We start from the raw sequence: 57,671 nt of genomic DNA, 5'->3' as shown, positions 1-57,671 counted from the left end.
CTTCTCCCTGCTCCACCAGTCCTTGTACCAGGCTTCGATCTCAGCACCGCCGCCGCTCTGCCATTTGGCCTCCGCATCCTTCAGCGCCTGCTCAACCGTGTATTTGCTTCCGCCGATAATTGACTGCGTGAACAGATCGCCTATGGCCGTCTGAAGGTTGGTCATCTGCACCTGCATATCCTTCGGAAGCTGCGGCATATGCTCGGAATGCGTAATGCCCTCTCCGACAACAAGATCCGTCATATAGACATCGCGGGCTTCCTTGAACAGACGCAGCCCCTCCTTCTGAACCGGTATCGATTCATTAAAGAATGTTTCCGTATAGCCGCATTTGCCTTCCTCCAGCCTGCTGTACAGCATCGCATAATCGCCCGCCCAGCTTACTTCGTTCTTGTATTTGTCCTGATCTGTAATTTCCGGGCATCCGTTCGCGCCTGTTGTATAGTGCTCGCCTTCCATGCCATGCTTGAATATGCGGCCGGTCTCGATGCGTGTCAGGAAATCAATATGCTTCATAACCGCTTCCGGGTTCTTGGCCCTGGCATTCACGACAGCCGTCATCTGGACAGGATTGTTCCACACTACCGTATGATGGCCAACCGGAGTAGCGGGCAGTTCAATGACCTTGAGCTTCGCGCCGGGAACATTGTGCAGCAGTGTATCGAGCTCCTTCGTCGCAAAGCCGGTGTAGTCCCCCGTCATCCATCCGATCATGCCGATTTTCCCATTGAGAAAATCCTGTTTAGATTTTGCGCCGTCCTTGTCAGTCAGGAAGTCCTTGTCAACCACACCCGCCTCATAAAGCTGGCGCTTGAACTCTGCGGCTGCTTTCATTTGAGCCAGGCCAAGCTCGATTTCACCGTTCTCATTCACGTTGATCCAGTTGGCGTTAAACATATACCGGATAATGCTCGCCGTATCGCCAAACTGCAGGCCGCCGATCCCGTAGGTATCCTTGACACCGTTGCCGTCCGGATCATTCTCGGTAAACGCTTTGGCTACGGCAATCATCTCTTCCGTTGTCTTCGGCGCCTCCAGATTCAGCTTCTCAAGCCAATCCTCCCGGATGAAGAAGCTGACCAGCGGATATACCTCATTGATCCGCCCCACCTCGTAAAGCTTGCCATCCGTCTTCGTACCGGCCTGCTTCAACTGCGGGAACTTCTCCAACAACGCTTTGTATTCCACACTGTGATTTGCAATCAGATCATCCAGCGGCAGGAGCTGCTTCTGGTCAAAGAATGTATTGCGCAGACCGGTGCCAAATTCAAAGATCAGGTCAGGTGCACTTCCGGAAGCGAAGAGCACGTTCAGCTTCTGCTGCGATTCCCAGCGGGGGACTGCTGTGAATTTTACATTCGCAGGCCCATTTTCATTGATCCACTTCGTCCACATATTATCCTCAATCGTCCCCATCCCGTTAGGAACGCTACCCCGGTCATAGATTGTCGAGGATATATTAACCCGCTTCTCACCGTTGTCCGCAGCAGTCTGCGGCGTGCCTTCCGCACTTTGCCTACTGCCTTCGCCGCTGTTGTTAGAGCACCCCGCCAGCAGCCCGGCTGCCATTGCCGCAATCAGCGGCAGCTTCATCCATTTTCCCATGCGCATGAAACAACCCTCTCTCTTATTATGTCGTTATGGAAGCGGGCCCGTCTGTTAACCTTTAATCGAGCCCAGCATGACGCCTTTAACAAAATACTTCTGCAAGAATGGATAGACCGCGAGAATTGGAAGCACCATGACGATGACAGCAGCGGACCGAATGCCTTCCGGAGTAAGGTTGGCGATCAGATCAGGGTCTGAGAAATCCTGTACCATCGAGTTCGACATGATCATGTTCTGGACCAGAACCGTCATATTGTATTTGCTCGTCTCGTTGATATAGATCAGAACGTTCATGAAGGAGTTCCAGAAGCCTACACCGTAGAAGAGCGCGATGGTTGCAAGCAGCGGCTTAGACAGCGGGAGCACAATGCGGAACAGCAGGCGCCATTCCCCGCAGCCGTCAATTCTGGCCGCCTCGTCTATTTCAGATGGAATATTGGCAAAATAGGATCGCATGATCAACATGTTGTAAGCACTTACAAGGCTGGGCAACCACAGCGCATAGTAGCTGTTCACAAGACCTAGGCTCTGAATAATGAGATAGGTCGGGATAAGCCCGCCGCTGAAGATCATCGTGAAGACGATCGCCATCGTGAAGAAGCGCCTCGCGTAAAACTGTTTCCTTGACAAGGGATAAGCCGCCATAATGGTGAAGGCCATGCTGAGCAGCGTGCCGATGACTGTGATCTGGACACTGTTCCAGAAGGCATTCAATATAGGCGTTCCGGTAATCAGGTTCTCGTAAGAGAAGAGCGTAAAATCCACCGGCCACAGGCCCACCTGGCCCGCCATTACCGCCTTGGCATCGCTTAGAGACAATGCGACAATATTCAGGAGCGGCAGAATACAGCTCAGCGCAACCAGTATAAGCAGGATATAGTTGACGACATAGAAGATTTTCTCGCCTCTTGTAGCTCTCAAGCTCCGCCCCTCCTTACCATAATCCCTCATTGAATCTGCGCGCGATATAGTTGGCCGTTACGATCAGGATCAGCGCCACCAGTGATTCAAACAGCCCCATCGCCGTCGTCAGGCTGAACTGTGCGCCCTGCAGGCCGGTCCGGTAAATAAACGTGCTGATGACATCGGCAATCTCGTTGACATTGGAATTTTGCAGCATGTAGACCTGGTCGAAACCTACCTCCATCACCCGGCCCATCGACAGAATCAGGAGCAGAATAATGGTAGAGCGAATGCCCGGTAGCGTTATGTGCCAGATCTTACGGAACTTGCCCGCTCCATCCATTCCAGCTGCCTCATACAAGCTTGGATCAATCGTAGTAAGCGCTGCCAAAAAGATGATCGCGTTAAAGCCCATGTCCTTCCAAATCCCGGAGCCTATGAAGATGGCCACCCACGATTCCTTGTTATACATAAAGGCGTAGGGTTCACCGAAGAAGCTCTCCACCCATCGGTTGACGACGCCGTTCTCCAGAGAAAACACGGTCAGCACCATCATGGAGATGATGACCCAGGAGAAGAAATGCGGCATGTACACAATGGTCTGCACGGTCCGCTTGAACATCATGTTCTTGACCTCATTGAGCATGATGGCGAGTATGATTGGAACCGGGAAGCCGAACACAATGCTCAGCACACTGAGAAAGAACGTGTTACGGATAATCTCCAGTGTGCGCGTATCCTGGAACAACATCTCGAAATACTTGAAGCCGACCCACGGACTATTCAGAACACCGTCGAAGAAATTGTAATCCTTGAAGGCAATGACCAGGCCGCCGATCGGCGCATAACGGAAAATCAGGAAGAACAGGGCCACCGGCACGAACATGATGAGCAGCGGGATATTGGATTTGAATCGCCGCCATCTCTGCATCTTGAGCCGCTGCTTTGCTTCGGCCCCATGTTCCGGTACCGCCTGCGGGGCAGCCGCCTCGGCAACATTCATAGTAGGGCTCCTTTCTGCATAAGCTTGTTAACGCTCTAGTTGTATTGTAATAATGTAAGCGCCCTCAAACCTTCAATATTTACAACAGTTCTTTTGAAATTCTACACAGTGTACGCAGTATTCCGGGAACCTCTGCCATCCCACAGCCTGCAACTGCAGCCCAAACAGGGCTGTGCCCTTCATCGTCATGAACGGTGGGCCAGCCTTGTTTAATCACGACCCTGCTCCTTCCGGTATTCCGACGGTGACCTGCCCGTCAACTGCTTGAATACGGCTGTAAAGTAGCTCGCATTGTCAAAGCCGGTACGGCCTGCGATTTCCGTCATTCTCAGTCTGCTGCCAGCGAGGAGCGCTTTGGCCTTCTCCACTCTGTATGTGTTGACATAGTTGGTAAACCCCGTCCCTGTCTCCTTCTTGAACAAATTGCTGAGATAGTTTGGCGTCACATGGACATAAGCGGCAGCCGACTGGAGTGAGCAGCTCTCGTGGTAATGGGTCTCAATATACCGGATGGCCCGCTGCACAACATTGTCCTGCTTCTCCTGCATCCAGCCGGTGAACAGGGCTATAAAATCCCGTCCTTTGGCGAGAGCCCAAGATTCCAGCTCTTCCGCCGTGTCCATCAGCAGAATCGCACCCGGTTTCAGATCCTCGTATGAGCATGCCCGCAAATGCTTAAAATCCTGTGTCAGGATGTCGAAGAAAACGGCTGTCAGGGTATAAATTTGGGCCTTGCAGTCCGCAAGCGGCAGCGAAGACGCCTGCCTGATATGCGAAGTGATCCGTTTCTCCGCTTCCTGCAGGCTTCCGGTTACCAGCATGCTGAGCAGCTCCTCCCGGAGCTCATAGGAACTATCTGTTTTCACATGAACCGTTGCCTTGTCCGCCGGGCTGCCGGATCTCATCTGCTCATACTTCTGACCAGCCTCCTCAGCAGTCCGCAGCAACCCTCCAGGCAGCCAGCTCGTCCTAAGTCCGATCAGCTCCTGCACGGCTGCGGCCAGATGCCGGCGGTAGTCGGCCGCATCATCGCCCGGTTCGAGCATGAACGCGTATTCGTCCTTCCTCATCGGCAGCGTAAACCCTGCGACCCGGTGAAGCTGAAGCAGCTCTTCTGCCATATTGGAGACCGCATAGTGCAGCAGCCCTTCATCCCGGGAGCTGTATGATTTGCCCTCGGGGCAGAAGCTTTCCACCCGAAGCAGCCACAGCTCCCTGTCCTTCCCAATTCCTTCAAATGCCTCCGTACCGGCCGGGCTGCAAGGCAGTCCGAGAAGAATGCCCTGCAGGAATGAAGCCTGCTTCTCCCGCTCCTGCGCTCTTTGCTCCGCCTTCCTTAGGCGCATTTGCTCATAAGCCTTACGCAGCACTCTGCAGGTTTCATCCAAGGCCAGGGGCTTCAGCAGAAACTCAGCCGCTCCGTAACGCAGCGCCTGGCGCGCATATTCAAAATCCCGGTAGCCCGTCAATATGATAACCGACACGTCCGGATACTGCTCGGCCAGGCGGCCGCAAAGCGCCAGACCGTCCATAACCGGCATGTTAATGTCGGTTATGACAAGATCGGGCGGCATTCCTTCGATAACAGCAAGTGCTTCCTCACCGTCAGAAGCTTCTCCGACGACCTCCCAGCCCAGCTGGTGGTTGCCAATCAGCTTGATCAGTCCCTCCCGAAACCAGGCTTCGTCATCCACCACCAGTAATCGGCCGATCATGTTGGCATCATCCTCCCGATGTATGATAAGGCAAACGCAGCAGCACAGTGGTTCCATGGCCAGGTGGCGATCGGAGCTCCATTCCATACGGATCGCCATGAATCAGGGCGATGCGCCTCCTGACGCTGCTGATCCCGATCCGCTCCCTTCCTCCATTCTGTATGCCGGTGTGGATATGCAGTCGTCTTAATGTCTCCTCATCCATACCGCAGCCGTTATCCGATATTTCCAGCATCAGATAATCCGGATCTTCGTCCACAGCCGGCTTTCTCCACCCGCGTATGGTCAGATTCCGGTCTGTCTTCTTGTTGATGAATGCATGCACGAAGGCATTTTCCGCGATCGGCTGAAGCAGCAGCCGGATCACACGGCTATCGAGCAGATCATCCGGAATATCGATCGTAGTGAACAGCGCTCCCTCATATCTCGCCTTCTGAATGTTAAAATAATGCTCCATCTGCCGGACTTCATCGCCAAGTGTCGTCAGTTTACCTGCTGGCTCCAGCGTATACTGCAGCATTTCGGACAGCGAATTTACCAGCCGGGCAGACGCCTCATCGCCAAGCACGTAAAATTTCCAGAAGAACATACCCAGCGTGTTATACAGGAAATGCGGGTTCAGCTGGGCCTGAATCGCCTTCAGCTCCGCTTCCTTCTCACTCAGCTCCCGCTGATACACCTCACGGATCAGCGTCTCAATCCGCCCAGCCATCTGGTTGAAGCTCTCGCCTATGAAACCAAGCTCATCGCGTGTTTTGATATCCACGCGGGTATGAAATGCCCCGTCCCTGACCCGCTTCATGCCAAACACCAGGCTGTTGAGTGGACGGAGCAGCCGCTTGCCAATAAGGGTAATAATAATCCAGGAGAAGAAAATACTGGCCAGCGCCGAGATAACAGCTACCTGCAAAATCACCCAGCTCCGGCTCTGAATCTGCTTCAGCGACACCTTGCTGACCAGCGTGAAATTTACTTTGTCCGACTGCTGCTGCGTGTACAGATAACTGACCCCGTTCTCACTCCGGATTTCACCGCGCTCCCCCGTCAGTTCCTGCAGCTCAGTGCCGCCATCTTTCTCCCGGTTTAACGTGTACAGCAGCCGGCCTTCCGAGTCGTATAAGTAAGCATTAATATCCTCATGCACCCGCAGATCCTTCAGGTAGGATTCGAACAGCGAGGAATTGAAGAGAATCACCATCATGCCATAGGTATCCAGCTCAATGGAGCGCATCAGCCTTCCTGCCAATATGCCGTTGACCCCGCCTTCATCCTGATCGTTCAGCTCCTGGAGCGGCATCCAGACATACTCCCCGCTTGTTCCCTCCAGTCTAGACACCGCCTTCTTCAAGAAATCCGGATCCAGCTGATAAAACAAGCTCGTCATGGTACCGAGATTGATGACATTGCCCTTGAGATCATAGATCCGTATGCCCATAATTTCCGGCGCGTCAAGCCGTACCTGATGCAGCTCCTCATTTAACGCCTTCTCAATGACCATCCGTTCATAGGAGGTCGCATTCGGCTGCTGGCCGCTGATTGCCAGCTTAACCGAAGGGTTCAGTGTAATATAGTCGGTAATCCGGTACATATCTCTTACACGCGCATCCAGTCTGGCTAGCACCTGCTCTGTTGTCAGCTGATACTGGCGGCTGACCTCCTTGTTAAAGAAAGAGAGATGAACCTGGTACGTCACAAAGCCGGCCGTGCTGAAGATAATCAAGTTGGCAGCCGACAACATCAGAACCAGCTTCGTACTGAAGCTGAATCTCTTGCGGTCAAAGGTCTTTTGCGAAGGTGGCATGGAGCAGCAGCCCTTTCCAATAGGTGTTGGTTTCTTATTTTCTCATACCATCCCATATATGAAAACGCTTTAACCGTTCAAAAATCCAGCTGTTTTGGTTAAAAATCCGGTGTACTGCCTCAGGCTGCGAGACCCAAAAAAGACAGGAGTCAAAGGCCGCTGACGGCATCTGACTCCTGTCCTGCGTTATACAAGCTGTTATGCTTGGGCGCCTCTGTCATCCTTCCAGATGACATTCTCGCCGTAGCTCTTGCCCCAGTTGTACATCATGTTCAGCACGGGCATCAGGCTCTCCCCGTGGCTGGTAAGCGAATATTCCACTCTCGGCGGCACCTCTGCGTATACCTTCCGCTCGATCAGCAGATCCTCCTCGAGCTCCCGCAGCTGGTTCGTGAGCATCTTTTGCGTGATATTGGGGATCAGCTTCTTCAGTTCACTGAAGCGCTTGGTTCCTTCCAGTCCAAGATGCCAAAGAATGATCAGCTTCCACTTGCCCCCGATGACAGCAAGCGTCAGCTCCTTCTCACAGTTGATTGCCTTCAGATCAATGCGGTCCTTGATTTCCACTACCATAACGTCCGGCACCTCCCCTACATACAAGGATACAACGAATGTCCCTCGGCTACAAGGAAAGGCCCCTGCCTGCCAGCAAGGGCCTTTCCTTATTTATGTCAGAAGCTGGAACCGTCTTTACTCCAGATTGGCGTGATTGCCGTACATCTGCTCGGAGCTCCATCCGCGCTTGTTCATCATCCGCAGAATGAGGCTGTCGTAGAAAATCAGAAGAGTCTGTTCGAACAAGGATGCCATCGGCTGAACTGTTCCTCCCGAGCGTTCTGACTGTTCCTTCGAATTTCCAGGCAGCTTCACGGTCAGATCAGCGAGCTGACCGATGGTCGATGCAGGATGAATCGTAACAGCCGCCACTTTCGCTCCTGCACCCGATGCTTTGCGGGCCATCGCGGCCAGACTTAGGGTTTCGCCTGATCCAGACCCGATAATCAGCAGATCCCCTTTCCCAATGCCTGGCGTTACCGTCTCACCTACCACATAGGCGGCAATATCCATATGCATGAGGCGCATGGCGAATGCCCTGCCCATGAGTCCTGACCTGCCGGCCCCTGCAAGAAATACCTTGCCCGCGCCCAGAATGGCCTCTGACAGTCCCTCGGCTTCTTCCATGCTGAGCTGCTCGGCTGAATGCATCAGCTCCCGCAGAATCTCAGCTGCATAATCAACATGAGCACCCATGACCGAAACCCGATTAACCCTGCGCGACTAGGCGCTTCATCTCGGCTGCCGCCGCCTTCTTGTCCTGCTCGCCTGTTATGCCGCCGCCCACAATCACGAGGTCCGGCTGAGCCTGGATGACCTCAGGCAGGGTGCTCAGCTTGATTCCGCCCGCGATCGCTGTCTTGGCCTGCTTGACCACCTTCTTAATTGTCATTAGCTCCTCGAAGGAGTTCTTACCTTCGGCCTGATGATCATAGCCTGAGTGGACACAGATGTAGTCCACACCGAGAGCATCAATCTCTCTGGCGCGTTCCTCCATGTTTCGTACATTGATCATATCCACCATAATCTTCTTGTTCTGCTTCCGCGCTTCTTCCACCGCTCCGCGGATCGTTGAGTCGTCCGAAACGCCGAGCACGGTTATAATATCTGCACCCGCTTCCGAGGCCTTCATGACCTCGTAACCGCCGGCATCCATAATTTTCAAATCAGCCAATACGCGCAGTGTGGGAAAAGCTTCCTTAATCGCTTTAACGGCATGGAGGCCCTCGTTAATGACGACCGGTGTGCCAATTTCTACGATATCAATAAAGTCAGCCACCTCAGCCAGGACTTCCTTGGCTCCCTCAATATCCACCAGATCAAGTGCAAGCTGCAGTTCCATGTGTATCCGCTCCTTTAGCCTCTTTCGAATTGTAAGTACCAGGCTATTGTAGAGCCAATCCGTTATTACGGGAAGTAGGCACTTTCAAGTGGGGTAGTTACGCAGAGGATACTATTGGCCGCTGAAGGCAACCCGCTTCGAACAGGAAAAAGACCTCCCCTGGCAAAGAGGAGGTCCATCCGCGGTTAAAGTTATCCGGCCGGACGCTTATCCGCCTCCTGCATAGCCAGCCGGACCCGTTCGGATAATGCATCCGTGCCATGAATCCGGGCCCAGATGCTGTTAACATAAGCCGGCTGCCCCTGCCTTCCGAACAAGCTGACCATCACAATAACAGCGAAGCTGAGCGGTATAATAAAGATGGACGGGAACGCCAGACTTCCAAGCACCGCCCCGAAGCTGCCCGCCGGGAACACGCCCGTCTCCTTGAGAATATTCAGTCCGATGAACAAAATGCTGCCTCCGCCGCCAACCAGCATACCGGCGATCGCACCGTTGCGGGTCGTCTTTTTCCACCAGATTGAGCATAGCAGCATCGGCACGAAGGCACCTCCCGAGATGGCGAACGCCCAGGTGACCATCATCGCAATAAGCGACGGATACGCTTTATCAAGCCCGATCGCCGGGATGCCGATCCCGACGAACAGCGAGAACAATCCCATCACGACAACCGCAATCTTGCCAACCAGAACCTTCTTCCACTCCGGTGCATTCGGATTCACGTAATTCTCGTAGATGTCATGCCCCCAAGATGCCGCTGAAGCGATGAGCAGACCGCCTACTGTTGAGAACATCGCTGCAAAGGCACCCGCAGCTACATAGCCGAGACCAAACTCACCGAACAGCAGCTTGCCGAGGACCGGCATAATCTGATCGGACTTTAGCAGCAGACCATCTACTGTCAAGCCTGTTATGGATGGATCAGATCCGGCCAGCTCGCTGACATACTTGCGCCCCCCCATGCCCGCAACCGAGCTCATAATATAGAAGAAGCCGATGAAGCCCAGCACCCACAGCGTTGTCAGCCTTGCCGATTTGCCTGAAGGGTTCGTATAATACCGGTTCATAATATGCGGCAAGCCCATGGTTCCCAGCACCAGAGCAAGGACCATTGAGAATTGGTTCAGCCAGTCATACCGGTGCCCGGGCTCCTGGAAGATCATCGTCCGCTCAGGATGCAGCTTATTCGTCTGAGGAAGAACCACATTAACTGTAGCCCCGGGATCTCCCTTCTGCACAGCGGCCTCTACGACAGCGAACGCTTCGGGACTCATCACCTCCCGGGCCTGATCATACGGTCTGCTTCCTTCTTCCCCTTCCATCAGCTTCGCTACCGTCATCGTGGACGGATTTACCAGCGGCACCCGCTCGGAAGCATAAGAGCCGACCCCGTTAATTAGGATTAGGGCGAAGACAATGAACATGGCGGTAAACAATACCCAGAACTGAATCATCTGGTTCAGGGTCGTTCCCTTCATCCCTCCTACCGCTACGTAAAACATCATAATGATTACGACTGCCACTACGCCGGTCTGGTAAGGACTCATGCCCAGGAAACCAACACCTACGAGTACATTCCATGTGTTACCGGCTCCGACCATCTGCGGCGCGAGGTAGAAAATACAAATCAACTGCACCATGACTACTCCAATGATGCGTGCCACATGGCTTCTGCCAAAGCGTGCGAACAGAAAATCAGGGATCGTATATTCGCCAAACTTGCGCAGCGGGCTCGCGAGAAACAGCACGACCGGTACAAAGGCGGCGCCAAAACCGATCGCATACCACATGCCGTCAACACCCGAGGCATACACCGCCGCAGCCACGCCCAGGAAGGAAGCCGCTGAGAAGTAGTCGCCGCAGATGGCGGTCGAATTCGTCAGCATGCCAACCTTCCGTCCCGCGAGATAGAAGTTGGCGGTACTCGAATTAAATTTCCGTGTCACAAGCGAAATGACAATCGTGATAATGATCAGTGTCAGCACCATCATGATGGCGTACGTATTCAGCATGGTATGGTACACCCCCTACTTGAGTTTTTCGTCAAGCTGATTCGCTCTTCTTACAAACAGATAGGCGAGAACCCAGTAGAACAGGTGAAACAGTAAGACTGTTGTCCAGAAATTAAGGGACAGGCCGGCCAGAAACGGTCTGCCGTACCACCATTCAGCCGTACCGCTGAGGAAAGGAATCATCAGGGTCACCACGAAGAATACCGTCCCGAACGAAAAGCTCAGCTTTCTCTGCTGCTTGTAGGACTGGTCTACCTGGCGCATTTCTTCTTCCGTTACGAATACAGAGGTTTCGTTAAGCGACATATCCTTACGTGCCATTGTCGGAACTCCTCCTTTATAACGCTGTGAAATTACGACCAGCAAACAATTCCGCCATTCACCTCCCTTTACTCATGTAAGCGCTTATAATTGTGTCAACATTGTGAATATATCACGGATTCCCAGTATCCGCCACCCTTTATGAAAAGTCTTCTAATCGGGAGCCCAAACGCAGAAGAGGCATACGGAACTGTAGTTCCGTATGCCTCTATGTCTCCAGATAACCCGATCTGCATATTACCTCAGCTTTATTTCCTGCTGGGCGGTTATCCCTTTTTCCGCAGCATCATCGAATATCTTTGAAACCGCCCCGATGCTGACAGGCTTGCTAATATACTCATCCATGCCGAGCTCAAGATATTTTTCCCGGTCACCCTTCATTGCATGGGCGGTTATGGCAATAATGAACGGTTTATACTCCCACTTCGTCTCCATTCGGATTCTCCGGGCTGCCTCCAACCCGTCTAACACTGGCATCTGGATATCCATGAAGATCATATCATAGGGGTGCTGCTCGTACGCCTCAACAGCCTCCAGTCCATTAGAGACGATATCAACCTGGTAGCCCAGCCGTTCAATGATCTTCTTCAAAACGATCTGGTTCACGTTATTGTCTTCTGCAATCAGTATACGGAGTGATCCGGACACCGCCCGTTCTTCCTTTGAGGGGTGAGCTTCTTCCTCTACCGACTGGAATGTATCTGAAGTGCTGAACGGCAAGGTAAACGTAAATACAGCTCCTGTTACATCTTTCGCTGACTCATACCAGATTTCTCCGCCCATAAGCTGGACCAGCCGCTTGCATATAGCCAGTCCGAGTCCCGTGCCTTCCACACTCCGTGACATAAACGGGTTGACTTGAGAGAACGGTTCGAAGAGCCGGTTTACCTTGTCCTCCGGTATCCCAATTCCTGTATCTTTAATAGAAAAGGAAAGGATAATCTCTCCATCTTCCTCAGACAGGCACTCAATAGACACGGATATCGTCCCGCGGGGCGTAAACTTGACTGCATTGCTGAGCAAATTAATCAGAACTTGTCTGATCTTCATCATATCGCCAGCAACGACCGCAGGGACTTTGGGGTCAACGGATGTTTGAATCTCCAGGCTCTTATCCAGCGCTCTCGGAATAAATACCTGCAGGGTATCCGACAATGTTTCCCTGATATTAAACGGGCTGATGACAAGCTCCTCCTTGCCCGACTCAATCTTGGAGAAGTCAAGGATATCATTAATAATGCTCAGCAGCGTCTCGCCGCTCCGCTTGATGAGCTGAACATATTCCTGCTGCTCTGTATTCAGGCCCGAATCGAGAAGCAGATCGGTAATTCCGATTACGCCGTTCATCGGGGTCCGGATTTCATGGCTCATCATAGCAAGGAAATCACTCTTGGCACGGTTCGTTTTCTCGGCGGCTTCCTTCTCTATAATCAGCTTCTTCTGTTCGGTCATATCCTTGGCGATGAGATAGAAGCCCACATTCTCATTGTGGATAATGATCGGAGCCAGCGTAGACAGTACCTCAACCTCATGGCCAGCTTTATTTCGGATAAAGCTGATTTCCTTTTCAACAACGGAGTAATTCAGCGGATTGGATAATATGCCGTTCATGTTTTTAATTCCAATCAGCCTGGAAATTTTGCCGCCTATCAGCTCTTTGATCTCATAACCGGTTACCTGTTCGGCCATTTGGTTGCCGTTAATGATACGGCCATCCAGGCCAAACGAAATAATTGCATCGTGATTATACTTCTTCAGCGATGTATAGCGTTCTATACTTTCCTGCAAGCCCCGTTCCGCGGCCTTGCTCTTCGTCACATCCACAGCCTGTAAAATGAAGTAAAGCGGTTTCTTAGGCTGCTCTGCCTGAACAAGCGAGACATGGAGCGACGCGTAGATTTCTTCGCCCTTCTTGTTCCGGTGCCTCTTCTCTATTTCAAACGCATGACTTTGGCCATCCAGCAGCTGCTGCAAATAGTTATCCTCACGCTCTCCATCGGGATTGATGAAGTCCTTAGGAGCAACCGCGTACAGCTCACCTTGCGTAAGTCCGAATATGCGGTAAACAGCCGGATTAACGCTGATCCATTCGTAGTCCAGAGAGATGATGGCTATACCGATTGGAGCATTGTTAAATACATGTTCAAACAGTGGTTGTTGTCCAAACAATTCATCGCTCCCGATTTTCAACTTGAGCACTCCCAACATAGATGTAATTAGGTTGAATACAACCAGCAGTTTTCTTTACCCAAACTCCCCACAATTTAAACACATTTTCGACATAACATAAAGGTATCCTGCCGAAATATGCTCGGAGGATACCTTAATTTGCTTCTATGACAACTCCAGCTCACGGAAGGATACGCCTTCCGGCAGCACGGCATCGATATGCGCTCTAACCGCAGGTCTTGTATGCAGCTCATCACTGAGTACCGCGAATATTCCCTTGTCATTGCGGGATCGGATCAGTCTGCCCATCCCCTGCCGCAGCCGAAGCAGCATATAAGGCAGGTCCACCTCTTCGAACGGGGCAGACGATTCCTTCCGCTTAACCATAAAGACGGGGTCCTGCGGCGGATATGGCAGGGACCATACGATCACATTGGACAGCGACGGTCCCGGCACATCCAGCCCTTCCCATAGACTGACCGCACACAGCACCGTCTGCTCCTCCTGCTGGAAACGCGAGATCAGGTGACTGATTTCCGCATCGCCTTCAAACAAAAAATCCAGTCCGCTGTAGTCAGGATGCACAGCAGATGCGGCCTTGAACCTGTTCAGCTCCTCGCGGCCGCTGAACAAGACAAGTGCCCTTCCTTCCGTCCGGTGTATCAGCCGGGCTGCTGCCTTCAGCTTCTCGTCGAAGGAGCCCGCTTCCCTCCACACAGGAGCCAGCGCTTCCATATGCTCTACATAATCGTAAGGCGAAGGGACCGAGAAGGAGAGGTAATCCTCCACACCGAGGCTGTCTGCAATGAACGAGAAGGAGCCGCCAACCGACAGGGTAGCCGATGAGAAGACGATCGGCATACGGGAAGCAAACACCCTCTCCCGCAGCATCTCCTTAACCGTCCGCGGCATAATGGACAGCGTCAGTCCGCTGCCCGTGCCGCTGGTCCAGCAAATGAGCGTATCCGGATCATTAAACAGCGCCAGAGCCTTCTGCATCATCTCAATATGCTCTTCAACGATCCGCAGCTGGTATTCATTCAGCGTATGCAGCTCGCCTTCGAACACCAATTCTTCCTCTATAGCGTCCAGCAGTGTTCTGAACTGCCTAACTTCCCGTAACAGCCGCGGGTTCAGATCAAGCTGGTTACGGTCTGATCCGGCAATCGGTCGGCTTTGGGCCGCGAGCACTTCAAAGAGCAGGGAGCTTTGGTCAATAACCTCATCGATAAGTACAGCGAGCGTCTCTCGGACCTCTCCCTCCAACAGGCGTGTGATCATGACTTCGAACACATCATGCTTCAGCTTGTAGCCCAGCGCCTTCATGGCCGCCGTTTCCACCAGATGCCCTTCGTCGAACACAACCGAGCTGTGCTCAGGAAGCAGAGCGAGCTGTCCCTCACGTTTGCGGCTCTCATAGGTCCAGACATGCTCCATGTAGTAATCATGCGAGCAGACGATGATTTCAGCCGCTTTGCGGAAATAATCACGGGACAGCGTTTGGCCGCAGCGATGCCTCTTATCACACACAAAACAGTCCTGAAATACATCCCAGCTTATCCTTCTCCACTGCTCATCGTTTAAATCCGGGTACTGCTTGCGGTCTCCATAGGCATGGAAGGACTGCATGGGCGCCGGCTTGCGTACAAATTCCGGAAGCTCTTCATAAATCTCCCGGAAACGGATTCCATCGTCCTCCAGAGCACCCGTGCCTGCGTCATCCAGCTTGCGCAAACAGAGGTATTGGTCCGGGGATTTGCCCAGCCGGACATCAATGTCCAAATCCAGATGCTTCTTCAGCTTGGCGATATCGCCTTCCGGCTTCACCAGCTGTTCGATCAGCGATTCATCCGCGCAGGCAATGACAGCCGGCTTCCCCGTATGCCTCGCATAGAGGAGAGCGTAAAGCAGGTAGACCAAGGTCTTGCCTGTGCCTACCCCCGCCTCCGCAAATATCGTCTTCTTGTCCATATAGGCGCGTTCCAGCTGATACGCCATATAAATCTGCTCGTCGCGGACCTCGAAGCCCGCTTCAGGCAGCACATCGTAAAACACATCCCCAATCCATTCGCCTGCCTGCTGAATGAACGGTCTCTTAGGTTCATAGTCAAACGGATATCTCGCCACTTCTCTTATGCCTCCACATTTACAAGTACAAGCTGCGGGTCGAACGTCCATTATTACACGGGATTACCGGAAAGTCGAGCGAGACGTGAATGATGCAGCTGTTCACCCCTCTGCCGCTTCCGGTGGTATCTACAACAATATGTACAACCTAACAAGTTCCCTCTGCGCCCATCCAATTCCTTCTAATTGTATATCCTCCCCGCCTCCACCAGACGTCTTATCCCTTCTCTCAGCCGGGTCTCGTTAAGATACGAATAACTTAAGCGAATATGCGTGGACGTTCTATTCTCGGAATCAAAGTAGCTGCCCGGGACAAAGGACACAGAGCGTTCAAGGGCAGAGGCAAGCAGCCGGTTAACATCTTGTTCTGCAGGAAGCTGAACCCAAAGGTTCAGGCCGCCCCCGGGACTGACCCACTTCCAGTCCGTACGGGACAATTCCTCCTCCATCACTTCCTTGCGAATCTGCAGCGCAATCCTAAGCTTGTCAAAGTGCTGCTGCAGCCGGTCTGACTCAAAATAATGCAGGAAGATCTTCTGATTCAGCAAGGGTGAACCGTTATCCGCCAGTGACTTGGCCGTCACCAGTACGTTCATCAGAACTGGCGGGCAGATAACCGCAGCGATCCGAAGACCGGGAGAGACGTATTTGCTGAAGCTTCTAATATATACAACAGATTCTGCTGTATCGAACGTATAGACAGGGGGGACGGGCTTATTCTCAAAATAGATATCAGGGTAGGTATCGTCCTCAATAATCAGACAGCGGTACTGCTCGGCCAGCTCGACCAGTCTCTTGCGCTGATCCGCGGGCACCACGGCGCCCGTAGGGTTGTGGAAGGTTGGATTCATATAGAACAGCCTTGGCCTGCAGGCTTTCATAGTCAGTTCAAGCGCATCCATATCATAGCCGGATTCAGTAATATCAGTGGTTACAATATGAGCCCCCTGTGCCCTGAATGTATCGATGGCCGCGCTGTAGCTGGGACGCTCGAGCATAACAACGTCTCTTGGCTTAAGGAAGGACAGCGCGATCAGATGAATGGCCTGCTGTGCGCCTGTCGTGATCAGTAGCTGCTCCGGAGATACGTAAGTCCTGCAGGTCCGCGTAAAATAACGGGCGAGCGAATCCCGTAATTCACTATCTCCTTCAACCGGCGCATAGGTGGACAGTACCTTCGGATACAGGTCAAACACCTTTTTGACATAGTCAGAGAAGTATTGGTTCGGCAGCAGGCTGGGGTCAATCAAGGCCTGGGTCAAATGATAATCAACGGCTGCCGATTGAAGGGCGGACAGAAGGTTCTGCTTCGGATAAGCATTTACAAGCGGCTCATCACTATATTCTTCCTGTGCGATGCCAGCCTGAACATAATAGCCTGCTTTGTCTTTGACATAGACCTTGTTCTGCTGCTTCAGCTGCTGGAAGGCCTTAAACACCGTCAGCCGGTGAACCTGCAGCTCCAGCGCCAGCTGCCGGATTGACGGCAGCTTCTCATGCGCTTTCCATTCCCGCCGTTCAATACGCTGTACAAGCAGATCGTAGACCTGTTCAAACAGATAGGACTGGCCCTTCTTTCTTGATAAATAACTCACCGCTTGCGCCTCCTCTCCCGACAAGTTTATCACATGAATGCTTCATCTGTTCTATTCTTTGCCATCTGTTCTGCCGTATTCCGGTTATGATGACTTCCATGGAGGGGATATCGATGATTGTAGTAAATTATGCAGTAATGTGCCTCATATTTGGCACAACCTTTCTGGTGATCAAGATCGGGGTCGATGCCGGAGTGGCGCCTTTCTTTGCAGGGGGACTTCGCTTCTTCACAGCAGGGGTTATTCTGTTCCTGGTAATGCGGATCAAGGAGAGAATCCCCCTTAAGCTGCTGATAAGCCGTGATCTGCTGCTGATGGGCATCGGACTGACATTCGGTACCTTTGGTGCACTCTATTGGGCGGAGCAGCATGTCTCCTCCGGGATGGCTTCGGTTCTGTCTGCGAACGGCACCCTGATGATTATGCTGATGCAGACCTTTATCCTAGGGCAAAAGCTGAAGCCGGCCGCTATGGCCGGCTGTATGGTAGGAATCCTGGGGGTATTGCTGCTCATTCTGCCCAGCCTTTCGGTATCCAATAGCAGCCTGTGGCTGCTTGGCTGTCTGACAATTATTGCAGGAGAAGTTTTCTATGCCGGGGGTACACTGTATGCACAGACGGCAAGAGAGCGGACGAAGACATCCCCCCTCGCCGCCAATGCCGTCCAGATGATGCATGGCGGACTCCTGCTTCTCGTGCTATCCCTATGTACCGAGGAGGTTCGGTGGACGGCCGTCGTTCAACCTGCATTCCTCGGATCAATCAGCTACCTGATCGTTGTCGGCTCTATTGTAGGACACAGCCTGTACATGTATTTGGTCAGCAAGACCAACCCGGTATTTCCATCTACCTGGCTGTATGTCTCGCCTCTTATTGCCTTAACAGCAGGTGCTGCTCTCTATCAGGAGAAGCTGACCTGGCTATCGATCATCGGGGCACTTACCATCATTGCGGGGACCGTCCTGGTTAATATAGGGGCACTGCGCACCATAATGATGAGAAGATGGGGTTAATTACTCTTGCTGCGTGCCAGGTGCGGCAGTGGTCTCACTATTGCGGCTGCGCCTCTTAGCACATGGTATTCGGTTACTTTATCACGGTTGTAAGTCCTGCCAGTTAACCGCTCCCTTATCGTTAAATAAGGGATGGTCCTCGCACCGGGTAATCCGGTTATTGGAATCCACAAATACAACCCGAGGCACAAGCCGCTTGACTTCCTCTTCCTCAAACATCCCCATGCTCAGAATAATAACCAGGTCTCCAGGCTGAAACAGATGGGCAGGCGGTCCGTTTAGACAAATCTTGCCGGTACCTTCCCCTCCCGGTATGGCATAGGTTTTCCATCGCGCTGCATTACGCAGGCTGGTGACCTGCACCATCTCATAAGGGTGGATATTGGCTTCCTTCATTAACGCTGAATCAATCGTTATGCTGCCCACATAGTCGAGGCTCGCTTCCGTCACCGTCGCTCTATGAATCTTTCCCTTGCACATCAGTCTTTGCAAAATGAATTAATCCCTCTCTTTCCAGCAAGGTCACCTACATTAAACTATTCACAGCATACGAGGCTGCCTGGGCAGGAGATGAATTTTACACACCCCTGCCTTATATCCACACTGTCTATTGGGATGAACATAAGCTGTTAAAGGTTATATCCGACTTGACAGGAGGACCTCAGGTAATGAATTACGGCTTTCTATGCCGCGCTTGCGGACTACGACTTTCTTTCCAGCCAGGAACAAGCAGATGCCGCTGCGGCGGGACCCTGCTGGTCGAATATGACTTGGAACGAGCTCGCCGAACCCTTACCAAGGAAAGCCTCAAGCATAGAGTTACATCCATGTGGAGGTACCGGGAGCTTCTGCCCGTACAGAGTAAGGACAGCATTATCTCACTTGGAGAAGGCTGGTCGCCACTAATCCGGCTGCATTATGCCGAGCGTCTGCTGCCCTTGGGAAAGCTGTGGGTGAAGAGGGAGGAGCAGAATCCGACAGGCAGCTTCAAGGCACGCGGCTTCTCGGCTGCGCTCTCCATTGCCCGTGAGTACGGCATTAATAAGGTAGCAGTCAACTCAAACGGCAATGCGGCATCAGCTTTAGCAGCATATGCAGCATATGCTGGGATGGAGGCCTACGTGTTTGTCCCCCGGGACTGCCCCGGTATCATTGTTGAAGAATGTGTACAATATGGCGCCCATACGTGTTTGGTCGATGGATTCATTCATGACGCCGGGAAGATCATCATAGACGGGCAGCAGGAACAAGGCTGGTATAACGTGGGGACACTGAAGGAGCCTGGCAGAGCGGAGGGCAAGAAAACGATGGGCCTTGAGCTGTCCGAACAGCTGGGCTGGAGACTGCCGGACGTCATCATCTATCCTACAGGCGGCGGCTCAGGTGTAATTGGCATGTGGAATGCTTTTCAGCAGCTCAAGCAATTAGGCTTTATTCAAGGTGATCTGCCGAGAATGGTAAGCGTACAGGAAGCCGGATGCCAGCCGCTTGTTGATTCCATGGCGAGCGGCAGCGGATTCAAGCCACAGAGCGGGCATGTCGATTCCAGTCCCACAGGCATGCGAGTACCACATCCCCCTGATGGTCACTTAATTCTGTCTATTCTTCGTGAGTCGGGCGGGATTGCAATAGCTGTCTCTAGAGAGGAAATTCTGCAGGCCGGGGCTGCCTATGGCAGGCAGGGGATATCCGCTTCCCCCGAAGGAGCGGCAGCGCTGGCCGGTCTGACCCGGCTTATTGACCAAGGCTGGATTCGTCCGAATGATGAGGTTGTCCTGTTTAATACGTCACATGCCATGAAATACATGCCGTGGAAGCTTGCAGCGAGCCTGCCTGTCGTCAAGACTTATCAGGACTGGCTGCGAGCAGTTAAGTAAAGGTTTAGCAGACATTCGGTGCCGGGCTTACCCATAACAAAAAGGATTGGACAGCTTGTCCAATCCTTCTTGCACTTCAGTTATGCTATTAAGCTTTGTTCGAGGAACCAAACTCACGCATTTTGCCGGCAACCGTTTGCTTGATTGCATCGCGGCCTGGTGCCAGGAATTTACGCGGATCGTAAACTTCGAGATCCTTAGTCAGGATTTCACGAGCAACCTTGGTGAATGCGATTTGGTTCTCGGTATTGACGTTGATCTTAGCCGTACCGAGCGAAATCGCTCTCTTGATATGATCAGTAGGAATGCCTGTGCCGCCATGAAGAACGAGCGGCAGCTTTATCATTTGGCAGATCTCTTCCATCTCTTTGAAGCCCAGGTTCGGTTCGCCCTTGTAAGGACCATGAACGGAACCAAGAGCAGGAGCGAGGCAATCAATACCTGTACGCTCTACGAGCTCTTTGCACTCCTTAGGATCTGCGTAGATAACACCGTCAGCGATTACATCATCCTCTTGTCCGCCAACTACTCCAAGCTCGGCTTCAACGGATACACCGCGCTCGTGCGCGTATGCAACAACTTCGCTGGTCGTTTTCACGTTTTGTTCGAACGGATCATGCGAAGCGTCAATCATAACGGAAGTGAAGCCGGCATCAATCGCTGCCTTACACTTCTCTACGCTGGAGCCATGGTCCAGGTGAATCGCCACAGGAACTGTAATCTTCATTTCCTCGATCAGCGATTTAACAATTGAAGTTACAACTGTGAAGCCTCCCATATAACGAGCCGCACCTTCGGAAACACCCAGAATAACTGGTGATTTTTCCTCTTCAGCCGCAGCCAGGATCGCTTGTGTCCACTCCAGGTTGTTGATGTTGTATTGACCAACAGCGTAACCTTCTTGTAGAGCTTTGTTCAGCATGTCTTTCATGGAAACTAATGCCATTGTAAATCCTCCCTCAAAGTAATTACCTATCCAAGTGTATTATACACATTTACTATGAGTCCAGTAAAATCAACTTTATTTGAACAAAAAAAATCAAGAGCATAAAGTATGGACGTTCTATTACTTTCTTCATTATGTACATAATACGGTTGATTTCATTATTCAATCTGGCCTGCCGACATATAGCACCGGCATAGGAATAAGCCGCAGCATAAACTATGCCGCGGCTTATTCCGCATTAATTGTACGGATGCTGCGCTAATTACAGAACAATCGGCAGGAAACCATCCTTGATATACTGCGCAAAAGGAATATGCCCGCCTGACTTATCGCTCCCGACCAGGGACATTCCTGCTTCCCCAAGATCACCGGCGGTATCGAAGAACGCTGAGCATGCTTGACAGCCGCCACGGATAATACCCGACTTCATAACCTGCTTATATAATCCATTAAATGAATGCTCCGCCTTGGCTAATTCACCCGGCCATTGTGTCCCCGCTCCGTCAAAAAGAATCTCCACCTCGAATCCCTCTTCGTGCAGCTCCTGCCCGTATAACAATCCATGAACCGCCTTGCCTATATCCTGTTGATCTGCTTGAATTATAATCACAAATTTATTAGTCGTTGTCATCCCCATAACCTCCATTATATATTCTGATCTCCGCTAAGAACCCAGTTGATTGGCGTCTCATTCTCAATAGTTAAAAATTCATCCATCTCAAACCTGACCATCCGCTCCGCACCCGGCGGCAGAGAAGCCTGATCCTCATTCCAGATAATGTAGGACCGTCCGGTCAGCTGCAGCGAATGTCCTGCTTTAAAGTCAATAAATAGCAGCCCGGTATTGGGATTGAGATGGATATTCCCAAGCGTATTAAACATGGAATTTCCGAAGTAATCCGGAAACATAAGGGTGCCTCTGTCCGTAATCTGCACAAATCCCGCTGGCCCGCCCCGGTGCGAGGCGTCCATGCTCCCCTCTTGGCCACTGCTGCCAATGAAGAAGGTATCCGCCCGGCGTATCCATTCCTGCTGCTGTGGACTTAACTTTGAGCTGCGGTACGCCTGCTTCTCCAGCCGATGATACGACCCGGACGTCTGCAGCAGCCTCTTCTGTATATACTTGGGGCAGTTTCCGTACACCTGCTCTGTCTGTACTGAAAGCCCCCTCCCAGAATGGATGGCTCCTCTCCCGTTGATTCTCAGTCTGATTCTTCGGTTGAAGTCAATGAAGAGCAGGCCGACCGCTGGGTTCGACTGCAGGTTTTTGCCGACAGGATCACTCTCGGGACAGCTTGAAGCGATCAACAACTCCGATTCAGCCATCACCTTGATAAATCCTGGCTCACCGGTCAGATAGGAACACCATACCTTGCCGTCTTCTCCGGCAGTTGAAACGATGACGATGGTTTGACTCTGGAGGAATGCCGACGCCCCTTTTGAAATCACCTGCTTTATGCTTGCGCGGTTCCTCTCCGCCAGCAATTCTTCCCCTGCCAGTCTTTGTACAGCTAATTCACCAGCATGATACACACTGCTCAACGTTTTCACCTCCTTTTATTAACCATCATTAAATTCATATGGGTATTATATAATTATTGATTTAACCTGTATACACTAATTTTGGGTATTAAACGAAATCTTCATAATAAAAGCCCTAGCTGTTTGCTAGGACTCTTCGGAACCGCTATTTTTGCGCCGTTCATGGTAAGCCGCTACCTTCATACGGTTACCGCAAGTTTTTTGGCTGCACCACCGGCGGGTACTGTTCTTGCTGTTATCATAAAAGTACAGGACGCAATCCGGATTTTCGCATTTCTTGACAAGCCCGGGATCGTAATGCGTGAACAGATCAACGGCAGCCTCCGCTACGGGAATGAGCAGATCAACCGGCTGCCGGATAGCAGTCTCACGCGCGGCCGTGAACGTACGGCCGTCCCTGAGCAGCCTGGTTGTGATGACCTGCTCTTTTAGAATGCTGTTTACAGATTCGATGTCCTCTTTGACGATGTCCTCATTCTTCATCCCTTTTTGGACCATCGTGAGCATGCTGCTTCTTAGTGCCACAGCGCCCGCTACAAGCGATTCGCATTTCTCTTGTCCCCACTTTTGACCTGCGGCTTCAATCTGCTCTGGAGTAAAAAAATTCACAAGGACCAGCCATTCCAGAACGTCATTATAAGAACCCAGCAAATCCAGCGGCTTGCCATCAGCTGCAATTTTCGTATTAATGAAATCAAGGGCTGGATGATTCCCTATAAAATAAAAGGAAGGGGGTATCTTTTTGGGCATATCAAGGACTCCTCGGAACTATTATCGCTCTATTATAGCCTTTCTTTCAGGAATAGCCCAGCCGAAAGCCCCAGATCTCCGTCCTTCATCCCTTCACCGCACCCGCTGTCATCCCGTCAATAAAATACCTCTGGAACATTACGAACAAAATAAAGATCGGGATAATCGAGAAAAAGGAGCCGACGATTAGCAGGTCATAGTTGTTGCCGTATGGCGTTAGCAGCGTTTTCAACCCGATTGGCAGTGTAAATTTGCTTGAGTTGCTCAGCACCATGAACGGCCACAGCAGGTTATTCCAGCTGCCCATTGCATTCAAAATACCCATTGCCGCGAAGGCTGGCTTCATGACCGGCAGAATTAAGCGCAGGAATATTCCGTATTCACTGGCGCCATCGACCCGGCCCGCTGCAATCATCTCCCTTGGAACACCAAGCAGATACTGCCGGAAGAAGAAGATCGTCGAGGCACTCGCAATGCCTGGCAGAATAATCGACGAATAGGTATTCATCAGTCCCAGGTTAAAAATCAGACGGTACAGCGGCAGCAGCAAGATTTCAAACGGTACCATCATAATCATCAGGACGCAGATAAACAAAGGCGTTTTGCCTTTAAAATCATAGGCCGTAAAGCCGTAAGCGACAGCTGCGCTGGTAATCAAGGTCAAGGCGACCTGCAGAATAGTGAGCAGCATGGAATTAGTAAACCAAGTAAAATAGTCATGCTGGCCGGAGAATAAGAAGACGTAGTTATCCAAGCTCATGATGGAGAAATCCAGCTGCAGATTAAGGCCATAACGGATGAGCTCCTTGCCCGGCTTGAACGACGCAATCGCAATGGCGTAGAAAGGCAGTAGTACAAGCAGGCTTAACAAGCTGAAAAAGACGAAGAGAAGAATTTTACTTAGACGCTCCCTGCTTTCCATCTTATGACTCCTTCCTGAAAAGGCCTGATAATGCCAGCTGCGTCAGGTTGATGATCATGGTGACGAGGAGCAGCACAAGCCCGACTGTCGCCGCAAACCCAAGATTGTTTTTCTCGATCCCCTGTCGGTACAGATAACCAATAATGGTCAGACCGATATTTTGCGGCGAATTGTTGCCATTCCACAGCATGAGGCTCTCGACGAACATGGCCATGCCGGCGTAGATGCTGATTGTGAGAACGTATATGGTTGTTGGCTTGAGCAAGGGAATGGTGATGTGCCTGAATTTCTGGAACGTCGACGCGCCGTCAATCGAGGCAGCCTCGTAGTAATCCTCCGGTATGTTCTTCAGCCCCGCGAGAAAATACAGGATGTTCACGCCCATCCAGCGCCAGACGGCCAGAGACAGCAGCGCAATAAAGCCGGTCACATGCCCTTTGAGAAACTTGACCGGCTCTACGCCGAACAGGGCTAAGAAGCTGTTGATCAGCGAGCCCTCCATCTCCCCGAACATGAGCCGGAAGATCGTGCCTGCCACAACTACAGAGGTAAGCGCCGGGAAGAAGAAGACCGACTTGAACAGCTCGCGCCCCCACATGAATTTGGCATTAATCAGCACCGCGAATAGCATCGGTAACGGAATGAGGATGACCAAGGTCAATACCGTATAGATCACACTGTTCATGACTGCCTTCAGAAACATCGAGTCATCAATCAGCTTGGCATAATTGTCAAATCCGACCCACTGCGCGGACTGTCCAAGCATCACCTTCTGGAAGCTCATCTCCACGGAGCTTGCGAGCGGGTACAGCCAGAATACGAGGAAGACCAGCACAAACGGCAGAACAAAGACATACGGGGCAGCCTTTTGCGAATAGAGAAAGCGTTTGACCACAGCACAGCCCTCCTTGGATTGGAAGTAAAAGCTACCTTGAACCTTCAAGGTAGCTAAATGAATCCGGACTGCTGCCGGATTACTTCAATTGCTGCTCAATCTGGCTCTGTGCTGCGTTAAGCGCTTCCGTAACATCCCGGTCATTCTCAAAAATTTCATTCAGCGTCGTCGTATACAGCTCATTGTTGATCGTTGGCGAAGCAGGTGTTGATTTGATCAGCGAGATGCCGTCCTTAATCTCATTCAGCACCTCAAAGGGGTTGTTCTGAAAATACTGGACGAACTTGTTATCCTTGTTATGCGTAATGTCTTCCTGTGTCCACAGCTCCGTATTAACGGGGTCAAAGCCAAGGGTATTCCAGATGTTGATGTTGGCATCAAGCGTCAGCTTCGCGTATGCCAGGAAGTCCTTGGCCAGCTGAGCTTCCTTGGTCTGCTTAGTGACGACTGTCCCGGTTCCTCCGCCTCCGTAGGATGGCGGCATCCCCTGCTCGATAACCGGGATCGGCGCAATCGCGATTTTACCCTGCAAATCCGGCATATAGTTCACGTAGCGCGACATGAACCAGAACGGCATCATGGCGCTGGCATAGTTCCCTGTGTTGAACTCGCCATAAGCCTCCTCTGTATCAGGCTGGCCGCCGGCTATCGTGGCAAGGACATTATTCTTCTGCAGATCCTTCAGAATGTCTAGCCCCTTGATCATTTCCGGAGAATTGACGACCGGCTTGCCCTCAGCATCCGTAAAATCGCTTCCCTGCTGCGCCAGCATCATCGACAGCTGCCACCCGGCACTTGTATCCGCTGTACCCATATACTTGCCCGTCTTCTCATAAACCGCCATGCCCGCCTTCTTGTAGTCCTCCCAGGTAACAATGGATTTGTAGTCTACACCTGCCTCTTCCAGAATCTCCGTGTTATAAAAGGCAACCGCCGCTCCGACATGCGTAGGAAGACCGTAGATTGTCCCATCCTTCGTGTAGAGATCCAGTCTCGACTGGACGATGGACTCCTTATAAGGCTCCACGACATCGTTAAGCGGCTCCAGCTGCGGCGTGCCGTTCAAGAAGTCGGGGAATTTCCCCACCTCAATATCCGAAATGTCAGGCGCCCCTTGACCGGTCTGAAGAGCGATGGACAGCTTGTTGTGCATGTCGTCATATGGCATAACCGTTACTTCCAGCTTGATCTGACGATCAGGATGATCCTCGTTCCAGTTCTTAAGCATCGACTGAAAATGCTGGCCATGCAGCTCAACGAATGTCCAGTATTTTAGTTTCACCGCCTCTTCGCCTGCCCCGTCATCCAGCACGGATACTTCACCCGTTGACGAGGTACCGCTGCTGCAGCCGAACAGTACGGCCGCCATGCTCACCATCAGCAAACCCATTAACCACTTCTTCATCCATTGACCTCCTCTGCTTTTTGAACCCGCTGTTGTCTGAATAATCATGTTATGGTCTATGTATATGCAGAGGTAAGCGTTACCATCAACGATTTTATTAATAACCAAATCATTACATTTTCATCACTTTGTTTACGATGGGGCGCATACACGGCAAAAAGGCGCCAGCTCAAAATAAAGCCGGTGCCTTTAGAATTTGCATGATACAGACTATTCCGCTTGAAAATAAATCAGCTCATACGTCGCCGTGATTCCCTCTGGGGTTCCGTAACGCTCTTCGTACCTGCGGAACATATCCAGAAACAGTCTTCTGGAGCCTAGACCAGGCCGCTCCGCAGCCTCCGATACGCTGGCCCCAACCCCCTTCACCGCATGGAGAAAGCCGGGAACGGAAGCGTAAAGCTTTGCCTGTTCGGATCGTTCGAAGCGTACATGGGAGAAGCCCGCGTTTAGGAGATCAGCCTGCCATTCTTCCGGTTCCCGGAACGATAATCCATGCCGTTCTGGCTTCAGGCCGAGCGCTGCGTAGGCACGGGCAAAAGCTTCGTGAAGCTCCCGGAAGGTGCCCGGCCCGAAGGTCGCGAATGCAAGCATCCCTCCCGGCCGCAGCAGCCGGTGCAGATGGCCGATCGTCTCGGCCGGACGCTCCAGCCATTGGAAGCAGGCGCTGGAGACGATCAAATCATATTCGGCTTTCCTGACCGGCTCTGCGGCCCACTCTTCGGCGTCGGCCAGCACGAAGCAGATGTCCGCGGGCGTACCCGCTGTCCGCCGCCCGGCTGCCTCCAGCATGGAAGGGGCAAGATCCAAGGCCGTCACGGTGCGGTAAGCCCCGCCTGCCAGCTTCTCGGTAAGAAACCCTGTTCCGCAGCCAATCTCCAGCACATCCTCCAGCCCTTGAGGATGCGGCAGCCCGGCTGCAAGGTTCCCGGCCATTGTTCTCTGCACCGCTGCGTGGATTTCATAGCCACCTGACGCGCTTCGGTCAAACTGTCTGCGTATGCGATTCAGTCTGCCGCTCATCCCACCACCCCCTAAAAGCTTCGGCCGCTTCCGCTTCCCTCAAGAGGAACGGAACATGTCCTGCTCCTTCCATTGGGAGAAGCCTGGCCCCAGGCAGCAGAGCCGCCAGTTCTTCCGCCGCGCCATACGGGCAGATCCGGTCCAGCGTGCCGTGCATAATCAGAGACGGACAGCGGACAGCGGGCAGCAGGGGCAGAGTGTTCTCGTCCTGCAGAAGCTGAAGTCCGGCCAGAAGCGCAGGCGTCGTCCATGCTTCGGGACCGCCCAGCGGCGGCAGACCATTCTGGCAGCCTGCCGCCCATTCCTCCTCCGTAAACATGGCTTCGCGGAACTGGCTTTCGACCGCCGCCCGGTCTGATTCAAGGCGCCTCTGCATCTGCCGGATCACCGCGTCAGGCCAGCCCTTGTCCCGCTCTGCCCTTGGGCGGGCGAAACGGCCCGTGGACGCTATTAGCAGCAGACCGTCCGCCATTCCCGCTGCGGCCAGCCGCAGTGCCGGCAGTCCGCCCATGGACCAAGCGGCGATGAGCAGCGGGCCAGGCGGTCCTTCCGGCTCGGCGGCATGGGCTTTCGCTGCCGCCTTGGCAGCAGCGGCGAAGATCGCCTCCAGCGATTCCGCCCGGCTGAAGTCAGCGGCGGCATGGCGGAATTCTGGCAGCCGGGCGCGGAGTCCGTCAAATATGGTCCCCGGCATGCCCCAGCCGGGAAGCCATAAGACGGTGCCTCTCTTCTTCGGGCCTGTATAAGACGAATAGCGGTTCAGCATTCCCCGCCTCCTTCTGCCCGGCGTGCAGCCCGAATAATTATCTTCACGGCATCCGTCAGTTCCTCCCTGCTGTGGGCAGCCGACAGGGAGAACCGGATGCGCGCCGTGCCCTCCGGCACGGTAGGCGGACGGATCGCCACAGCCGCTATCCCTTCGTCTTCCAGAGCGGTGCTTACGTGAAGCGCCTCGGCGTTGCCGCCAAGAATCAGCGGGATGATTGGCGAATCTCCCTCTCCCGCCGCCAAGCCCGCCTCCCGCAGCGCTGAACGGAACAGCCTGCCGCTGCCGGACAGCTGCTCCCGTCGCCAATGCTCGGTCTGCACCAGCTCCAGCGACTTAAGCACCCCCGCAACAAGGCATGGGGGAAGAGCCGTCGAATAGATCAGCGGACGGGCCTTGTTCACCAGCCAGCGGATCAGCGTATGGCTGCCGCACACGTAGGCGCCATAGACGCCAAACGCTTTACTGAATGTCCCCATGTGGATATCCACCATATCCTGCACACCTGCTGCACGGCACAAGCCTTCTCCGAACTGTCCGTATAAGCCTCCGCTGTGTGCTTCATCCACCATCAGCATTGCGCCGTACTCCCGCTTCAGCTCGGCCAGCTCCCTGAGAGGAGCCTGATCCCCATCCATGGAAAACACCGCATCCGTTACAATCAGCTTGCGGCGCGCATGCTTGTGCTTCTCCAGCAGGGCGCGCAGGTGCTCCATGTCGTTATGCCGGTACCGGACATGCTCCGCGCGGCTCAGCACAATGCCATCGGTTATGCTCGCATGGTTCAGCCTGTCGCTGAACACGGCATCTCCCCGTCCTGCAACAGCGCTGATTACCCCCGCATTCGCCATATAGCCGTTTGCGAATATCAGGGCCGCATCGCAGCCCTGCCAAGCCGCAACCGCCTCCTCCAGCTGCCCGAAGACGGGATGGTTGCCCGTCACGAGCCGCGAAGCCCCGGCGCCTGTGCCGCCCGTCAGCAGCGCTTCACGCATCGCTTCCGCTATTGCCGGGTGGCCGGCCAAGCCCAGGTAGTCGTTCGAGGACAGGTCCAGCAGCCTGGTACTGCCGGAGCTGCCGGTCTCCTGCTGCAGCAGGCGGCCTGAACCGCCCGGATCCCTCAAGCGGTCCCGCAGCTTCCGTTCCGATGCTTCCGCGGCGCGGCGCTCTAATTCATCATCCATCCATCTCAAGCTCATCGTCCAGATCACCCGGCCTTACAAGGCGCACTGCTCAATCTCGAAGCCCAGGTCCTCGATCATCTGGTGGTCAATAGAGACATCCTGCCCGTCCGTTGTCAGGTAATCGCCCACGAACAGGGAATTCACCGCATACAGAGACAGCGGCTGGAGAGAACGGAGATTCACCTCGCGTCCGCCTGCCGCCCGGAGCTCCTTCGATGGGCAGATCAGCCGGAACAGCGCCAGCACCTTGAGCGCCTTCATCGCCGGGGTGCGTCCGGCATCAGCAAGCGGGGTTCCCGGTATCGCATTCAGGAAGTTAATCGGGATCGAGTCCGCATCCAGCTCACGCAGGGCATAGGCCATCTCCACGATCTCTTCATCTGTCTCTCCCATGCCGATGATGACGCCAGAGCAGGGAGACATGCCTTTCGCTTTTACCTTCTCCAGCGTTTCCACCCGCTGGTCATATGTATGTGTGGTTGTAATGGAAGGATAATTCTCCTTGCTGGTGTTCAGATTGTGGTTATACCGGTGCACACCCGCTTCAGCCAGCCTGCCAGCCTGCTCTTCCTTCAGAATGCCGAGACAGGCGCAAATTTTGAGCGGCATGGTCGCCCGGATTTCCCTCACCGCATCCACTACCTGGTCCAGCTCCCTGTCCGTCGGGCCCTTGCCGGCCGCCACGATACAATAAGTGCCCGCTTGGCGGGCCATCGCTTCCCGTGCGCCAGCAAGCAGCGTATCCTTATCCAGCAGGGTATACTTGGCAACCGGAGCCGTCGAAACGATCGATTGCGAGCAGTAGCCGCAGTCCTCCGGACACAGGCCGCTCTTCGCATTGATGATCATGTTCAGCTTGACCTTCTTGCCGTAATAATGCTTGCGCACCTTGAAGGCAGCCTGCAGGAGCGGAAGCACCTCGTCGTCATCCGCCCGGAGCACGGACAGCCCCTCCTCCATGCTCAGGCATTCCCCGCTCAGCGCTTTATCCGCCAGCAGGCTCCAATCCGTATTAGTGATCTCCAGCTTCATCGTTCTCTTCCTCCCTTAGTTTATCTTGCCTTCATCAAGCAGCCGGCGGACCCGCTCCAGATCCAGCGACCGTCGGACTTTATCAGCCAGCTGTACCGGGCCCGCTTCGCCATTCAGTCTTGGCAGCCTCCCCAAGACCTTGATTCCTCCGTACTTCTCAATCATAGCCGCATTAGAGCTGACGCTGGGATCATCCGCAGGCATTCCCGCTGCTCCATCATTCAAGACAGCCCCGACGACCGGGATTCCCCGGGCCCTTAACGCTTCAGCCGTCAGCAAGGTGTGATTAATCGTACCGAGACCGGACCGGGCTGCGATGAGCACAGGCAGTCCGAGCCTGACGATCAGATCGATTACCAGTGCATCCTTCGTCAGCGGAACAGCCACCCCGCCCGCCCCTTCAACCAGCAGGCCGCCGCCATATCGTTCGGCAAGCCGGATGCCTGGTACTAAGAGATCATCCATAGACAGATCGACTCCCGCCCGTTCCGCCGCCAAGACTGGGGTCAGCGGTTCTTCGAAGGTAAAGGAAGCCACGGCTTCAGGCCGCTCTTCAACTCCAGAGCCCTGAAGCAGGCGCTCCGCGTCGCTCGCGCCGCTCCCAATAAGCACTCCCGACTGGACGGGCTTCCACACGCCGATGTTTCGCCCTTCCTCACGCAGAGCGGCGGCGAGGGCGGCCGTTACCAGTGTCTTGCCTACGCCGGTGTCTGTTCCCGCAACGAACAGGCCCGGAAATAAGGGCTTCTTCGCAGCTGAGCCGCGAACGGTTTCCACGCTGCTCATGCTCCCCATCCTTTCTCCGTCACGGCGATGATGGCTTCCGCCAGAATGTCCAGCATGGCGGCAAGCTCTGTCTCCGAGCTGACAAGCGGCGGAATGAACACCACCACGTTGCCGAACGGACGTGTCAGCATCCCGAGCTCCCGCGCCCGCATGCAGACCCGGACTCCGATCCGGTCCGCCCATTCGTAAGGCGTTTTGGCCGCTTTATCCCGCACCAGCTCTATGCCGATCATAAGTCCCTTCTGCCGGATATCTCCGACATGCGGCCGGTCCGCAAGCGGTGCCAGCCTGCCCGCTGTCAAGGCGGCTTTGCCGTCCACCGCTTCGACGATCCCCCGCTCCTCCATGAGCCGGAGGCTGGCTATCGCCACCGCGCATCCGAGAGGGTTTCCGGTAAAGGAATGGCCGTGGAAAAATGTCTTCTGCTCCTCGTAATCAGCATAGAACGCATTGTACACAAGGTCCGACGCCAAGGTTGCCGCCACCGGCAGATAGCCGCCCGTCAAGCCTTTGCCGACCACCATCAGATCCGGAGATACATCCTCCAGCTGGCAGGCAAACATGGCGCCTGTTCTCCCGAAGCCTGTTGCCACCTCATCGGCGATAAGCAGCACACCGTACTCCCGGCACAAGCCTGCCATCCTGCGCAGACAGCCTGGCGGCATCACGATCATACCGCTCGCCCCTTGGACGATCGGCTCCACGATCAGCGCCGCGATCTCATCTCCGCTAGTCCGAAGCAGACTCTCCAGCTGCGACAGCGTCTCTTCCATTGCGCCGGCTGCACCGCCCTCATGGCGGTAGGCATGCGGATATGGAACCGTATAAGAGGGGAACAGCATCGGACGAAACGTCTCGTGGTATAGCGGAATCGATCCAACGCTTACAGCCCCGATGGTATCTCCGTGGTAAGCCTGGTTCATCGTAATGAACTTTGTCCTGCCCGGGACACCAGTGTTGCGCCAATATTGAAAAGCCATCTTGATGGCAATCTCAACTCCCGTGGCGCCCGAATCCGAGTAGAATACTTTGGTCAGCCCTGCAGGCGCGATGCGGACCAGCTTCTCCGCCAGCTCGACAGCCGGCACGTTCGCCATCCCGAGGAGCGTCGAATGCGCCACCCTTCCCAGCTGCTCTTCAACAGCCCGGTTGAGCTCCGGCACATTGTGCCCGTGAACATTGAGCCAAACCGATGAGAAACCATCATAGTAAGCGCGTCCCTGCACATCGTACAGCATGATGCCCTCGCCCCGTTCGATGATCAGCGGGTCTGTCCGGTTATAATCCTTCATTTGGGTAAAAGGATGCCAGACATAGGATTTATCCCAGTCAGCAAGCCTTTCATACCGTGAATCCATCGAATGCCCTCCACCTTTAAATTATTTGTTAACCATTCTATGAATAATTAGGTTAACATATGTGTAGATTTTAGCTCGACAGATACCGCTTGTACAGCATTTTTTTCCAATATGGCCCCTCTCGCGCACAAAAATCCCAGGCCGAAGCAGAACGGAAGCACCGCTTTCTTCAGCCTGGGACAACGAAAAAAGACCCGTACATAACGGGTCAAATAAGCTTTTGTCTAGCTATTTTACAATCTGAAGATTACCGCAAGTTCTCTACCTTTACATCCGGATTTACATCCGCATCGTAGTCAACATTCTCGGTCTCGAAGCCGAACAGCTGAAAAAATTCGCGGCGGTAGCCTTCAAGATCGGTAATCTCGTGAATATTGTCCGTCGTCACCTGCTCCCAAATCCGCTTGACTTCATCCTGCACGTCTTCCCGAAGCTCCCAGTCATCAATCCGGATGCGTCCCTTCTCATCAACCGGTGTTTCACTGCCATTATACAAGAAGCCTGAGAACAGCCGGTACATCTGCTCGATCGTTCCTTCATGCAGGCCCTTCTCCTTCATCACCTTGTAGAGAGCCGAGATATACAGCGGCACTACCGGGATGGCGGAGCTGGACTGGGTCACAAGCGCCTTGCTCACAGCCACATAAGCTTGTCCATGAAGAGCACTAAGCTTATCGGTCAAATGGCCGGCGGTCGCTTCCAGATCGTCCTTCGCGCGTCCGATGGAGCCCTGCCGATATACAGCCTGGGTAATGTCCGAGCCGATATAGGAGAATGCGACCGTCCGGACGCCTTCAGCGAGCACACCCGCTTCCTGCAGCCGGGTCATCCACCGCTCCCAATCATCGCCTCCCATAACAGTAACCGTATTCTTGATCTCTTCGTCGGTGGCAGGCTCAATTGTGATGTCCGTCACTTCTCCGGTATGGAAATTGACCGTCTTGTTGCTGTAGGGCTGGCCGATCGGCTTCAGAACGGAGTTCACCGGTTCACCGGTCTCAGGGTCATTGCGGCGCGCGGAAGCGACGCTGTACACGACAAGATCCACCTGGCCCAGCTCCTGACGAATAACGTCAATGACATGGTCCTTGGTCTCGTCAGCGAAGGCGTCACCGGTTACGCTGCAGGATTTCAGGCCTGCCTGACGGGCTGCCTCTTCGAATGCGGCGGAGTTGTACCAGCCAGCCGAAGCGGTACGCTTCTCGCTTCCGGCGCTTGGCCGGAAAACGCCGATTGTGTTCGCGCCCGCGCCAAAAGCTGCCGCAATCCGGGCCGACAACCCGTATCCCGTGGAAGCCCCGATAACAAGCACATTTTGCGGACCTTGGATTGCAGGCTTGCCCTTTATGTAACGGATTTGTTCCTCGACTTGACGCCCGCATCCTACCGGATGGGAGGTTGTGCATATAAAGCCGCGTGTTCTGGGTTTAATGATCATGTATTCCATGCCTCTCTCTACCTGAATTTCGGCATTTTTTCATCTGACTTAAATGCCTTAAAAGCTATAGCTGTATCCTATTATAGCAAGCATTTGCCTCAATGAGTACCAAGACCATAGAGCTGCGGTCATGAATTTCTGCTGCTTCAGCAGGAAGCTCCAGCCTGCTAGTCCTTACCCGACAAGTGACCGATCTTGCTGCGGCCCTATGAGACGCGGGAAATGCCCCACCTTGTTACCGCCCCATGATTCGCGGGCTGTCCTGCATCCACCTATTTTTACCAGGCCGCCGTTTATGCGACACCATCACCTCCTGACCCTTCTCTGCCCGGCTAACGAAACTGACACACGCTAATTGCATCATTTCGAGGCACTCTCAACTGTAAGGAAGCTCAGCAGCCCTATTGGAAAGATTTCGCTTAATTTCTTTGGTTTTTAGCGAAATAACGTCGCTCAGTTTCATTACAGAATAGAATCGTCCCCCTGGAGTACCAGACGAAGGCTGATTTAAATGATCCGCATACCGGAAGCTGCATAACCATAAGATGTACATTTACGTATCGTCTGCGTTTACACATGTGCTGTATCCCTTGGTGATGTCTGAATCATAACAGGCCGGCCGTTTATTCGTTATCGGGAGGAATACTGATTTCCTTTGCCTGTAAACCTAATTATCCTGTGAGGAAAATCACCCTTGCACCGCAAACTCCCCTAGGGGGATTCCCGGTTTGCGCCATCTGTTGTACTCCGTTCGTTCTTTATACTTTTTTTAGAATGTGTTTATTGGCTTTTTATACCTGTCGGATAGACTATTCCTGAAGAGTTCCATACGAAGAAAATGGCTTTACTAACGAGGAGGGATTTTATGAAAGTGGTTGTTTGTCCGAAGTATGGTCCGCCTGATGTTCTTCAAATCAAGGAATTTGAAAAACCAGTGCCGAAGGATCATGAAATCCTCGTGAAAGTATTTGCGACAACGGTAACCGTAGCAGATATCAGGACCCGGAGTTTCACGGTTCCGCGTTCGGTTTGGCTTCCAGCCCGGATTGCGCTCGGATTAAGAAGACCAAAGCGGCCGATATTGGGAATGGAGTTGGCGGGAGAGGTAGTGGCGGTCGGCGCAGCTGTAAAACGGTTTGAGAAGGGAGATCAAGTTTTTGCGGCCACGTTGAACGACTTTGGAGCCTATTCCGAGTATAAATGTCTGCCTGAGAATGGGGCGGTCGTCATAAAGCCCGATAATATCAGCTTTGAGGAAGCCGCAGCCATTCCCATCGGCGCTCGCACAGCACTGCATTATCTAAGAAAAGCGAATGTACGAAGCGGGCAAAAGGTTCTTATTTATGGAGCTTCAGGGAGTGTAGGAACCTACGCGGTGCAGCTTGCCAAATACCTTGGGGCGCATGTGACGGGGTTGTGCAGCACCTTAAATGTAGAGATGGTCAAGGCTCTAGGGGCTGACGAAGTCATTGATTACACAACAGAGGACTTCTCCGCCCAAGGAGCGAGATTCGATGTCATATTTGAAGCGGTGAACAAGAGCTCCTTTGCTAATTGTATGAATTCATTAACCAACAACGGTGTCTACATCAATATTACCGAACCTGTACCTGACCTGCGGATGCTCTGGGCAAAATTGACGAGCAAGAAGAAGATTCTGCTGGCACAAAATTCACCTGAAACCGCGGAGGCACTCGAGTTTCTTAAAGACCTTGTAATAGCGGGGAAACTCAAGCCGGTCATTGACCGCCGCTATCCCCTTGAACAAATTGTTGAAGCTCACAGGTATGTTGACAAAGGTCACAAAAAAGGAAATGTGGTCATTAGTTTGGGGTAATTCAATACAACAGCGGTAGTCCGGGACTCTATTTAGTCCAGTTCTACCGCTGCTTCTATTCAAGCCAGTTTCGCCGTCACAAGATTATGTGATTGCTCTTTTTCAATGGACTTCAAGTTCAGAGAGCCGCAATTTCTTTGCGAAAAACTTAAGAGATTTAGCTGAGCAGCTGTTTAATAACTCGGCTATCAACTGTTTCTTCGCATCGTCGATCGGAACACTTACATCATTTGCTTGAATTGAACTCAACCATACATCTGAAGGTTGGTAACACATGCTGCTCCAGCCTGAAGTATGATCATTTTGCTGCGCTGCTCCAGTGATGACCACATCACCGTAATTCTGAAGCTCAACAAGTGATTTTTCGTATTCCCTTTTGCTCTCTTTGGTATGCAAGCCTGCCGCTTTCCGTAAATTCCGCGAATCAATATTTCCATGCTCGCGCAGCACTTTATACAGGTGGTAAGCCGTTCTTGAAAGGAGACCATCCTGGTATCGTTCATCAACCGTCTTGCCCGATGAAAGGATGGACCTGACTGCAGGAAAAAATTCTCTATGTATAAAGCAGGCTTTTTCACTAAAGAACTTACCATACGCAGCAACACCGTCTTCGACCACTCGTATCCGCCATAGCCATGGATCTGTTTCGGTTCCAGTGTGCCAATCATTGCCGGATGCTGCAGCTGTTAAGGACGGGTATTCCGGAACAAAGCCGGAAAAGGGCAGGATCTTATGCTTCTCTATCAATTTTACAAATTCACCGTAAGCTAAAGAATTCATCGTCAACTTCCCCCTTAATTCAGCGGCGTTTCGTGAGTATGGCTTAAATTCAAAAGCTTACTTCTTGGTCGTTATTCGTACAGTGCTCGAATCCGCATCCCAAATGACGTCAGCGCCCAGTGCCTCACTCACGAATCTAATGGGCACCATTGTGGCTTGATTAACAATAGTAGGAGCAGTATTTAACGTGATTTGCTTACCTTGAATCGTTGCGACCTTGGAATCGATGGTCAGCTTGATGACTACACCATTTTTCTCGGAAGTTACACTGCGAGTGGCTCCATTCCATTTAATCTCGCTGCCAAGCGCTTCGAAGATACTACGCATTGGAACGAGAATACTGCCGCCCAAATTCACCGGAGGCTGTTCGTAAGACTGCAGCACACCGTCGATTTCCACATCAATGCCCGATACCGAAGGCATCGTGACCACTTGTCCGTTCTCATCATACATCGTCACGGAAGCATGAGCAGATCCACCATCAAGAGCGATTTGAAATTCGGAGGTCCCGTTAGCTGAAATGTACTTCTTAGATGTTTTGACTGACATCGATTTGCCTCTTGCATTATAAGGGGTGACTTTAACCGTGATTGTCTGCCCCTTCGAGCCATTGGTAACCGCGGTGGTCACGAAGTTTCTGCCGTTTGCCTGATAAATACCGTAGCCCCATGCCTTCGGCACCTGATAACCGCCAGCGGCACGTACCTGTATTTTCTTCACTTGATTGCCTGCCAGCAGTACCCTCTCAAAGTTACCGGTGCTTTGCGAGGACAAGTATTGGTTTGCCGCTCTTACTTCGACTAAACGGCCGCGCGCATCAAAGCCTTGAACGACAGCACCCGCGGTCAGACCAGACTCGCCGTTCTCAATAACAGAGGTAACGGACCATTTACCGTCCACCAGCCGGGAACCGAAAGACAGCAGTTCCAGATGGCTGGCTTTGCCCGTAGCGAAAGCCTTGACTGTACTAATCTGAGACCCCGCTTGCAGTGTAACCTCATAATTACCGACCGATTGTTTTGCTAGATATTGATGAGCCGCCTTCACCTCCAGCAGCTTCCCATTGCTGTCGTAGCCTTCGAATACCACACCAACCGGCCGGCCAGAGCCGCCATTTTCAACGCTAGCCGTTACAACAGTTTTACCTGAAATAACGGTCTGACCAAAACCCAGTAAGGTAATGGCATTTGCATCTCCTGTTGCTTCCACTTTAACCGTATGTATGAGTTCCTTGCGCTTTAATTGAACATTGAAATTCCCAACCGAGCCGTTAGATATATAAGCGTGGGCACCCTTTACCTCTACCGTGCGTCCCTGCTTGTCCAGTCCGAATACCACTATGCCGGCCGTCTGTCCGGATTGGCCGTTCTCCACGGCACCTGTAACTTCGAGGTAATCACCATTGATTCTGCTGCCGTACCCCAGGAGCGCAACATCGATTTTGTTCCCAGTCGGCAACACTTCGACCGATTTTACACTTGCCCCGCTGTCCAGTAGTATTTCAAATACAGCTGTGCTGTTCTTGGACATATACTGCGACTTGCCCTTAATTTCAATCGGATTGCCCTGTTCATCCTTCCCGATGGCAACAGCTCCGCCTTGAGAGCCGGAACCGCTATTATATACATCCACCGTGACTTTCATCTTCCGGTCTACCACTGCGTAGTCAGATTTCAGAATTTGGATATTTCCAGAAGCAGATACAGCTTCACTGAAACCTGCCCCTATTACGGTCATCATCAATGCCGCCGCAAGCATGTAAACCAATGAATTTTTCAACATTTTCTGCAAACTAAATCCCCTCCAACTAAAAATGACAATCAAATTATATCGTATTACGTCTAGCTGCTTAATGTAATGGGACCTTTTACTCCTATATATAGGGATATATATCCATTTATAAAGCCATATATCGACATAATTCGCACAAACGAAAACGGCCGTGGACATAGGGAAGGAACAATTGGAGCGCAATACCGGGCTTATGATTCAGCGTAATGGACTTACGAAGAACCACCAGTTAAGCAAACGGGCAGGATTTTCAATGTTAATATGACTTGGGATATACTGAGTAAAACCGTTTAACCTGGAGGAAACCATGACAGCTGGATCCATAGTAATTAAAGATGTGCCAGCAAACACAATAGTCGCAGGTAATCCAGTTAAGGTGCTTAAGCCCATTACAGAGGATTAAAATGAAGGATTTTCATAGATAGGATTAACTAGTGAATAAAGGATACATTCGAATTGGGAGTAAACAATCGCAACTAGTCTGCAACTGGCTTGCTTCTTTGTATAAATACCTGGACAGTGTGCATATCACAAACCCTGCAACATTCTTAACAATTTTGACGCCACCCACACCACGAACCCAACCAAGTTGACTTTCATCTCCGTCTGTCCTATATTAGTACCAGATACTAATACCTGATAACAACTTCATAAACCTATACAATACGGCTGATCCCCGGGCCATCCATTAACAGATGAAAGCGAGATGATTTACTCATGCATCAAGCCGGTAAAATAACATCCCATGCGGCGATTACCGCCATAGGCTCTTATGTGCCAGAGCGTGTGCTTACCAACAGCGACCTGGAACAGATGGTCGAGACCAGCCACGAATGGATTGTGCAGCGGACCGGCATTGTCGAGCGGCGCATCGCTGCCGAGAATGAATACTGCAGCGATCTCTGTATCGCAGCAGTGCGCAATATGCAGGAGCGCTATGGTGTGCAGCTCGAAGACGTTGATTATATCATCACCGCCACCTCGTCGCCGGATACGGTATTCCCAAGCATGTCTGCCCGCGTGCAGGCGGCATTCGGCATTCACGGCTGCGGCGCAGCCGATATCCAGGCCGCCTGTGCCGGCTTCGTGTCTGCCCTGCAGCTGGCCAATGGTCTGCTGCTGTCCGGCATGCACCGCAAAATTCTCGTCATAGGCGCCGAGACTCTCTCCAAGATTACCGACTATACCGACCGCACGACCTGCATCCTGTTCGGCGACGGGGCTGGCGCAGTCATAGTGGAGCGGACTAACGAAGCGGGAAGCTTCATCGCCTCGGCGGTTTCGACAGACGGAGATTCCGGGCATCACCTGTACCGCTCAGCACTCTCGGATGCAATTAGCGGCGTCCCGATCACAACCAACGACAAGATTATCCAGAATGGCAGAGAAGTATATAAGTGGGCGGTCACCAGCGTTACATCCGGTGTGAAGCACCTGCTAGAAGCCGCGGAGCTGGCAACCGGTCAGATCGACTGGTTCATACCGCACAGCGCCAATCTGCGGATGATCGAATCCATATGCGAGCGTACCGGAATTCCTCTGGAGCGTACGCTGTACAGCCTGGTCCATTACGGCAATACATCGGCGGCATCCATTCCGCTCGCTCTGGATCTCGCCATTCAAGACAACCGTATTGATAAAGGACAGACCATTCTGCTCTACGGGTTTGGCGGCGGCCTTACACAATCCGGGCTGATCCTTCGCTGGCTGCTTCCATGAGCTGCCTGCTCCCTTTGTCATGCGATGCGAAATAGACGAATGAAACAGTACATTGGTCCGCGCCCCTAAAGTTGTCCACCCATATGATGCTATAGAGCTATCAGATTAACATAATGGGGTGATTACTATCGGACCGCTCGTTACCGTCGTCATTCCGTTCTACAACTGCCCGTATATCGGCCAGGCGCTGGCTAGTGTGTTGAACCAGACCTACCAGAATATCGAGGTAATAGTTGTCGATGACGGCTCGGTCAGGAATCAGCACTTGCTGGCTCCTTACCATGGCAAATTTCACTATATCGGCAAAGCAAACGGGGGAACGGCGAGCGCCCTTAATTATGGCATGCGTCTTGCCTCCGGCAAGTATGTCTGCTGGCTGAGCTCGGACGATTGCTTTCTCTCGGACAAAATCGCCCGCCAGACAGCATTCATGGAATCAACGGGGGCCCGCTTCAGCTATACGGACTACCATGTTATTGATGCCGATAACCGTATAACCTGCTATAACGAGACTGCCAAATTTCCGTCATATAAGTCTTTTGTTGCCTCGCTCAAACAGTTCTGTCCCGTTAACGGCTGTACGGTTATGATGACGAAGGAGCTGGCTGCCGGGCTCGGCTGGTTTGATGAATCCCTTCCGTATACTCATGATTATGATATGTGGATTCGCGCTGCCCTCTCCGGCATTCATCTGCACTTCCTCCCTGTACCGCTGACCCTGTACCGCCGCCATAACCAGATGGGCACCATTCGGCATCAGGAAACGATCCAGCAGGAAGTCCAGGTCGTTCAGAGCCGCTACAGAAGCCTGCTGGAGCACCATGTAGCCCTAAGATACAGCTGACCCGGCCGGCGGCCGCTTATACTGGCGTCTGTTCTGCTATCAATCTGAGTCGTATGAGGCATATCAACCAAAAAAGCGTACAGCCGCCAGCTGTACGCTTTTTCATTTCGCCGTAACCGTGTCATTCTGCCTCACCCATACTCTTCCTGTATGTGAGCATATCCAACAGCGACTGTTCAAATGGAATCGCTGGTTCCCAACCCATCTGCATGAGGGCTGAGCAGTCAACCGGCTCTGGAGAAGCAGCTGCTGAACTGCCAACCTCCCAATGGATGGCTGAACCTGTCAGCTTGTCAAATGCATCCGCAATCTCGCCCAGCGACCGGAAAACACCCGATGCGACAGGGTAGCAAACCCCTGGCAAACCTGCTTGGAGCAAAACTCCGTATGCAGCGACTGCGTCCCGGACATCAAGGTAGTCCCGGCGCTCGGTGCGGGAGCTGAGCCGAAACGGCGGTATCTCTTCAGCGTGAGCTTGATCCCTTCCCTGCCGCTTCATTGCCCTTACCGCATGCCCTGTAATCAGCGCGCAAATCCCGGTCGACGGGCCTGGACCGATCAGATTGGACGGCTCGGCGATCATAACATCCATGCCGTATAGGGCATGCCAGCTGAGGGCAGCACTCACCTGCATTGTCTTGCTGAGTCCGTAAGGATGGGGCGGCTTAGGCGCCGCCTTGCCCGCAGGCCAGTGATAACGGATCATAGATCCTGCGACCAGAACCCTGCATGGCATTCCCAGTGCACGGATGGCTTCCAGCAGATATACGGTTCCCATCACATTCGTCTCCAGCCACGCTGCCGGCTGCTCCCACGAAGGTCTCACCGCGTTCCGGCCTGCAAGATGCAGGACAGCATCCGGCTGAACCTCCTTGACCAGACGGCTGACCGCAGCAGGATTGGCGAGGTCACAAACTACTGCCCTGACGCCCGGTAGTGATAGATCAGATAGGCTGCTCACGCGGTCTGCCGTCTCCGGCCTGACCGCTGCAGCAACCTCATAGCCACGCTTAGAGAAATACCGGCATGCATGCATGCCGGTAAATCCTGCTGCGCCGGTTATCAACAGCTTCTGGCCAGAGGCGCAGGCGCCCCCTACTTTTCCTGCATCCATGCCGCCAGCTCCTCCAGCATCGTCCTGTAATCAGGCACCGAATAATTCCAATCATGTCTTGTCGATTTCAAGGTACGGTCGAGGCGTATCGCATCATCCGGTTCTATGGAGATGTCATTCCTCTTCCATACCCTCTGGAACAGCTGCAGCAGCTCCAGCTTGCTTACCGGCTCGGGAGCTGTAAGATGCACAAGTCCTCCAGCTTCCGGCTCCGTAATTGCGTAATGCACTGCCTTCGCAAGCTCCAATGTTGTGACACCATTCCACATTACACGCTCGTATCCTTTAATGGTTCCCTGCTGCCTCAGGAACCACTGGAGCAGCCCAATACCGTTCGCCCGGATTTCAGGCCCTATAATGGAGGTTCGGATGGTCAGATGCTGCGGATCCCAGACTTCCCCCATCGCTTTGGTCACCGCGTATACAGATACGCCATCCGGCCGCTGTTCTTCTGTATACCCGCCACCGTGACCGGAAAACACACAGTCCGAGCTGATATGAATCAGTCTTGCGCCTGCCTCGTTGGCTGCATAACGCAGCCAATGGGGCAGCAGACCGTTCACGAGGTAAGCATCGATAGGCTTCTTCTCGGCATATTCATTAAGGACGCCTGCCGCGTTTATGATGACCTGCGGCCTTGTATCACGGACTACGTGCAGCACATTGCCCATGTCCGCCGCTTCCAAGAAGATTTCCCCTGCTTCACCTTTGGGGTCCCGGACCGTGAAGAGCACCTCAACCCCCGTCACCCGGCGAAAATAACGGACCAGCATATGGCCGGCCATCCCTCGGCCGCCGATGACGAGCAATCTCATGACAGGAACCCCCCGCTCACCAGCATAGCCTTGATCTCATCCTTGGTCATCAGCGAATCCGCAGAGCTGTAGCTGTCGAATTTTACCTGAGGGCAATTCTTGTAACGCTCCCGCAGGCCGGGAATATCAAGCGTTGGCAGAATAACCAGGTAGTTATTGTCATACACAACGGTCGTCTGGCTTTCGTAGTCGGTCAGCAAAATTTCATGGATCTTCTCGCCCGGACGAATACCGGTTTCTACCATCGCAACCTTACGGCCCAGCGAATCCATCAGTACCTCAGCCAGGTCGGATATTTTACAGGTTGGCATGGCCATCACGAAGATTTCTCCTCCGGCACTTTCCTCCGATGCCTTGAACAGCAGCCGGATCGCATCCTCCAGAGTAAGGAAGAACCGGGTCATGCGCATATCAGTAATCCGGACCTCCTGCTTCTCCCGGATCTGGTCCATGAACAGGTGAATGACGCTGCCGTTGGTACCCAGCACATTTCCGCCTCGTACACACACAAACTTGGTCGAAGTCTTCAGCAGATTGGCATAGACGATCAGCTTCTCACCAATTGCTTTCGTCATTCCGTAAAAGTTGGAAGGATTCGCGGCTTTATCCGTCGAGATATAAATGACGCGCTTTACCTTGCCTGCTATAGCTGCTTCGATAACATTCTGGGTACCAATTACATTGGTCTTGAGCGCTTCGTACGGCTGATCCTCGCAAACCGGCACATGCTTGAGAGCAGCCAGATGGAATACATAGTCAACTCCCTCGCAGGCTTTAATCATCGCTTCCCTGTCGCGGATATCCCCGATGCAGAAGCTCAGACGAGCATCCTCGAAGGTGCGGCTCATCGCAACCTGGCTGGACTCATTACGTGAAAAAACGATAATTTCCTTGGGGTTTTGAGGGAGCAGCTGGCGAATCAGCTCATAACCCCATGATCCTGTACCGCCGGTCACCAAGATACGCTGATTATTAAACATTCCATTTCCCTCCAAGCAAGAATTTTACCACCTTGTCTGAAACATCCGGTGTATCATAGCCCTCAGGCAGCTTCCAGCCGCTGGTCATCGCTGTCATAACAACAGCGGCACCTTCTATCCTATCGGGATGCAGACCGCACACCACATTGCTGCCGCAGTCTACCGTCTCCGGCCGTTCTGTGGTCTGCCGGATCGTAATTGTCGGCACCTGGAATAAGCAGCACTCCTCCTGAACGGTTCCGCTGTCGGTAATGGCTAAGCAGGCATACTTCTCCAGATGAACAAAATCGAAGAAGCCAAACGGCTCATGAAACTCTACCAGACTGTGCATCGGCTTCTTAATTCCGTGAAGGAGCCGGGAGTGCGTGCGGGGGTGGACGCTGCAGATCAAACGTCTGCCCAGCCGCTCGGCTGTCCGGTTTAACCCTTCCAGGATGCCGTCAAGCCGCTGCGGATCGTCCACATTCTCTGCCCGGTGCGCCGTAACCACCCCATACTCGCCTGGCTTGAGCGCCAGTCTATCCAGCACATCGCTGCTATCAATTGAAGCTGCGTAGTACTTGATGACTTCATAGATCGGATTTCCGGTCTTCACGATTCGCTGGGCGGGAAAGCCCTCCCGCAGCAGATTTTCCTTGCTGTAGGATGTGTAAGGCATGTTGATCGTGGACACGGCATCAATAACCTTGCGGTTCTTCTCTTCCGGTACCGCCAAATCATAGCAGCGATTGCCTGCTTCCATATGAACCACCGGAATTCCCATTCGTTCGGCGAGAACCGCGCACAGCGCGCTGTTCGTGTCGCCAAGCACTAGCACAACATCCGGCTTTTCCTGCTCCAGAATCTGCTCAGTTTGCTCGAACATGGCGGACAGCTGCTTGCCAAGCGACTGTCCTGGCAGCTTGAACGTATAATCCGGCTTACGCAGCTGGAGCTGGCGGAAGAAGATGTCACTTAGCGAGGGCGAGAAGTTCTGCCCCGTAAATATCAGCACATGCTTATCCGCGAGCTGATCCAGCTTGCGGATGATCAGGCTGAGCCGGATAATTTCCGGCCTTGTGCCCAATATAGTTGCAACGCGCATCACATGTTCACCTGTCCTTTCCTCTGCCTGACCGCGCGCTTCCCTTCATACGGCTCCTCCGCCGGCTGGATGTACGCTGGACTCGCCGGCTGGCTGTCTTCTTCGGTCTGCCAAGCTTAGCCCGAGATCCCTTCCGGGTGCGGCGTCTTCCGCTGACCGCTCGATTCCTGCGCAGCCGCTTCGGCCGCTTGCCGTTCCCGCGCCGCTTCGTGTCAGCGGGAGCATCACCGACCGGACTCCCGTGCGGTAAGGCCTGCAGCAATACATCCGGCACCTGCCTGACCTGATCAAAACGATACCCCTCCCGCAGGAAAGCCTCCTCCGTGGCAAAGGGTCTGAGAACAGCGCCTTCCCGGACAAAGACGGTAGGGCCGCTTCCCTTAATCGGGGCCTGCAGGGCTGGACTTACCGCCTGCAGGGAGGCCAGGAATTGACGAAGACGCTCACGGTAACCGTCGATACCGAACGCGCTGCTTGCCGCCCCGCTGCTGCGCTGGCCTATGCTGTTCCTGAGCTCAGTATCCGACGCCAGCTGGTTAATCCGCTCTGCAAGGACTGTGACATTGCCTGGCGGAACGGCGAAAGCCTCATTACCCGTCGCGCGGTGGATTTCCTCCAGTCCACCCGAAGCATAAGACACGACTGGCTTGCCAAAAACCATGCCCTCCAGCGCTGTCATACCAAAGCCTTCTGCAGTCAGGCTTGGGATGACGACGATATCCATGGCCGGGTAGACCCTCTCGATCCGCTCCTCAAACCGGATCAGCCGGATACGGTCCATGATTCCGCCTCTTCTGGCAGCCTCCATACAGTTCTCGAAGTAAGCTTCATCAACTGGATTGCCGACAATCAGAAACTGGGCGTGCTGATGAAGCTGAGCAGTTTGTACGGCAGCCTCCATAAAATGATGAAGACCCTTGCTTTCATAGATGGCTGATGCGATATAGCCGATGAGCAGATGATGATGCTCGAGCCCCAGCTGCCTTCGAACGCTGGACCGGTTAACCGTCCATGTTTCCGGAGCCAGGTCTGCTATTTGCCAGGAAGGCGGAAGGATTGTGCATTTGTCTGCAAGTCCGGCGCTGAGGAACGGTCTGAGCGTCGAAGCCGAAATTCCAATAATTCTGTCGGCCTGCCGTCCCATCCACCCGGCTGCCGCTGTTGTATATTCCGTTTCACGCATGGTTTCCATAATGGCCCAGACTGTCGGGATACCAAGCGACTTGGCCGCCACTGCCGGCAGCGGATGAACTGCCGTACTGACAAGTACAGCATCAGGCTGCATACGCACGAGCAGTTCCACCAGCATTGTCCATTCCATGCCTTCCATGGCCTTCTGTACCTCAACCTCGAACTCAGGCTGTCCGAGATACAGTGATACAACAAGCGGAAGAGGCATAACGGCGACTTTCACGCCCATCTCCCTTGCGTTCGCCGCAATCATCCCCTCACCGGGAACAACCAGTGTGCAATCATAGCTTGGAAGCAGCTCTCGGACCATGAACAGCAGCAGCTTTTCGGCTCCAGTCACGTAAGTCGGGCTGCAGAGATGGGAAAACACGAGCATCCTTGGTTTTGTAGTATGCATGGTTCCATACCCGGTTCTTCACTGCCGCGGGTACGGGTCACCTCCTTTGTGACGGGTAGTACACTATATTAAAGGGACAAACTAACTGGCACGACATTTGAACCCTTGCCATTCGTACAAATTCGGCGGGTTAACCGGCGGACGACTGTACCCAAAACATCTGCCTGCTATCCGAACAGCGTAAGCAGCAGAGAGTTAAGCCGGTGAACGTAGGTATGCTCGTGAAACGTCCGGTACAGTCCCCGTATGGCGACAGCCTGCCGTTCTTCTTCATGAGCCAGGTAGTAATCGATTTTGGCAATCAGCTCTTCAGGCGTCCCATAGGTCGCCAGTTCAATGCCCGGCTTATAATAGCGCGCAAGATCGGACCGCTCGTCAGTCAGCTGCAGCGTACCGCAGCCTGCTATTTCGAAGGTACGCGGATTAGGTGTGGCCGCGCCGATCCCCGCGCTGTTGAAGTTAAAGGTTGTATCGTCGGGTGAACGATGCATATTGATAACAATTTTGGCACCGCTGTATGTCTCCGAAGTCTGCAAAGGCTCCATCCATCTCCCCAGCTCGATCTTGGAGGACAAGATCGGATAGGTCTGCAGCCGGTCCCACCACAGGCCCGATATGCGGACATCTCTGCGGGCCAGCTCTTCGGCCACCTGATCGAAGAAAGCCACACGGTTCCAATAGGCCGAGCCAACGAAGCAAACCTCCCTGCGATTATCCGCAGCCGTATTGCGCGGCCTGAAATGTGCCGGGAAGAAGGCAAGCGGAAGATGATGCACACGCTCGCATCCCAGTGAACGGTAAAAATCTACGCAGGTGCTTTCCAGAGTAAAAACATCGTCGTAATGAGCTGCTAGCTGCGATGTTTTGTCTGTATAATACGGATCATCCGTAAACCACACAGCTGTGCGGATGCCCCCGGCCCGTATTAAATCCACCTCAGCGGTGTCAAAGTCCAGTGCATCCAGAAACAGCACCAGATCGGGACGGAGACTAAGCGCGGTCTGTGCCACTCCATCCCCTGGACCAACCACAGACACCCTGCTGACCAGCTGGCGCAGCGACACGGAGACCGCCTCATCCAAAGGCGAATACGGGTATCCTTTTCCTGTCGTGACATAGAGGACATGAAGCGGCCGTACGATAGATGGCTGTTCCGCATGGCGAATTACATATTCGCATTGTCCCAGCCAATATCCATCCCGGTAGCCGTTCGGATACCCGTCCTGCCTGCCTTTCTCGTACAGCCTGTCAGCGTCAGTCTGCATTCGGGTTCCCCTGCGGGCAGCCGATCTGGATTGACCTGGCCTCGCAGACCTTCGTAATCTTCTCTTACGCTGCATAAGAAGCACCTCTCCTTTCCTGTTCAGACCGTATTTAGATTAAGGATAGAAGCCGATCCAATCTGTTGGCATAGTTATGGTCTCTCAGCGTGCGCAGCAGACCGCGGACCGCAATCCGGCTGCGCTGTTCCTCGTGCTGCAGGTAATAGCGGATTTTTGCTGTGAGCTCTGCTGCGCTGCTGAATGTTTCAATTTCCCGCCCCGGCTTAAAATAAGTGCTCAGATCCTCTCTTTTGTCCGTTAGTTGAAAGGCACCACATGCGTTGATTTCAAAGGTTCTGGGATTAATGGAGCGGCCAGGGAGGCCATAGGTATTCCGGTTGTCCTTGCCCGGCTCAGCCGTCCTGTGAAGGTTAATGACAATCTTCGCCCCATTGTAAAAGCGGACCGAATCCTCCACGGGCAGCCAGCCCGAACGGATGGAAGGGGCCAGGCGGCTGAAATGGTTTAACCGCTCCCATAGCCCGCCGGCAATGAAGACACGGCGTCCGCTCAGTTCATCGGCGATCTCGTCAAACATCCGGATCCGATTCCAGAAGCCCTGTCCGATAAAGCAGACATCACTCCAATACTCTGGACCAACCGCAAGCGGCTTGAAGATCCCCGGATATGCGGCGAATGGCAGATAGTGGACCCGGTCACATCCCAAATCCCGGTAGAAAGGCACTGTGCTCAGTTCATGGGTGAATACGACATCATACCGGGGAGCAATAGACGCTGTATATTCCGTCACATAAGGGTCATCCGCGAACCAGATCGCCGTCTTGATCCCCATAGACCGGATATCATCGACCTGCTCCAGATGGTCCTCCGGGAACACATGAAGGCCATTGAGCACCAGCATGAGATCCGGCTGCATGGCGGCAGCTGTTTCCCGCATGCTGTCAGCCTTACCGACCTTCACCTCTGCTGCACACTCGCGGAGTGCCGCGGCTACCCCCTCATCAATAGCATCGAAGCCCTGCGGTATATAGAGAATGCGAAGCGGCCGTTTTGTTATCCGGCTTGCTGATGCAGTGGACGCAGCAACCGCAGCCCGGCAGGCGCCATCCCTCCAGCCCCGAACGAAGCCCTCCCGCCTCCCGTCTGTGCGGCCGGATGTACGCGACCGCTTCCCGCTATCTTTCTTCATCCATGAAACACCGCCTTGTCGGGTACTTACACCCTAAATATATGTCGCCCCCGCCAACCACACATGGACACTTGTCAGCCCATGATCAAAAAAGGCAGATTGCCACCCGGCAAACACCCTGCACGACACTTGTCCGAGAATCACGTGAACAAAAAAAGCAGCACCTGCCTATTGGCGGCGCTGCGTGTTCCGGTAAACCAAGCCTGTTGTCCTTCGGCTCCTGTATTTGACCTTACTAAACCTGGTGCTCGTAAGCGATTTGATGTCCGTCCTCGAAGCCCTTGGCAAAGCCTGCATTATAGCCTTCATTATAGGCCTGATTATAACCTTCACTATAGGTACGGGGTTTCCTGGTTTTGCGGACTCTTCGCTTTACTCCCGAAACCAGCCTGTTCCGCTGTTTGATCCTCTTGCGCCCAAGACGCCGGGCCTGCTTCTTCCCGCTTGCGGACCTGGCCGCCGTTGATGGTTTTCTCTTCTTCACGCTTCGCTTCAGCAGCGGACCGCGCCGCACAGCCGTGCTGCGTGTACGCCGCTTGCGCACGGACAACCTTGCTTTTTTCACCTGCTATTCCTCCCAATCTTCTGCGATTCTGACTCTGCGTCCGGGTAATTGCTCACCGCCTGGCAGGCTGATCCATGGCGGAGCGGGCTTACCCTTGCGCCTTCGCCCCGGGAAGGACCCCGTTATGGAATCGGCCATCCGCTCCTGCAGCCCGGTAAGCAGGCGGATATTCTCGCCTATTGAGCGGGCAAGCTGCGGAGAGACATCCGTCAAATCCGCAATACTTTGCAGAATGACAGCCATAGCTTGCTGGCTTTTGGCCACGGAAGCAATCAGTTCAAGCTTCACCTCATGTTCACGGCTGCGGTAGCGGACCATTCTACTGGTCTCCCATATCGAAGCTGCCGCTGAACATGCCTCCCATGCCATCTTCTGAACCTTCGCCTTCCGCTCCAACCACCGCTTTAAGCACGCCATTCATCCCTTGGCCGAGCTTATTAAGTCCTTCAATTATCTCAATGACCTGATCATGAACCTGCATCGTTTCTTTAAGCAGATCCTGCTGGGCGACAAAGGCTTCAGAGGTCAGATGGTTCACGATCCAGTTGCGGATTTTCTCTGCTTCCGATGCCTTCGCCTCCAATATCATGGCCACATTCCACTGCATATTCGCCGATGCGTCCAGCATACGCATATAGGCCTGTTCCCGGTTCATATCTCTCATGCCCCTTCCATGCTTACTCCTCTTCGGTGCCTTCCATTTCCTTCATAATGGAGGCCAGATGGTCGGCCAGCGTTTCTTGAAGGTCGGCCAAGCCGTTCAAATAAGACACTACACTCTTGCATACGGTCGACGAGCTTTCCATGAGGCCCTCAAAGCCGCCAAAATCCGGATGGGTATCCGGCAATGAGTTCACGACCTGAGCAACCCTTACGGCTACATGCCGTTCTGCTTCAAGGACTCTGGCCAACTGCTGCTGGGAAACGGACAAATGCCCGATTACTTCATTGACTAGCTGCTGCACGGTTCACATTCCTTCCGTTTTATATACAGCATATGCGGACTATGCTCACATGCTACTTCACTCTCGCTATCCCCTCAGCGCTAAAAGAGGCCCGCCATGCGCGCATGGCAAGCCTCATAATGAATAATCTTGCAGCATTCTGCCCAGTTACAGCCGCTGAACGATCCGTATTGGAGCAATTACCGGCAGCCCTTCAGGGAGCGACATCAGTGTATCCGAGGTAAAAGCAGCCTGCGGCTTATCCAGCAGGCCCCACGCTTCGGCAGCATGCTGACTTGCAACCCTTCGCCGCATACCGGATTCGACATAATACAGGGTACCGTCCGGTGCGGAGGCAAGTGCGCTTCCCCCTGTCATCGGCTCGTTCGGAACCAGCCTCCAGACAGCTTCCGCTTCTGCGGCCGCCACCTGCGCACCGATCGGCCAACGCTTAAGCTCCAATTGGGAAAGTCGGACGACCGGAGCGTGAACTTCACCGGCCACCGGATGCCGCTGTCCCTCTGAAATCCAGTAAACCGTGTCACCTAACCCTTTGACGAATGTGTTAGAAGGATAGAACCCTGTCTCCCCGTTTGGCGGCCAGCCCGCCGAGGCATCCCCCATGCGGCTTGCCGCTTCCCTGGCTTCATAGACCAATGCGTGCGGATTGCCCCATTTAGTCAGGTAGTAGCGTTCATTCTCATTATTAACCTCCATGAACTGGTCGCCGAGCGCTTTCATGCTGATACTGCCAAAATGATGAATAAACGTATCCCGCGCCAGTGCCAGCTCAAACCCTTGAAGCCTGACCCGTATGTTATAGTCATCGTCTTCGTAGTTGCCCACGACATAACCCTCATCAAAATATCCCGTACGCTCCAGCAGCTCACGCCGGAACAGAAGGCAAAACCCGGTAATCCTGTCCGTACGCTGCCATTTGGCAGGGTCACACTGGTTGAAGGCTTCGGCAAAAGGCAGCATGTCGTCAACCGATTCATACGGCACATCGATTCGCTGCTCTCCGCTGATATAGTTCGTCACAGGGCCGACCATGCCGATCCGGCTGTCGCTATTCAGGCATTGAAGCATATTATCCAACCAGCGGGGCGTTACAAGTGTATCATTATTCAGCAGGAGGATCGTCTGGCCTTTAGCCATCATAAGCCCCTGATTGACTGCCCCTGCAAAACCATGATTAGTCTCCAGAATGCGGTACCTGATCTGGCCGCTTACACTCTTCAGATATTCAGCTGTTCCATCTGTAGAGGCATTGTCAATTACAATAATTTCGTAAGGAAGATCGGTATGCCTTGCGATGCTTTCAATACATAGCTGCAAGTAATCCTTCTTGTTATAGGTCGGTATAATGATACTCGTGCCTTCGAACAAGGTATTGAAGCTTTCCCTTCCGGCCGTAACCCCCTGTTTATAGCCATGCTCATATCCTTCCTTAAATACACCGGCAACCGTCACACGTCTGCCTGCGGAGCGCCGCCGCCTTGAACGCCTGCCGGGGCGTTGTCGGGTCACACCTGCCATTGTCCTTCATCTCCCATCTATATATGCTTCCGTTAAAGGAGGTCCGCCTCAAGCTTGCGCCTGAGCGGCGACCTGATCCGCTGCATGGCCGAAGTCCAGCGCGACCTTACCCTGCTCGGCGGCCAGCCGCTGTGCGATCACAACAGCCGGAATTCCGGCTGCTACAAGCGCCAGATCACATTCCACACCGGATGCTTCATGAATAACCCGGCCTATGTCCGGGAAACCGGCGACCGGCGCAATCATACCCGCAATCTGCACTCCCTCCTGCACCAGCCTGCCGGCAAGTCCAGGCGCTGCGTTGCCGATGACCAGCACCCGTCTTCCAGCCATAAGCCTATTCAGCCAGCCCTCCTGCAGCAGACTGTAATTTATTGTGGATGTAGTCAGCCTCAGCCCAAGAAGATCAATGCCATGCCGCTGGAGAACCTGGAACAAGAGCGGCTGGAAGTGGAGTCTTCGCGACACGGGAACGCCTGTAATATCCGCTTGTCTTACCGCTTCTGCAAGCTGGTCTCTTGCGTCAAAGTCCGGAACAACAACACCTGCGCTGCTTAGAAAAGGAGCCTTCCGGCTAATTTCCTCCGGAGAATAGACAAGTCCCTGTGACAAGGCTAGCAGCTCCCCGTCTCCCAGCCTGACGACCGACAGCGGGCTGCGCTCCCGGATCGAAGTATCCATACGCTCAAATAACTCATGCGATCCCATCAGCGGCAGCAGCTGCGGAGACAGCTGATGGATACCCGCTGCCACTACATCCTTAAGTGTCAAGGCAGGAAGCAGCATGCCCGGAGGCAGCAGATCCTCCAGCAGCTTCTCTCCCGCTTCATACCTTGCCATCTCTAGCGCCGCTTCGCATGCATTATCAATCGACTTATGTTCGCCCTCCGGACTCTTCCCGCCGCCAGGTGTTCGGCGCTCAGCCGGACCGGATATCTCAGTCTCAGGTGCCGGCTCTGTTAACGGTGCCAGCTCGGGTGCTGTTCCCAGCTTCCCGTTCCTCGCCCTTCTTCTGACAACAGCACCACCACCTGTCCTATTCCGCTTCCCATAACGTTTCTTCCCGCTCCGCTTATGCTTTCCACGCTTCAGGGAGGGCGTTTTACCTGCCGATTTTCGCCGTTTGCGGCGCGTCCTCCCTGCTGCAGCTGCCGCTGGACGGAGCACCGTCATGGCGAGCCCCGTCATCCTCGGGCCCCCCGCATTTTCGCCGAAGCTTCATACAAGGAATCGAATGTTCCTGCATCCGTCCACCAGCCCTCCAGCCTCCGGCAGCTTAGCTTGCCGTCGGCCGCATAGGCATTATTTACATCCGTAATTTCCAGCTCTCCCCTGGCAGACGGCTGAATCGCTCTTACCCTGTCGAACACTGTAGCATCGTACATATAAATTCCTGTTACACAGAAGCTGGATGACGGGTTCTCCGGCTTCTCTTCAATCCGCTCAATCCGGGTGCCGTCACCTGTGAAGACCGGCACGCCATAGCGCTCGGGATCATGCACTTCCTTCAACAGCACCATCGCACCATCCGGCTGCTCGCGGAATGCTTCAATGTGAGGCTTGAGAGGATCTTCGAACAGATTGTCACCAAGAAGAACGATAAACTTATCATCACGGCCCACAAAATCTTCAGCCAGTGCCAATGCTTCCGCGATGCCTCCAGCCTGCTCCTGGACCTTATAAGTCAGAGCAACACCGTCATTTTCCCCGCTGCCCAGATAGGCTGTAAACATCCCGGCAGCCGACCTGCTAGTTATAATGAGGATATTCGTCACGCCCGCCTGCTTCAGCTTATTGACCGCATGGCTGATCATGGGCTGCTCCCCTACAGGAAGCAGATGCTTGTTGATCAGGTTCGTAAGCGGACGCAGCCTGGATCCGGTACCACCTGCCAGTATGACTGCTCTCACTCCATATTCCTCCTTTATCCACCGGTTAATGACGGAGCCCATGCCTTACATGAACTGCACCGGATCGGTTTTCCATTTTTCAATAAACAGCCTTCTGTTCCGGTCAACCAAAGCTTGAAGCTCCTGCTGGCCCCTTAGGTTGAAGCTTGCACTGCCTGCATGGTGAACAAGCGTATCCTTGCACATCAGCATCCTGCAGCCGAGTCCGTGTACGCGCCGGCAGTAATCATCGTCTTCATAATGTCCCGGGGAAAATTGCTCGTCGAGCTTGCCTGCACGTTCATAAACCTCGCGCTTTATCACCATACAGAATCCGACCAGCCGCTGAACTTCCTCCCACTTGTCTGGATTCGAGCGGTTTATCTCCCCGGCGATTCGCTGAAACTCCTGCATATCCGCAAAAGGGTAGTTCACCTGCTGACGGCCGCTTGCATAATTGGTTACAGGCCCTGCCATCCCTATATCATGACTGCTGTGTAGTGCGGTCAGCAGGTTCTGCAGCCACCTGGGCGCCACCGTCACGTCATTGTTAAGCAGCACCAAATTGCTCCCCGAAGCAAGACGTAAGCCTGCGTTGCATGCCCTAGGATAGCCATTTGAGACCGGAAGCCGGACGAATGGGATTTGTTCAGCCGCGCACCACATTGCCGTACCATCCACAGATCCGTCATCCACTGCAATGATCTCATAAGGAGTTACCGCCTGATCCGTATAGCTTCTAATAGAAGCGACACAGCTCTGCAGCAGCTGCAGCCCGTTGTGGCCGGGTATGATGATGCTCGTCAGCCCGTACGACATGGTCCGTCACCTCCAGCTGCATGGCGTCTGCGCACAAAATCCGGCAATCCGAGCCTTGGTCCTTCCTGCTCCATTGCATCACAAAGCGCTTCGATATGGTCGCCCATAATAAGCCTTGCCACATCATTGCCCTTACCCGTATTGGTACTGCGTACCCGGTTGCGCTTGATAACGTCAACACTGCAGCAGACCGTTACGTTTAATCCCGCCAGAATCGCTGCAGCTTGCGCTGCCGGTGGAACGGCCAGCCGGCCGGCGCCAATTGTATCCAGCGCTTTGCGTGATAGAGCATGCGGAACCGATGTCATCGAATTGGCCCTTAAGCTTTTTCGTCCAAGTGCGGTATTGACGAAGGCTTTGATCATTGATACATCATCCCATCTGTCGAACCTCCCCAAGTAAGGCGAGATGTCATTGAGCGCCACATCTGCCCCCTTGCTTACAGCTGTTAGGAAAGGCATCAGATCAGATGCGGCTACAGGCAGGTCTCCATCCACGAACAGCACGATGTCCGCATCAGTCATTCCTGCGCCAACCGCACGGCCGACATCATGGCCCAGAGGCTCCGGCATGTGAACAATCGTAACTCCAGGCATCTCCATTGCAGCAGCAAGACTCCCGTCTGTCGTACCGTTAATAACCGCAATGATGTCGCGAAGCGGAAGCTTTCGCAGCTCTTGGAGCACCCTAACTATCGTTTGTTCCTCATTTTGTACCGATATAACCGCCGCTGCGGACAGATGCTCCGGCAGCACATAATCCATGCCGGCAGCCCTTCTCCGTCCTGTACGCTTGCTGCGCGCTCTGCCCCGTCCCCCGGCTCCCCGCTTCTTCCTGACCGAGTGTCCTGCGCCATGCCTCCTCTTCATCATCTCACCTCGCAATACTGCCGCTTGCGCAGCAAATCCGTACAGCCGCCCCGTCTGCCCCGCTGACCGATCAGCAAGGCCGCAGCTTCCAGATGATCGCCCATAACCAGCCGTACCAGCTGGCTGTTGTGCCCCCTTGTTCGGCGCTTGCGGTTGCGAATACCGACCGGTATCCGTTCAATCAGCCGAATCTCCAGTCCAGCGCTTGCTGCCTTAACCTGGGCGAGCGGCGGCACAGCGAGTGCCTCAGCTCCGATAACGGTGACTGCCTTACGGCTGAGAGCATGGGGAACTGCAGTCATGGATGCGCCGCCCAGCTCAGGGAGCCCCAGCATGGCATTGAGCGCATGCTTGGCGAGTACGACATTATGCACCTGTTTGCGCCGCCGGGGTCCGTGATAATTGTTCAGGGCAACATCCGTTTTCTGTTCAAGGACAGCCCGGATATAGGGTCGCAGCTCGCCGGCAGTAATGACAAAATCACCATCAATGAACAGGAGCACCTCCCCGCTTGCCGACAACGCTCCAATGCTGCGGCCAACGTCATGCCCAAGCGGTTGGTCATACTCCAGCACAACAGCTCCCGCTCTGCGGGCTTCTTCCGCTGACCCGTCTGTTGAGCCGTTCACAACGGCTATCACCTCGGTTGACGGATGTACCTTCCTTGCTTCCTTAATAACTGCCGCTATTGTTCTTCTTTCGTTCATAACCGGAATGATCACCGATACGGCTGGTGTCACACCAGCCCCATTAGCCGGAACCGGGTAAAATTTCGTATTCGAATCAGGGCTGGCCCGCATTTCCGGTTTCCACCCCGTTGATGGCGGATTTTTCATCCTGCCTTGCTTACTCTTCTTAATGGATGGTTTTCTTCTCTCTCCGGCACTCAGCTTCCGCTTGCTCTGGACTAACCTGCGCCTCTTTCGGGCTCCGGCCCGTCCTCGCCTCCGGCTGCCGGCTGCCTTTTGCCTAACCGGCTTCATGCCCTCACCTCCCTAACGCACATCTGCTGCGTAAGAGGCCGGCTGCATGGGCGAGCGGCAGGGATATTTGGTAACCACCGCTACTGCCGGCCTTTTCCATGTCATTGTATGTACGGGAGACAGGTGCGGTATCGGCACCTGTACGGTCGGAGACAGACAAAGGCTGTTTCTCTCGCTGACTGCGTCAGCAGGTAACTCGGCATAAAAAAATCTCCCCGGGATTTATACCGGAGAGACATTCTATTGGTCTTTCAGCTTTCATTGCCCGGGTAGGTTCAACCGACTGCGATCCAGTTCAGCTCCCCTGCCCCAATTACGCCGATCCGTTGCCTCACGACCGAGATGACGGCAAAGTCACGGAATTTTTGTTTAATATAAGCATGACAGTAGGGCTGATTCGTTGAAGCTGTCATGACATAGCTCTGATCTTTAAATGCATCATCGAAGGCGACCACGATATCCAACTGCTCTTCCATGCCCTCAAAGGCAAACAATGCAACTCCAAACTGCTGCAGCGCTTCACCTGTTAAGCCGGTTGGGGTGTGAATCGGCTGAAAGGAAAGCTTGGAAGGGTTCAGGCTGCCGTCCGCTATATGTCCTGCGCAGATAGCGCCCTCGCGGATATGTCGCCCTTCAATGCTATTATCCTGTATATGGCCCTCGCTAACAGCCCCTGCTGCCAGCAGCTCCCCGGTAATAGAGCCTTGTTTTAGCGTCTCTGCGTGTTCCTGGACCGGCACGGAGGCGAGCAGCTCACCCAAGAGTTCGGGCGCAAGCTTCTCCCTTGTGATAGCCGCAGTATCAACCAAGTCGGTCGTTATTGAACCTGGAATAATATGGCTACTGGTTATGGAGCGCAGCGCAAGCTTCGTAATGGTGACCGCTCCGTCGGCCAGCTTCTCTGAAGTAACGGCTTCATCCCCCAGCTCATCGTTGCCTACCGAGTGGGCA

Annotated in this window: 53 protein-coding genes (1 of these 53 running past the window's edge); 5 read left to right on the top strand and 48 right to left on the bottom strand. The window is 53.5% G+C overall.

Features of this window, described 5'->3' with window-relative positions:
* The 13 genes from L1N82_RS05365 to L1N82_RS05305 all read right to left on the bottom strand — a co-directional run.
* Positions 1 to 1,611, bottom strand: partial view of an extracellular solute-binding protein gene (locus L1N82_RS05365; protein ID WP_235286354.1) — the 5' portion only. The gene continues 75 nt to the left of window position 1, outside the view; the window shows 1,611 of its 1,686 coding nt (coding positions 1-1,611); its start codon is at positions 1,609 to 1,611; its stop codon lies off the left edge, out of view.
* A gap of 48 nt (positions 1,612 to 1,659) precedes the next feature.
* Entirely contained in the window at positions 1,660 to 2,529 is an 870-nt protein-coding gene (locus L1N82_RS05360; protein ID WP_235286353.1) for a carbohydrate ABC transporter permease, read from the bottom strand.
* 13 nt (positions 2,530 to 2,542) lie between these two features.
* Positions 2,543 to 3,514, bottom strand: a complete 972-nt coding sequence (locus L1N82_RS05355; RefSeq protein WP_407946702.1) for an ABC transporter permease — start codon at positions 3,512 to 3,514, stop codon at positions 2,543 to 2,545.
* Positions 3,515 to 3,723: 209 nt separating this feature from the next.
* Positions 3,724 to 5,229 (bottom strand): response regulator transcription factor, encoded by a 1,506-nt coding sequence (locus L1N82_RS05350; RefSeq protein WP_235286352.1) that lies wholly within the window; start codon positions 5,227 to 5,229, stop codon positions 3,724 to 3,726.
* Between the two features lie 7 nt (positions 5,230 to 5,236).
* Positions 5,237 to 7,030, bottom strand: a complete 1,794-nt coding sequence (locus tag L1N82_RS05345) for a sensor histidine kinase (protein WP_235286351.1) — start codon at positions 7,028 to 7,030, stop codon at positions 5,237 to 5,239.
* A 198-nt stretch (positions 7,031 to 7,228) separates the two neighbouring features.
* On the bottom strand, positions 7,229 to 7,603 hold the full coding sequence (locus L1N82_RS05340; RefSeq protein ID WP_235286350.1) for a winged helix-turn-helix transcriptional regulator: 375 nt from the start codon (positions 7,601 to 7,603) through the stop codon (positions 7,229 to 7,231).
* A gap of 117 nt (positions 7,604 to 7,720) precedes the next feature.
* Entirely contained in the window at positions 7,721 to 8,281 is a 561-nt protein-coding gene (hxlB, locus tag L1N82_RS05335; RefSeq protein ID WP_235286349.1) for a 6-phospho-3-hexuloisomerase, read from the bottom strand.
* A 13-nt stretch (positions 8,282 to 8,294) separates the two neighbouring features.
* Positions 8,295 to 8,927, bottom strand: coding sequence for a 3-hexulose-6-phosphate synthase (gene hxlA, locus L1N82_RS05330; protein WP_235286348.1), 633 nt, complete (start codon positions 8,925 to 8,927; stop codon positions 8,295 to 8,297).
* Between the two features lie 191 nt (positions 8,928 to 9,118).
* On the bottom strand, positions 9,119 to 10,939 hold the full coding sequence (locus L1N82_RS05325) for a solute symporter family protein (RefSeq protein WP_235286347.1): 1,821 nt from the start codon (positions 10,937 to 10,939) through the stop codon (positions 9,119 to 9,121).
* A 15-nt stretch (positions 10,940 to 10,954) separates the two neighbouring features.
* On the bottom strand, positions 10,955 to 11,260 hold the full coding sequence (locus L1N82_RS05320; RefSeq protein ID WP_235286346.1) for a DUF485 domain-containing protein: 306 nt from the start codon (positions 11,258 to 11,260) through the stop codon (positions 10,955 to 10,957).
* A 237-nt stretch (positions 11,261 to 11,497) separates the two neighbouring features.
* The gene (locus L1N82_RS05315; RefSeq protein ID WP_235286345.1) at positions 11,498 to 13,450 is read right to left on the bottom strand and encodes a PAS domain S-box protein; all 1,953 of its coding nucleotides are present in this window, start codon (positions 13,448 to 13,450) and stop codon (positions 11,498 to 11,500) included.
* Positions 13,451 to 13,594: 144 nt separating this feature from the next.
* Positions 13,595 to 15,556 carry an ATP-dependent DNA helicase gene (locus L1N82_RS05310; RefSeq protein ID WP_235286344.1) on the bottom strand — a complete coding sequence of 654 codons (1,962 nt, stop codon included), beginning with the start codon at positions 15,554 to 15,556 and terminating at the stop codon, positions 13,595 to 13,597.
* A gap of 182 nt (positions 15,557 to 15,738) precedes the next feature.
* A complete protein-coding gene (locus L1N82_RS05305; RefSeq protein WP_235286343.1) occupies positions 15,739 to 17,151 on the bottom strand; it encodes an aminotransferase-like domain-containing protein in 1,413 nt (470 codons plus the stop codon).
* Between the two features lie 113 nt (positions 17,152 to 17,264).
* On the opposite strand from L1N82_RS05305, the gene L1N82_RS05300 reads away from it, so the two are divergent.
* Positions 17,265 to 18,164 (top strand): DMT family transporter, encoded by a 900-nt coding sequence (locus L1N82_RS05300; protein WP_235286342.1) that lies wholly within the window; start codon positions 17,265 to 17,267, stop codon positions 18,162 to 18,164.
* An 81-nt stretch (positions 18,165 to 18,245) separates the two neighbouring features.
* On the opposite strand, the gene panD is transcribed toward L1N82_RS05300, so the two are convergent.
* Complete coding sequence (panD, locus tag L1N82_RS05295) at positions 18,246 to 18,656, bottom strand: aspartate 1-decarboxylase (RefSeq protein ID WP_235286341.1); 411 nt, start codon at positions 18,654 to 18,656, stop codon at positions 18,246 to 18,248.
* 176 nt (positions 18,657 to 18,832) lie between these two features.
* Between panD and L1N82_RS05290 the strand changes: the two genes are divergently transcribed.
* Positions 18,833 to 20,041 carry a threonine synthase gene (locus L1N82_RS05290; protein WP_235286340.1) on the top strand — a complete coding sequence of 403 codons (1,209 nt, stop codon included), beginning with the start codon at positions 18,833 to 18,835 and terminating at the stop codon, positions 20,039 to 20,041.
* Positions 20,042 to 20,129: 88 nt separating this feature from the next.
* On the opposite strand, the gene L1N82_RS05285 is transcribed toward L1N82_RS05290, so the two are convergent.
* The 14 genes from L1N82_RS05285 to fabV all read right to left on the bottom strand — a co-directional run bounded on the left by L1N82_RS05285 (position 20,130) and on the right by fabV (position 34,088).
* Complete coding sequence (locus L1N82_RS05285) at positions 20,130 to 20,987, bottom strand: class II fructose-bisphosphate aldolase (RefSeq protein WP_235286339.1); 858 nt, start codon at positions 20,985 to 20,987, stop codon at positions 20,130 to 20,132.
* A gap of 262 nt (positions 20,988 to 21,249) precedes the next feature.
* A complete protein-coding gene (locus tag L1N82_RS05280; RefSeq protein WP_235286338.1) occupies positions 21,250 to 21,618 on the bottom strand; it encodes a hypothetical protein in 369 nt (122 codons plus the stop codon).
* 14 nt (positions 21,619 to 21,632) lie between these two features.
* Positions 21,633 to 22,520: a pyridoxamine 5'-phosphate oxidase family protein gene (locus tag L1N82_RS05275; RefSeq protein WP_235286586.1), complete on the bottom strand. Its 888-nt coding sequence runs from the start codon at positions 22,518 to 22,520 to the stop codon at positions 21,633 to 21,635.
* 135 nt (positions 22,521 to 22,655) lie between these two features.
* Positions 22,656 to 23,279, bottom strand: coding sequence for a CGNR zinc finger domain-containing protein (locus L1N82_RS05270; RefSeq protein ID WP_235286337.1), 624 nt, complete (start codon positions 23,277 to 23,279; stop codon positions 22,656 to 22,658).
* A gap of 85 nt (positions 23,280 to 23,364) precedes the next feature.
* Complete coding sequence (locus L1N82_RS05265; protein ID WP_235286336.1) at positions 23,365 to 24,201, bottom strand: carbohydrate ABC transporter permease; 837 nt, start codon at positions 24,199 to 24,201, stop codon at positions 23,365 to 23,367.
* 1 nt (position 24,202) lies between these two features.
* Positions 24,203 to 25,096 carry a carbohydrate ABC transporter permease gene (locus L1N82_RS05260; RefSeq protein WP_235286335.1) on the bottom strand — a complete coding sequence of 298 codons (894 nt, stop codon included), beginning with the start codon at positions 25,094 to 25,096 and terminating at the stop codon, positions 24,203 to 24,205.
* Between the two features lie 79 nt (positions 25,097 to 25,175).
* Complete coding sequence (locus tag L1N82_RS05255; protein WP_235286334.1) at positions 25,176 to 26,501, bottom strand: ABC transporter substrate-binding protein; 1,326 nt, start codon at positions 26,499 to 26,501, stop codon at positions 25,176 to 25,178.
* A gap of 210 nt (positions 26,502 to 26,711) precedes the next feature.
* Complete coding sequence (bioC, locus tag L1N82_RS05250; RefSeq protein ID WP_235286333.1) at positions 26,712 to 27,524, bottom strand: malonyl-ACP O-methyltransferase BioC; 813 nt, start codon at positions 27,522 to 27,524, stop codon at positions 26,712 to 26,714.
* Positions 27,487 to 28,290 (bottom strand): alpha/beta fold hydrolase, encoded by an 804-nt coding sequence (locus L1N82_RS05245; RefSeq protein WP_235286332.1) that lies wholly within the window; start codon positions 28,288 to 28,290, stop codon positions 27,487 to 27,489. The genes bioC and L1N82_RS05245 overlap by 38 nt, the downstream gene beginning before the upstream one ends.
* Entirely contained in the window at positions 28,284 to 29,489 is a 1,206-nt protein-coding gene (gene bioF / locus L1N82_RS05240; protein WP_235286331.1) for an 8-amino-7-oxononanoate synthase, read from the bottom strand. The genes L1N82_RS05245 and bioF overlap by 7 nt, the downstream gene beginning before the upstream one ends.
* Before the next feature lie 18 nt (positions 29,490 to 29,507).
* Positions 29,508 to 30,506 carry a biotin synthase BioB gene (bioB, locus tag L1N82_RS05235; protein ID WP_235286330.1) on the bottom strand — a complete coding sequence of 333 codons (999 nt, stop codon included), beginning with the start codon at positions 30,504 to 30,506 and terminating at the stop codon, positions 29,508 to 29,510.
* Between the two features lie 15 nt (positions 30,507 to 30,521).
* On the bottom strand, positions 30,522 to 31,292 hold the full coding sequence (gene bioD / locus L1N82_RS05230) for a dethiobiotin synthase (protein WP_235286329.1): 771 nt from the start codon (positions 31,290 to 31,292) through the stop codon (positions 30,522 to 30,524).
* Entirely contained in the window at positions 31,289 to 32,650 is a 1,362-nt protein-coding gene (bioA, locus tag L1N82_RS05225; protein ID WP_235286328.1) for an adenosylmethionine--8-amino-7-oxononanoate transaminase, read from the bottom strand. Before bioA ends, bioD begins: the two co-directional genes overlap by 4 nt.
* 247 nt (positions 32,651 to 32,897) lie before the next feature.
* Positions 32,898 to 34,088: an enoyl-ACP reductase FabV gene (gene fabV / locus L1N82_RS05220; protein WP_235286327.1), complete on the bottom strand. Its 1,191-nt coding sequence runs from the start codon at positions 34,086 to 34,088 to the stop codon at positions 32,898 to 32,900.
* A gap of 865 nt (positions 34,089 to 34,953) precedes the next feature.
* Here fabV and L1N82_RS05215 point away from each other — a divergent pair.
* Positions 34,954 to 35,925 (top strand): NAD(P)-dependent alcohol dehydrogenase, encoded by a 972-nt coding sequence (locus L1N82_RS05215; protein ID WP_235286326.1) that lies wholly within the window; start codon positions 34,954 to 34,956, stop codon positions 35,923 to 35,925.
* 102 nt (positions 35,926 to 36,027) lie between these two features.
* On the opposite strand, the gene L1N82_RS05210 is transcribed toward L1N82_RS05215, so the two are convergent.
* Positions 36,028 to 36,705: an AlkZ-related protein gene (locus L1N82_RS05210; protein ID WP_235286325.1), complete on the bottom strand. Its 678-nt coding sequence runs from the start codon at positions 36,703 to 36,705 to the stop codon at positions 36,028 to 36,030.
* A gap of 57 nt (positions 36,706 to 36,762) precedes the next feature.
* The gene (locus L1N82_RS05205; RefSeq protein WP_235286585.1) at positions 36,763 to 38,487 is read right to left on the bottom strand and encodes a stalk domain-containing protein; all 1,725 of its coding nucleotides are present in this window, start codon (positions 38,485 to 38,487) and stop codon (positions 36,763 to 36,765) included.
* Positions 38,488 to 39,213: 726 nt separating this feature from the next.
* Here L1N82_RS05205 and L1N82_RS05200 point away from each other — a divergent pair.
* Both L1N82_RS05200 and L1N82_RS05195 read left to right on the top strand, forming a co-directional pair.
* On the top strand, positions 39,214 to 40,215 hold the full coding sequence (locus tag L1N82_RS05200) for a ketoacyl-ACP synthase III (RefSeq protein ID WP_235286324.1): 1,002 nt from the start codon (positions 39,214 to 39,216) through the stop codon (positions 40,213 to 40,215).
* A 118-nt stretch (positions 40,216 to 40,333) separates the two neighbouring features.
* Positions 40,334 to 41,059: a glycosyltransferase gene (locus L1N82_RS05195; RefSeq protein WP_407946699.1), complete on the top strand. Its 726-nt coding sequence runs from the start codon at positions 40,334 to 40,336 to the stop codon at positions 41,057 to 41,059.
* Between the two features lie 121 nt (positions 41,060 to 41,180).
* Here the strand turns inward: L1N82_RS05195 and L1N82_RS05190 are convergent, their stop codons facing one another.
* The 18 genes from L1N82_RS05190 to L1N82_RS05105 form a co-directional block, all read right to left on the bottom strand.
* Positions 41,181 to 42,173: an NAD-dependent epimerase/dehydratase family protein gene (locus L1N82_RS05190; protein WP_235286323.1), complete on the bottom strand. Its 993-nt coding sequence runs from the start codon at positions 42,171 to 42,173 to the stop codon at positions 41,181 to 41,183.
* A complete protein-coding gene (locus L1N82_RS05185; RefSeq protein WP_235286322.1) occupies positions 42,155 to 42,988 on the bottom strand; it encodes a dTDP-4-dehydrorhamnose reductase family protein in 834 nt (277 codons plus the stop codon). Before L1N82_RS05185 ends, L1N82_RS05190 begins: the two co-directional genes overlap by 19 nt.
* Entirely contained in the window at positions 42,985 to 43,968 is a 984-nt protein-coding gene (locus tag L1N82_RS05180; RefSeq protein ID WP_235286321.1) for a polysaccharide biosynthesis protein, read from the bottom strand. The genes L1N82_RS05185 and L1N82_RS05180 overlap by 4 nt, the downstream gene beginning before the upstream one ends.
* Entirely contained in the window at positions 43,961 to 45,052 is a 1,092-nt protein-coding gene (gene wecB / locus L1N82_RS05175; RefSeq protein ID WP_235286320.1) for a non-hydrolyzing UDP-N-acetylglucosamine 2-epimerase, read from the bottom strand. Before wecB ends, L1N82_RS05180 begins: the two co-directional genes overlap by 8 nt.
* Positions 45,053 to 45,059: 7 nt before the next feature.
* Positions 45,060 to 46,583, bottom strand: a complete 1,524-nt coding sequence (locus L1N82_RS05170; protein ID WP_235286319.1) for a glycosyltransferase family 4 protein — start codon at positions 46,581 to 46,583, stop codon at positions 45,060 to 45,062.
* A 224-nt stretch (positions 46,584 to 46,807) separates the two neighbouring features.
* Complete coding sequence (locus L1N82_RS05165; protein ID WP_235286318.1) at positions 46,808 to 47,905, bottom strand: CgeB family protein; 1,098 nt, start codon at positions 47,903 to 47,905, stop codon at positions 46,808 to 46,810.
* Between the two features lie 109 nt (positions 47,906 to 48,014).
* Positions 48,015 to 49,112: a CgeB family protein gene (locus L1N82_RS05160; RefSeq protein WP_235286317.1), complete on the bottom strand. Its 1,098-nt coding sequence runs from the start codon at positions 49,110 to 49,112 to the stop codon at positions 48,015 to 48,017.
* A 235-nt stretch (positions 49,113 to 49,347) separates the two neighbouring features.
* Entirely contained in the window at positions 49,348 to 49,677 is a 330-nt protein-coding gene (locus L1N82_RS05155) for a hypothetical protein (protein WP_235286316.1), read from the bottom strand.
* Between the two features lie 3 nt (positions 49,678 to 49,680).
* On the bottom strand, positions 49,681 to 49,995 hold the full coding sequence (locus L1N82_RS05150) for a hypothetical protein (RefSeq protein ID WP_235286315.1): 315 nt from the start codon (positions 49,993 to 49,995) through the stop codon (positions 49,681 to 49,683).
* 1 nt (position 49,996) lies between these two features.
* On the bottom strand, positions 49,997 to 50,332 hold the full coding sequence (locus tag L1N82_RS05145; protein WP_235286314.1) for a restriction endonuclease subunit S: 336 nt from the start codon (positions 50,330 to 50,332) through the stop codon (positions 49,997 to 49,999).
* 22 nt (positions 50,333 to 50,354) lie between these two features.
* Positions 50,355 to 50,642, bottom strand: coding sequence for a nucleoside-diphosphate sugar epimerase (locus L1N82_RS05140; RefSeq protein ID WP_235286313.1), 288 nt, complete (start codon positions 50,640 to 50,642; stop codon positions 50,355 to 50,357).
* Between the two features lie 147 nt (positions 50,643 to 50,789).
* Positions 50,790 to 52,151: a glycosyltransferase family 2 protein gene (locus L1N82_RS05135; protein ID WP_407946696.1), complete on the bottom strand. Its 1,362-nt coding sequence runs from the start codon at positions 52,149 to 52,151 to the stop codon at positions 50,790 to 50,792.
* Between the two features lie 57 nt (positions 52,152 to 52,208).
* Positions 52,209 to 53,348 (bottom strand): GT-D fold domain-containing protein, encoded by a 1,140-nt coding sequence (locus tag L1N82_RS05130; protein WP_235286311.1) that lies wholly within the window; start codon positions 53,346 to 53,348, stop codon positions 52,209 to 52,211.
* Positions 53,345 to 54,070 carry a sugar phosphate nucleotidyltransferase gene (locus tag L1N82_RS05125; protein WP_235286310.1) on the bottom strand — a complete coding sequence of 242 codons (726 nt, stop codon included), beginning with the start codon at positions 54,068 to 54,070 and terminating at the stop codon, positions 53,345 to 53,347. The genes L1N82_RS05130 and L1N82_RS05125 overlap by 4 nt, the downstream gene beginning before the upstream one ends.
* A 45-nt stretch (positions 54,071 to 54,115) precedes the next feature.
* Positions 54,116 to 54,868: a glycosyltransferase family 2 protein gene (locus L1N82_RS05120; protein WP_235286309.1), complete on the bottom strand. Its 753-nt coding sequence runs from the start codon at positions 54,866 to 54,868 to the stop codon at positions 54,116 to 54,118.
* On the bottom strand, positions 54,853 to 55,737 hold the full coding sequence (locus tag L1N82_RS05115) for a glycosyltransferase family 2 protein (protein ID WP_235286308.1): 885 nt from the start codon (positions 55,735 to 55,737) through the stop codon (positions 54,853 to 54,855). The genes L1N82_RS05120 and L1N82_RS05115 overlap by 16 nt, the downstream gene beginning before the upstream one ends.
* On the bottom strand, positions 55,737 to 56,720 hold the full coding sequence (locus tag L1N82_RS05110; RefSeq protein ID WP_235286307.1) for a glycosyltransferase family 2 protein: 984 nt from the start codon (positions 56,718 to 56,720) through the stop codon (positions 55,737 to 55,739). The genes L1N82_RS05115 and L1N82_RS05110 overlap by 1 nt, the downstream gene beginning before the upstream one ends.
* Positions 56,721 to 56,995: 275 nt before the next feature.
* Positions 56,996 to 57,671 (bottom strand): WIAG-tail domain (locus tag L1N82_RS05105; RefSeq protein ID WP_235286306.1); only part of this gene is annotated, 676 nt, incomplete at its 5' end.

It is taken from the genome of Paenibacillus tarimensis (assembly GCF_021532315.1).
GTDB classification, from domain to species: Bacteria; Bacillota; Bacilli; order Paenibacillales; family Paenibacillaceae; genus Paenibacillus_I; species Paenibacillus_I tarimensis.
Note: the sequence above shows the minus strand (reverse complement) of the source record. Positions and strands in the feature narration are given on the sequence as shown.

Bases quoted from the DNA above. Each gene is read 5' to 3' on its own strand.
- L1N82_RS05285 (WP_235286339.1), bottom strand. From the start codon at position 20,987: ATGGCATTAGTTTCCATGAAAGACATGCTGAACAAAGCTCTACAAGAA.
- wecB (WP_235286320.1), bottom strand. From the start codon at position 45,052: ATGCGCGTTGCAACTATATTGGGCACAAGGCCGGAAATTATCCGGCTC.
- L1N82_RS05270 (WP_235286337.1), bottom strand. From the start codon at position 23,279: ATGCCCAAAAAGATACCCCCTTCCTTTTATTTTATAGGGAATCATCCA.
- L1N82_RS05160 (WP_235286317.1), bottom strand. From the start codon at position 49,112: ATGAAGAAAGATAGCGGGAAGCGGTCGCGTACATCCGGCCGCACAGAC.
- bioC (WP_235286333.1), bottom strand. From the start codon at position 27,524: ATGAGCGGCAGACTGAATCGCATACGCAGACAGTTTGACCGAAGCGCG.
- L1N82_RS05210 (WP_235286325.1), bottom strand. From the start codon at position 36,705: ATGAATTCTTTAGCTTACGGTGAATTTGTAAAATTGATAGAGAAGCAT.
- L1N82_RS05320 (WP_235286346.1), bottom strand. From the start codon at position 11,260: ATGGCACGTAAGGATATGTCGCTTAACGAAACCTCTGTATTCGTAACG.
- L1N82_RS05130 (WP_235286311.1), bottom strand. From the start codon at position 53,348: ATGACGGGGCTCGCCATGACGGTGCTCCGTCCAGCGGCAGCTGCAGCA.
- L1N82_RS05215 (WP_235286326.1), top strand. From the start codon at position 34,954: ATGAAAGTGGTTGTTTGTCCGAAGTATGGTCCGCCTGATGTTCTTCAA.
- L1N82_RS05165 (WP_235286318.1), bottom strand. From the start codon at position 47,905: ATGCAGACTGACGCTGACAGGCTGTACGAGAAAGGCAGGCAGGACGGG.
- hxlA (WP_235286348.1), bottom strand. From the start codon at position 8,927: ATGGAACTGCAGCTTGCACTTGATCTGGTGGATATTGAGGGAGCCAAG.
- bioF (WP_235286331.1), bottom strand. From the start codon at position 29,489: ATGAGCTTGAGATGGATGGATGATGAATTAGAGCGCCGCGCCGCGGAA.
- L1N82_RS05355 (WP_407946702.1), bottom strand. From the start codon at position 3,514: ATGAATGTTGCCGAGGCGGCTGCCCCGCAGGCGGTACCGGAACATGGG.
- fabV (WP_235286327.1), bottom strand. From the start codon at position 34,088: ATGATCATTAAACCCAGAACACGCGGCTTTATATGCACAACCTCCCAT.
- L1N82_RS05190 (WP_235286323.1), bottom strand. From the start codon at position 42,173: ATGGATGCAGGAAAAGTAGGGGGCGCCTGCGCCTCTGGCCAGAAGCTG.
- bioB (WP_235286330.1), bottom strand. From the start codon at position 30,506: ATGAAGCTGGAGATCACTAATACGGATTGGAGCCTGCTGGCGGATAAA.
- L1N82_RS05350 (WP_235286352.1), bottom strand. From the start codon at position 5,229: ATGATCGGCCGATTACTGGTGGTGGATGACGAAGCCTGGTTTCGGGAG.
- L1N82_RS05300 (WP_235286342.1), top strand. From the start codon at position 17,265: ATGATTGTAGTAAATTATGCAGTAATGTGCCTCATATTTGGCACAACC.
- L1N82_RS05185 (WP_235286322.1), bottom strand. From the start codon at position 42,988: ATGAGATTGCTCGTCATCGGCGGCCGAGGGATGGCCGGCCATATGCTG.
- bioD (WP_235286329.1), bottom strand. From the start codon at position 31,292: ATGAGCAGCGTGGAAACCGTTCGCGGCTCAGCTGCGAAGAAGCCCTTA.
- L1N82_RS05200 (WP_235286324.1), top strand. From the start codon at position 39,214: ATGCATCAAGCCGGTAAAATAACATCCCATGCGGCGATTACCGCCATA.
- hxlB (WP_235286349.1), bottom strand. From the start codon at position 8,281: ATGGGTGCTCATGTTGATTATGCAGCTGAGATTCTGCGGGAGCTGATG.
- L1N82_RS05205 (WP_235286585.1), bottom strand. From the start codon at position 38,487: ATGTTGAAAAATTCATTGGTTTACATGCTTGCGGCGGCATTGATGATG.
- L1N82_RS05255 (WP_235286334.1), bottom strand. From the start codon at position 26,501: ATGAAGAAGTGGTTAATGGGTTTGCTGATGGTGAGCATGGCGGCCGTA.
- L1N82_RS05115 (WP_235286308.1), bottom strand. From the start codon at position 55,737: ATGAAGAGGAGGCATGGCGCAGGACACTCGGTCAGGAAGAAGCGGGGA.
- bioA (WP_235286328.1), bottom strand. From the start codon at position 32,650: ATGGATTCACGGTATGAAAGGCTTGCTGACTGGGATAAATCCTATGTC.
- L1N82_RS05110 (WP_235286307.1), bottom strand. From the start codon at position 56,720: ATGAAGCCGGTTAGGCAAAAGGCAGCCGGCAGCCGGAGGCGAGGACGG.
- L1N82_RS05345 (WP_235286351.1), bottom strand. From the start codon at position 7,030: ATGCCACCTTCGCAAAAGACCTTTGACCGCAAGAGATTCAGCTTCAGT.
- L1N82_RS05265 (WP_235286336.1), bottom strand. From the start codon at position 24,201: ATGGAAAGCAGGGAGCGTCTAAGTAAAATTCTTCTCTTCGTCTTTTTC.
- L1N82_RS05325 (WP_235286347.1), bottom strand. From the start codon at position 10,939: ATGCTGAATACGTACGCCATCATGATGGTGCTGACACTGATCATTATC.
- L1N82_RS05150 (WP_235286315.1), bottom strand. From the start codon at position 49,995: ATGGTCCGCTACCGCAGCCGTGAACATGAGGTGAAGCTTGAACTGATT.
- L1N82_RS05290 (WP_235286340.1), top strand. From the start codon at position 18,833: ATGAATTACGGCTTTCTATGCCGCGCTTGCGGACTACGACTTTCTTTC.
- L1N82_RS05280 (WP_235286338.1), bottom strand. From the start codon at position 21,618: ATGACAACGACTAATAAATTTGTGATTATAATTCAAGCAGATCAACAG.
- L1N82_RS05340 (WP_235286350.1), bottom strand. From the start codon at position 7,603: ATGGTAGTGGAAATCAAGGACCGCATTGATCTGAAGGCAATCAACTGT.
- L1N82_RS05120 (WP_235286309.1), bottom strand. From the start codon at position 54,868: ATGTCGTACGGGCTGACGAGCATCATCATACCCGGCCACAACGGGCTG.
- L1N82_RS05245 (WP_235286332.1), bottom strand. From the start codon at position 28,290: ATGCTGAACCGCTATTCGTCTTATACAGGCCCGAAGAAGAGAGGCACC.
- L1N82_RS05180 (WP_235286321.1), bottom strand. From the start codon at position 43,968: ATGTTTAATAATCAGCGTATCTTGGTGACCGGCGGTACAGGATCATGG.
- L1N82_RS05145 (WP_235286314.1), bottom strand. From the start codon at position 50,332: ATGAACCGGGAACAGGCCTATATGCGTATGCTGGACGCATCGGCGAAT.